This window comes from Kosakonia sp. MUSA4, from assembly GCF_013085925.1.
Taxonomy (GTDB): Bacteria; Pseudomonadota; Gammaproteobacteria; order Enterobacterales; family Enterobacteriaceae; genus Kosakonia; species Kosakonia sacchari_B.
On the sequence record NZ_CP025697.1, the window covers coordinates 264,595 to 322,265 of the forward strand.

A 57,671-nucleotide genomic window follows, 5' to 3' on the forward strand; every position below is an offset into this window, starting at 1 on the left:
GCCGAGCAGATTGAATTGATAGATTCTGGAGACTAGCCATATGGCACGTTATTTCCGTCGTCGCAAGTTCTGCCGTTTCACCGCGGAAGGCGTTCAAGAGATCGACTATAAAGACACCGCTACGCTGAAAAACTACATCACCGAAAGCGGTAAGATTGTCCCGAGCCGTATCACCGGTACCCGTGCAAAATATCAGCGTCAGCTGGCACGCGCTATCAAACGCGCTCGCTACCTGTCCCTGCTGCCGTACACTGATCGTCATCAGTAATCGGTCACGGTCCATTAATACGACTTTGAGAGGATAAGGTAATGCAAGTTATTCTGCTTGATAAAGTAGCAAACCTGGGTAGCCTGGGTGATCAGGTTAACGTTAAAGCGGGTTACGCTCGTAACTTCCTGGTACCGCAGGGTAAAGCTGTTCCTGCTACCAAGAAAAACGTTGAATATTTCGAAGCACGTCGCGCTGAACTGGAAGCCAAACTGGCTGACGTTCTGGCTGCTGCTAACGCTCGCGCTGAAGAAATCAACGCACTGGGCACCGTTACCATCGCGTCTAAAGCAGGCGACGAAGGTAAACTGTTCGGTTCCATCGGTACTCGCGATATCGCTGACGCAGTCACTGCGGCTGGCGTTAAAGTGGCTAAGAGCGAAGTTCGTCTGCCGAACGGCGTTCTGCGTACCACCGGTGAGCACGAAGTGGACTTCCAGGTTCACAGCGAAGTATTCGCTAAACTGACTGTAAACGTTGTTGCTGAGTAATTTTTACTCATAAACGATGCCCTTAAGTCGTTCGGGCTTGCAGAAAGGCGGCAAGTGAGTGAATCCCCGGAAGCTGAGTTAACTCAGTGATCAGGGTAAGCAAATAAGCCAATGCATCTGCAACGCGAAATACGACGGGGAATGAGACGCCGGCCTTGTGCCGGCGTTTTGCTTTTTAGCGCGACCAGAACGAAATGTGCCGGATAAGCGCTTATCCGGCGTTATCGGTTAACGTGCGCGAATAAAGCTGCCGTCCGGCTGGCGGGTAAACAGCACTTGCTGGCCGTTAGCATCAATGGTTAATCCGGTTACAACGCCGTTAGCATTCTGGCGAATCTTCACCATCTGGCCGTTTTTCAGGCTGCTCAGCGGTTTCCCGTCACCTTCCACTTTCGCCATCGCGTAAACATCGGTGGGCGGCAGATTATGATCGCGGAACAGTTGCGCCAGCGTTTTCCCTTCTTCCACACGATAAGATCGCCACTGTTGTTCAATGCCGCCGGAAGAGGGGATCGTCGGACGGCTTTGCGCCACCGGGGCTTCTTGCTGCTGCAGCGGCTGTTGTTCTGGTTGCTGCTGTTCGAGCGACTCTTCAGCGCCAGGGGCGACCTGTTGCGGATCGTTCACCACCGCTGGCGGCGTTTGCGCAGGGGCGACAGGCTGAGTGGCAGTGGATGAAGGCAACTGAATTTGCGCTTCGCGTGAGGCGGGAACCGGCGTCGTATCGTCCGTTGACGGTAGCAGAAAGCCGATAACCACCAGCAATGCGGCTAGGATCAAACCACGACGGTGAAACGGCGGGAGCGGGTCCATAAGGCGAAAATGGTCCGGGGCTTGCCAGATTTTCACCAGGGTAGGTTTCAGTTCAAATCGCCCGGGCATGGCTTTCCTCCTGCTCCGCGTCATTTAAAGTCCTGTCTCGTTGAGTATATACACTTTATCCTTCCGGGGCGGCGTCCATCGTTTTTAACTCTCTGATCGTCAGCACAAAGTCGGATTTTGCTACAGCAATATTAGATTTATCTTACGGACTCTATTCTTTCCCTTTCCCTGCGATTTGTCATCTTTCCTGCGACAAAGTTGTACCCGGCGCAGCCCGGCTGTTATGCTGCGCGCTACCTTAAAAAGCGATGGAAGGAAAACCCATGACAACCCCAACTTTTGACACGATCGAAGCGCAAGCCAGCTATGGCATCGGTTTACAGGTCGGACAGCAGCTTAGCGAATCCGGGTTAGAGGGGCTGTTACCGGAAGCGCTGGTCGCGGGCATCGCGGACGCGCTGGCAGGCAAACAACCTGCTGTACCGGTTGACGTTGTACATCGCGCCCTGCGTGAAATCCATGAACGTGCCGACGCCGTGCGTCGCTCCCGTTTTGAAGAGATGGCGGCGGAAGGCGTGAAATATCTTGAAGAGAACCGCGAACGTGAAGGCGTGAACAGCACCGAATCCGGTTTGCAGTTCCGCGTGATCACTCAGGGCGAAGGCGCAATCCCGGCGCGCACCGACCGTGTTCGCGTGCACTACACCGGTAAACTGATCGACGGTAGCGTATTCGACAGCTCCGTCGCGCGCGGCGAACCGGCTGAATTCCCGGTTAACGGCGTTATCGCTGGCTGGATCGAAGCCCTGACGCTGATGCCGGTCGGCTCCAAATGGGAACTGACTATCCCGCACAACCTCGCTTATGGCGAACGTGGCGCTGGCGCATCTATTCCGCCATTCAGCACCCTGGTATTTGAGGTGGAACTGCTGGAAATTCTGTAATTCCCCGCATAAATCCCTCTCTCTTTTTGGAGGGAGGGGTGAGAAGAGTGCGTCGATCGTTCGTTAATAAGATCAATGTCGATATATTATCTTGCAAACTATGCATTCAGGTGTATTTTTGTGAGGCGTTTCGCATTAACTAAGTGATATGACACTCACTTTCAACAAATATTTAACATTCGATTTAATTCAGAGTATCCATCCCGCCGATTCTTACCTAATATCGATGCGTCCATAAAGGACGGAACACGCAATAAAAGGCCAGAAGAGCCCAACAACACAGACAGGATTAAAACATGGTAGATCAGGTTAAAGTCGCAGCCGACGAACAGGCTCCGGCTGAACAGTCGCTGCGGCGAAATCTCACAAACCGGCATATACAGCTTATTGCGATCGGCGGCGCTATCGGCACCGGGCTGTTTATGGGCTCCGGCAAAACCATCAGCCTCGCAGGTCCGTCGATCATTTTTGTTTATATGATCATCGGCTTTATGCTGTTTTTCGTGATGCGCGCAATGGGTGAGTTGCTGCTGTCGAACCTCGAATATAAATCATTTAGCGACTTCGCCGCCGATCTGCTGGGACCGTGGGCGGGGTACTTTACCGGCTGGACCTACTGGTTCTGCTGGGTGGTGACCGGGATGGCGGACGTAGTGGCGATCACCGCCTACGCGCAATTCTGGTTTCCGGGCATTGCCGACTGGGTCGCCGCGCTGGCGGTGGTATTACTGCTGCTGAGCCTCAACCTCGCGACGGTAAAAATGTTCGGCGAGATGGAATTCTGGTTTGCGATGATCAAAATCGTTGCCATTGTCGCGCTGATTATTGTGGGCGTGGTGATGGTATTGATGCACTTCAAATCGCCGACGGGCGTTGAAGCCTCGTTCGCACACCTGTGGAATGACGGCGGTTGGTTCCCGAAAGGCATCAGCGGTTTCTTCGCCGGTTTCCAGATCGCCGTCTTTGCCTTTGTTGGGATCGAGCTGGTCGGCACAACAGCGGCAGAAACCAAAGATCCGGAGAAATCCCTGCCACGCGCGATTAACTCCATTCCGCTGCGCATTATCATGTTCTATGTCTTCGCGCTGATCATCATTATGTCAGTGACGCCGTGGAGCTCGGTCGTCCCGGATAAAAGCCCGTTTGTGGAACTGTTTATGCTGGTCGGTATTCCGGCGGCCGCGAGCATCATCAACTTTGTGGTGCTGACTTCTGCCGCGTCGTCGGCGAACAGCGGCGTCTTCTCGACCAGCCGTATGCTGTTTGGTCTTGCACAGGAGAAGATGGCGCCGAAAGCGTTCGCTTCACTCTCTAAACGCGCGGTGCCGGCAAAAGGGCTGACCTTCTCCTGTATCTGCCTGCTGGGCGGCGTGGTGATGCTCTACGTGAACCCGAGCGCGATTGCCGCGTTCACCATGATCACTACCGTATCGGCCATTTTGTTTATGTTTGTCTGGACGATCATTCTCTGTTCGTACCTGGTCTACCGTAAACAGCGTCCGCATCTGCACGAAAAATCGAGCTACAAAATGCCGCTGGGCAAATTGATGTGCTGGGTTTGCATGGTCTTCTTTGCTTTCGTACTGGTACTGCTGACGCTGGAAGCGGATACCCGTGAAGCGCTGATCGTCACGCCGCTGTGGTTTATTGTGCTGGGCGCAGGCTGGCTCTATGCCGGTAAAAGACGTCTGGCTGACGGTCAGCCATAAAAAAAGAGCCGCAAAGCGGCTCTAAACTTCCATGAATCAAGGGCGCTCTTTTGGGCGCCTTTTATTATTCACCTGCGAGGGCACGCGGAAACAGGTTATTGTTTTCCAGACTGATGTGTTCCATCAGATCGTCAATTAGCAGATTGATGCCGTTATACATGGCTTTCCAGGTGGTGCAGGCTTCCGGCGGCGGTGTGACGTTGTTGGTAATGTGCTTAATCACTTCCAGCAATTCACCGGCTTCATCGTGTTCACTCTCCATCACCGTGATCGGCCCCATGGCCTGCGAACCCATGCCCTGTTTGATCATCGGGAACAGGATCTGCTCCTCTTTCATCATATGGCTGGAAAGCTCCTGGTGCAGCATCGTCAAATATTTGGTTAATCCGCGCGGTACGTTCGGTTTATCGGCATGCACGCGCTCCACTTTGGTGGCCTGTAAAATCAGCTCCGGCAGTTGTTCGCGGTGGCGATTATGGTAACGCACGATAATGTGGTCGATGATTTCCGCGAGTTTGGCAACGCGCCAGTCTTTCTCGATAGGCTGCTCGGCCAGTTTTGCCAGCTCGGCTTCAATTACATCAATATCCAGCTCTTTGCGCGCCGCAGAGCGGCCGAGCGTCTGCTTACCGCCGCAACAGTAGTCCATATCGTATTGACGGAACAGTGCGGAGGCGCGGGGGATTGAGAGCGCCAGCTCACCCAGGGGTTGATCGCGGAAAGCCATAGCAGTTACCTCATCGTGAAATTATAAGATGCATTTTAAATGCATCTTTAAGCCGATGATATACCCCTTTTGGGGTGGGAACAAATCGACTTATGCCTTTATTACGCGAAAAACAGTGATATTCGTCACAAAAAATCTTTCGCGTTTAACATGTTGAATGCAGGTAATTTTATTGAAAAATTTTGGATAGAGTTTTGTATCGAGATTAAACAACTACGTAACGCTGCCGATACAGAGACTCAGACCATTCCCTGTATCAAATGAAGGCCTACGATGTTCAAGCGTATTAAAGTTATTACCTTATTAATTATGGTGTTGCTCGTACTGGGTGCGATGCAGCTTATTTCTGCCGGTGTGTTTGTCAGCGCGCTGAATAATGACAAAAACAACTTTAACGTTTCTCAGGTTTCCAGCCAGAACGTTTCTGAGTTCACCGATGCCTGGATCAGCCTTAACCAGGCACGCGTCACGTTAAACCGCGGCATGCTGCGCTTACAGAGCAGCGCCGCCAGCCAGATCAATGGCGGGCAACTGAGCGAGCTGGCCAACACCGCGACCGACTTGCTGAATCAGGCGCAAAAGCATTTTGAAAAATACAAAGCGATGCCGGACACGCCGGGGCTGGATGAAAATCTCTCCAGTGACCTGGAAAAACAGTACGGCATTTACCATGCGACGCTGACGGAAATGAACCGTCTGCTGCTGGCGGGTAATCTGGAAGATATGTTCCGCCAGAACGCTGAAGCGAAACAGGTTGCTATGCAGAAGAGCTATCGTGCGTGGCGCGATGCCCAGGCCGAACTGGCGAACCAGGGCGTGATCGAAAACGAGAGCGATTACCAGCGTATCCTGTGGATTCTGGGCGTCGTCATGGTCGTTGTTCTGGCAGTGATCATTGTCAGCTGGATAGCGATGCAGCGTGTACTGCTGAAACCGCTGCATGAAGTGATGGGACATATCCGCCACATTGCGGCAGGAGATTTAACGCACGCGATCGATGCTGAAGGCAAAAACGAGATGGCGCTGCTGGCGCAAAACGTGCACGAGATGCAGCAGTCGCTGGTGAAAACCGTCAGCGTGGTTCGCGATGGCGCCGACACCATTTATACCGGCGCGGGTGAAATCTCTGCCGGTAGCAACGATCTCTCTTCCCGTACCGAGCAGCAAGCGGCCTCGCTGGAAGAGACTGCGGCCAGTATGGAACAGCTGACGGCAACGGTGAAACAGAACGCCGACAACGCCCGTCAGGCGACGCAACTGGCGCAGAACGCCTCCGGCACGGCGAAAAAAGGCGGTCAGGTTGTGGATGGCGTGGTGCGTACGATGGACGAAATTGCTACCAGCTCCAGCAAAATCGCGCAAATCACCAACGTGATCGACGGCATCGCCTTCCAGACCAATATCCTGGCGCTGAACGCGGCGGTTGAAGCTGCCCGCGCCGGTGAACAAGGCCGCGGTTTCGCCGTCGTTGCTGGTGAAGTTCGTACGCTGGCGCAGCGCAGCGCGCAGGCGGCGAAAGAGATCAAAGGGCTGATCGAAGATTCCGGCAGCCGCGTCGATGCAGGCGCTGCGCTGGTACATCAAGCCGGAGAAACGATGAAAGAGATCGTCAGTGCGGTTACCCGCGTGACGGATATCATGGCCGAAATCTCATCGGCTTCGGATGAGCAGAGCCGCGGTATCGACCAGGTGGGCCAGGCCGTTGCTGAGATGGATCGCGTTACGCAGCAGAACGCCTCGCTGGTGGAAGAGTCCGCCGCTGCCGCTGCCGCGCTGGAAGAGCAGGCCGCACGCCTGACGGAAACGGTAGCGGTATTTAAAGTCAACCGCAGCCGCAGCGTGCGCACGCCTGCGCTGGTAAAACCAGGCAGCAAACCGCAGGCGAAAGCCGCAGAGAGCTTTAGCGAAGCGAACTGGGAAACCTTCTAAATCCTCGCTTCAGGCTGACCAAACCCGGCGCATAATGCCGGGTTTTTTTATTCCTGTTGTAGTGGAATGACGCTCGCTTTTTGTGGTTTTGACAGCACTGCCATCACCACGCCACACACCAGCAGCACAATGCCGCAAAAGGTGAGCAGCGGCGGAATGCTCTGGCGCAGCAGAAAGGTATACAGCAACCCGGCCAGCGTTTCGAAAACAATCAGCGGGCCGACAATCACCGTTGGCAGACGCTGGCAGGCAATATTCCAGCATAGCGCGCCCACCCACGAGCAGAGCACGGCAATGGCAAACATCAGCACGATAAACACCAACGGATGCGGGCCGAACGGCAGGGAGAAATCGGGCTGCTGCACGCCAAGCCACAGGCAGGCGGCGAGATAACCGACCAGCGAGACGGGCAGCGTGACCAGCGCCTGCGCTGTCGCCCACATCATCGGATTTTTATCCGGGTTCTCCCGCAGCCAGCGGGCGTTACGCAGCGCATACCACGCCCAGCAACCCACCGAGGTAAATGCCAGCGCGATCCCCGTACCGTAACGGCGCCAGGTGAAATCCGGCAGCCCGTGGCGCAGTTCGGCGATATTGACGCACACCAGGCCGATCGCGATGCAGGCAAGCGCGGGTGCCAACCGACGCCAGGAGAGTTTGCCGTCCCGCTGGCTATAGAGCAGGTTGGCGCACACCGGAATTACCACCGGCAGGGTGGCGATGATCATGGTCGATACCGGCGCGCCAGTACGCTGGATGGCACTCGCCAGGCAGACGTAATAAATCAGGTTGCCCATCATTGTCAGCGCCAGCGCAGTCATCCAGTCGCTGCGCGTTAACTGGCGCAGACGCGCGCGCCCGAGCCACGCCAGCGGCAGGGCGATCAAACCCAGCGCCAGATAACGGCCGGTGGATTGCAGCACCGCCGGGTAATCCGGCACGATCAACGGCCCAACGAAAATTAACCCCCACAACAGCCCGGCAAGCAGGGCATACAACACACCACTAATCATCATTCCATCCACGTTTACATTGGCTGTCGCCAGTGTAGGGAAGCGATGGCGCGGAATATTGTATGAGATTGCGCATTAACGGCGGGTGACTTGCTTCTGATAACGCACCGGCGTGATGCCGTAGCGGTGAGTAAAGGCGCGTGTCAGATGCGATTGATCCGTCAGCCCGGTCATGGCGGCGACATCTGCGGCGGGCATGCCCTGCGTGAGAAACGCTTTTGCCCGCCACAGGCGGATCGCCATCAACATCTGGTGCGGCGTGACGTGGAAGTGCGCCTTGAACTGGCGCTGGAAATGGTACGGGCTAAGCGCAGCAACGCTCGCTAACTCGTCCAGCGTCAGGCTGTGCATATAGTTGTCGTGCAGATAGTCGCGCACGCGTTCAAAACGGTGTGCGCCTTCCGGGCGCTGCGGCGCGTGATGCGCCAGCGGGCGAAAAGTATCGATCAGATCCAGCAAAATGCCTTGCTGCGCCAGCGGATCGTCGGTGTGCCACAGGCCATGGATCTGCGTGCAGATCTGCCGGGTGCGCAGCGGATCGTGACGCATTACCTCGCTGAACCACCAGTGGCGGACGCTGGTCACCTCTTCGAGCAACTGTGGATCGAGATAGACCATGCGATAACGCCAGCCGTCGTCGGCTGCGGCTTCGCCGGTGTGCAGCTCGTCCGGGTTCATGGTGACCACGGAATTGGCCGGAGCGACATACTGCGTGCCGCGATAGCGGAAGCGTTCGGCACCGGCTTCAATGGCGCCAATGCCAAACGCTTCATGGGTGTGGGGTTCGAACGCGTAACGGGAGATATGCGCGTGGTACAGCTCAACGCCCGGCACTTTCGCCAGGTGGCGAAAGCGGGCGCGATCTCGCTCATCGTTAAACTGCTCTGGTACGCCTTCCACAATGCATCTCCACGCGGGTCATCGCTGCATTATTCAGGATGACCCGGCGGCAGGCTACAAAAATTAACCAATATTTAACCGTTACGCCAGGGCGTTGACGCTGTCAGCGATCGGCGTGGTCGGGCGGCCAATCAGTTTGCTGAGCGTTTTGCTGTCGTCAAACAGACCGCCTTTTGCGGCTCCGGCATCGGAATCCGCCAGCAGATTAGCAAACACGTCCGGCAGGCCTGCACCTTTCAGCGCGGCGGCAAAATCCGCTTCGCTCAGGTTCTGGTAGACAATGTTTTTGCCGCTGGCTTTGCTTAACAGCGCGGCCAGTTCACTCAGCGTCCAGCCGTTGTCGCCCGCCAGTTCGTAAACCTTACCGGCATGACCCTCTTCGCTGATCACACGCGCAGCAGCGGCAGCATAATCCGCGCGGGTCGCCGAAGCGATTTTGCCGTCGCCTGCGGCACCGATAAAGACACCGTGCGCCAGTGCCGCCGGTGCGCTGGCAAGGTAGTTTTCGCTGTACCAGCCGTTGCGCAGCAGTGCATACGGAATACCGGATTCGGCGAGCATTTTCTCGGTTTCAACATGTTCGACGTGCAGGCCGAGCGGGGATTTGTCCGCATGCAGCAGGCTGGTGTAGGCGATAAATTTCACCCCGGCGGCTTTAGCAGCGTTGATCACATTGCGGTGCTGCGCGGCGCGCTGGCCCACTTCGCTACTGGAGATCAGCAGCAGTTTATCGACGCCCGCCAGCGCCTGCGTTAGCGCGGCCTGGTCGCCGTAGTCGGCCTGACGCACCAGTACGCCCTGTTTGCTCAGCGCTTCGGCTTTCGCCGGGTTACGGACAATGGCGACAATCTGTTTTGCCGCGACGGTTTTCAGCAACTCTTCTACCACAAACTGGCCCAGTTGGCCGGTCGCGCCGGTAAGTGCGATCATGGTGTTCTCCTTACGTGTTCAGTGAGTGTTGTGGTAAGCTATCATCCAAACTAACTTTTAGTAAGTACGTACAAAAAGGTAAGTATGAAAACAGTTTCTGCCCCCCAGACCCTGAGTGAACAGATACGCGACGGCAACCTGTTCGCCGAGCAGTGTCCGTCGCGGGATGTCCTCAAACATGTAACCAGCCGCTGGGGCGTGTTGATCCTCGTGGCGCTGCGCGATGGCACGCACCGTTTTAGCGATCTGCGCCGCAAGATGGGCGGCGTGAGCGAAAAGATGCTGGCGCAAAGCCTGCAATGGCTGGAGCAGGATGGTTTTATTAACCGCGTCGCATACCCGGTTGTACCGCCGCATGTGGAGTATAGTCTGACTCCGCTCGGCGAGGAGGTTAGCGAGAAGGTCGCCGCGCTGGCGGACTGGATAGAACTGAATATTCCGCAGGTGCTGGCGCATCATGCGAAACAGGTGGCATAAGCCCGGTAAGCGTTAGCGCCACCGGGCAAGATGCCGGATGGCGCTGCGCTTATCTGGCCGACAAAAGCCAGGTTTCCCGGATCGGGTTAATCACGACTTATTTAAATCGATGCTATAAATCGCAAAGCCGATTTCATCGTTCCCCACTTTTTGCAGCGGATAACGCGCGTTCTGTTTAATAAACGCGGCGGCTTTCTCCGTCGGCGCGGTTTCAAAACGGATATCCAGCTTGTGGCTTGCGTGAACCGGCGCCAGTTGCCAGTTGTTATCTGCGGCGGGATGGATTTCCCCGGAGCGCTTCGTTTCATCGCTGATCCACTTTGCCAGCACGGCGCGGTTTTCATCCGGCGAAGCAAATGCGATATGGCTGTCGCCCGTTCCGGCAAACTTACCGCCGTAGGCGCGGTAATTATTAGTGGCGACGAGGAAAACCGCGTTCGGATCGATGGGCTTGCCGTTAAACGTCAGATCCTTAATGCGTTCCGCCTGCGGATTTATGCTCTGGCATTCGCCGTCGTAACGCGCAGGCTGCGTCACATCGATCTGGTATTTCACGCCGTCGATAACATCGAAGTTATAGGTGCGGAAACCGTCCCAGTTAATCAGGTTTTGCGGCTTATCGCTGTTCGGATCGATTTGATTGAACTGCCCGGCAGAGCACTCCAGCCACTCTTTCACCTCTTTACCGGTCGCTTTTACCACCACCAGTGTGTTGGGGTAGAGGTAGAGATCGGCGGCGTTACGGAACGTGAGCTGGCCTTTTTCCACTTCAACAAAACTGGCCGGATCGTTTTTACGTCCACCCGCTTTAAACGGCGCGGCAGCAGAGAGCACCGGCAGTTTCGCCAGATCCGGATCGCCCTGAATAAAGTGCTCCACGTAGGCTTTTTGCGCGTTATTCACCACCTGTACGGTCGGATCGTCCTGCACCAGCGACAGGTAGCTGTACATGTTGTCGGCCGACTGACCAATCGCCTTTCCCACAAAATGACGCGTGGCGTCGTGATCGTGTTTGAGGATCGTGACCAGCTTGCTGTCTTCGCCGACGAGGGCTTTTTTCGCCGCCGCGTCGTAGATGGGGCGCGCTTCGGCTTTGGATTGCGTCACCTGCCATTTGCCGGCATCGTTGTTCAGCACCAGATCGACTACGCCGAGATGGTCGCCCCACATGCCCGGCATCACCGACGGAACACCGTTCAGCGTGCCTTTGCTGATATCTGCGCCTTTGATGGCGGCGAAATCTTTACCCGGGAAGACGGCATGAGCGTGACCAAACAGAATGGCATCGACGCCCGGCACTTCGCTCAGGTAGTAAACGGAGTTTTCCGCCATCGCCTGATACGGCTCCGCTGACAGCCCGGAGTGCGCCACCACGACCACCAGATCGGCACCTTTGGCGCGCATTTCCGGCACGTAGCGGCGTGCGGTTTCGGTGATGTCGTTGACCGTCACTTTGCCGTCGAGGTTGGCTTTATCCCACACCATGATCTGCGGCGGCACAAAACCGATATAACCGATGCGCAGCGTGTGGGTGTTGCCCTCTTTATCCTGCACGGCGGTCTCTTTAATCAGGTAAGGCGTGAACAGCGGTTTTTTGCTTTTTGCATCAATGATATTGGCATTCACATAAGGGAATTTCGCCCCCGCCAGCGCTTTGTGCAGGTAATCAAGGCCGTAGTTGAATTCATGATTGCCGAGGTTACCAACGGCGTAATCAAGGGTATTCATTGCCTTATAGACCGGGTGAATTTCTCCCGCTTTAAGCCCCTTTGCTGCCACATAGTCGCCCAGCGGGCTACCCTGGATTAAGTCGCCGTTATCCACCAGCACGCTGTTTTTGACTTCGCCCCGCGCGGCGTTGATCAGGCTGGCAGTGCGCACCAGTCCGAATTTTTCCGTCGCGGTATCTTTGTAGTAATCAAAATCCATCATGTTGCTATGCAAATCAGTGGTTTCCAGAATACGTAAATCCACCGTTGCCGCCTGCACGCTGGCCGCAATCAGCGTCGCCAGAAGCGTTGCACTAAACTTAATCATCAGAGGTATCCTTTTTCGAACTAAGCCACAAAAGAAATTGTTATGTACATTTTGTTGCTTACAGAACTGTGAATACTGCCATAAAAGTGAGCAAAGAAAACGCATTCGCTATCACAGATGGCAGATTCCAGCGCAATGCGATATAAGTAAAACAACGAGTTACAAACCACTGAACAGATAAGAGGTGGATATGTTAGATGCAATTTGCCAACTCGCGCGGGAAGCGGGTGACGCCATTATGCAGGTGTATGACGGTCACAAACCGATGGAGGTTACCAGCAAGGTGGATGACTCCCCGGTGACCGCCGCAGATATTGCGGCCCACGGCGTGATTGTGCGCGGTCTGCAGGCGCTGACACCGGATATTCCGGTGCTCTCGGAAGAGGATCCGCCCGCGTGGGATATTCGCCAGACATGGGGACGCTACTGGCTGGTGGATCCGCTGGACGGCACCAAAGAGTTTATCAAGCGTAACGGTGAGTTCACTGTCAATATTGCCTTGATTGAAAAGGGAAAACCTGTGCTTGGCGTGGTTTACGCGCCGGTGCTGAAAGTGATGTACTCTGCCGCTGAAGGCAAAGCGTGGAAGGCAGAAGCGGGGCATCATCAGCAGATTCACGTGCGCGATGCGCGTCCGCCGCTGGTCGTGGTGAGCCGCTCCCACGCCGACGATGAACTGAAAGAGTATTTGCAGCAGTTAGGCGAACATCAAACCACGGCGATTGGTTCATCGCTGAAGTTCTGCCTGGTTGCGGAGGGGAAAGCGCAGCTCTATCCGCGTTTCGGGCCGACCAACGTCTGGGATACGGCGGCAGGGCATGCTGTTGCGGTAGCCGCCGGGGCGCATGTTCACGACTGGCAGGGGCGTACACTGGATTACACCCCGCGTGAATCCTTCCTCAACCCCGGCTTTCGGGTCTCTATTTACTGAGTAACTTGTGCAGCAGGTCGATCACCTGCTGCACCTCTTGCTGGCTCAACCCGCCGTCTTTAGCAAACTGCACGCGGCCTTCTTTATCCAGCACGATAATCGCGGAACTCTCTTCATCCAACTGCCACGCTTTACGCGTCACGCCTTCGCTATCCACGATAAATTGCGACCACGGATAGAGCTTCTTGTTGCTCTCAATGCTGCTGCGCACAAACATGGCGCTGCCCGGAATGGCATCATCGGTGTTGACGATGGTGGTGGTTTGATAGCGGTCATGAGGCAGATTTGCGGCTTTTATCGCTTCAATCAGCCCGGCATTCTTCTCTTTAGCAGAGGTGCGACCGGCAATATGCTGTACAACCCGCACCTTGCCTGGAAGCTGGGCGCTGTTCCAGTTTTTATAGCTAAATTTGTCATTCTCAAGAATCAACTCTCCTCTGTCGGTAATGCCCACAGGCGGCACGCGCTGATTGGTTTCGACGTTATGGGCTGCAGCCATCAGCGGCAGTAACAGGCATGTCGCTGCCAGGATAGAACGTAGGGTCATGGTGTTTCCTTATCGTTATGCAGGTGATCCGACCACTTGAATTACGGTTTTAATCATAAGTGCGATCTATATGTTTTTCCCGCAAGCGGGATGCCAGTTTGCGGGCGGACGCACATAACTGTGAAAAAAAATGGCTTTATACTGCGTGGATTAAGGGACTGAAAAGAATATTCTGAATAATTGTCATCAAAAGGTAAATAAAGTTATTCACACTATGTATGCGTGAGGTTCTGAACTATAGTCATTGAGCATTAAAATTTGCGCTCATCAACGCTGGTCCGATTGTGGTACCGCAAGGGCGTAATGCTTTACAGGAGAGACAAGAATGAAAATTTTCCAGCGTTACAACCCACTTCAGGTGGCTAAGTACGTAAAAATCCTGTTCCGTGGACGGTTGTATATCAAGGACGTTGGCGCTTTCGAGTTCGACAAGGGTAAGATCCTTATCCCGAAAGTGAAGGACAAACAGCATCTGTCTGTGATGTCCGAAGTCAACCGTCAGGTTATGCGTCTGCAAACTGAGATGGCTTAACCAACCCGTTGTGCTATGCAGTAGTTTAAGTACTATAAAAAACGGCCCCACAGGGGCCGTTGATATTTCTGCCGGCGATTACGCCGCGCCTTTATCTTCCGCGTCGGGCAGCTTCGGCGTCAGCACCGCCGCGCGAGTGTCGATACGGGTAACCAGCAGCTGATCGATGCGGTAGTTATCGATATCCACCACCTCAAACTTGTAGCCGGAGAATTTCACCGCATCGGTGCGCTTCGGGATCTTACGCAGCATAAACATCATAAAACCGCCGATGGTTTCATAGTTGCCGGACTGCGGGAATTCATCGATATCCAGCACACGCATCACGTCATCAATCGGCGTGCCGCCATCTATCAGCCATGAGTTTTCATCACGGGCGACAATCATCTCTTCCAGCCCCTGGCCGATCAGATCGCCCATCAGCGTAGTCATCACGTCATTAAGGGTGATAACCCCGACCACCAGCGCGTATTCGTTCATGATCACCGCGAAGTCTTCACCGGCGGTTTTGAAACTTTCCAGCGCTTCCGACAGGGTTAAGGTGTCCGGCACGATCAGCGTGTTGCGGATCTGCACGCCGCTACTGAGCGCCATGCTTTGATTCGCCAGTACGCGGTTGAGCAAATCTTTGGAATCGACATAACCGACAATATGGTCGATATCACCATTACAGACCAGAAATTTAGAATGCGGATGTTCAGAGACTTTGTTTTTCAGGCTCTGTTCATCTTCATGCAGATCGAACCAAATCACGTTCTCGCGCGAGGTCATTGACGACGGCACGGTGCGCGACTCCAGTTCAAACACGTTCTCAATCAGTTCATGTTCCTGTTTACGCAGCACCCCGGCTAAGGCACCGGCTTCCACAACGGCATAAATATCGTCGGAGGTGATGTCGTCTTTGCGCGCCATCGGCAGTTTGAAAATGCGGAAGATGACGTTGGCCAGGCCGTTGAAGAACCAGACCAGCGGGCGGAAAACGAACAAGCAGAAGCGCATCGGGTTGATGATGCGCAAAGCCACGGCTTCGGGCGCAATCATACCGATGCGTTTCGGTGTCAGGTCGGCGAACAGAATAAACAGCCCGGTCACCAGCGAGAAGGAGATAATAAAGCTGAGCTGTTCGGCCAGCTCCGGGGAAACCACGTTGATCAACATGCTGTGAAAAACAGGAGAGAAGGCCGCATCGCCGACGATACCGCCAAGAATGGCGACGGCGTTAAGGCCAATTTGCACCACCGTAAAGAACATGCCGGGCGTTTCCTGCATTTTCAGAATGCGTTGCGCGTTGATGTTGCCTTCATCGGCAAGCAGTTTGAGCTTAATTTTTCGCGATGCGGCGAGTGAGATCTCTGACAACGAGAAAAACGCACTTACCGCGATCAGACAGAGTATGACTAAGATGCTGTTTAACATAATTTATCCAGCTGTTAACCGGATCCTCGGAAGGGGTTTTGAAAATCCATGTGGTAAACACAATGAAAGCCAGCCCGAAGCGGTGGGCCGGCAATTTCGAAGGGTAGTATAGCGTAAGCCTGTCGCAAGCTGCCAGAGGCTTAGTTTTCGCCGAATTGCCTGAGAATTCCCTTACTATTTTACGGGTTAAGCTGCGGCGGTAAACAAACCCCAATGCCACCGATACCGCAGTAGCCATGCGGGTTTTTATACAAATACTGCTGATGCTCATCTTCTGCGTAGTAGAACGGCGTTGCGGATTTGATCTCCGTGGTGACGGTACGTGCATCTCCGGCGCTGCGCATGGCTGCCTGGAAGCGTTCAAGGCTGGCGCGCGCGGCGGTGTTTTGCTCCGGCGTCAGCGGGTAGATCGCGGAGCGGTACTGGGTGCCGAGATCGTTACCCTGACGCATTCCTTGTGCCGGATCGTGGTTTTCCCAGAACACCTGCAACAGCTGCTCGTAACTCACCACTTTCGGGTCGTACACCACGCGCACGGCTTCGGCATGGCCGGTCTGTCCGGTGCACACTTCACGGTAGGTCGGGTTTGGCGTATAGCCGCCGGTGTAGCCCGCAGCGGTGCTGTAGACGCCAGGTAACTGCCAGAACAGGCGCTCTACGCCCCAGAAACAGCCCATAGCAAACAGCGCAATCTCCATACCTTCCGGAACATGGCTCATTGAATGCTCGTTAACAGCGTGTAAACTGGCGACAGGCATAGGTGTATTGCGTCCGGGCAATGCATCTGACTGAGAAACAAGGTCTTTTTTATTGAAAAAGCTCACGGTGATACCTCCCGGCGAGAGTAATTGCGGTTAGGGTTGTGTTGCGGCGTGTGTTTTAACACAATAAACATCACAAATCAGGCTAGATTTAAACATAAGAAATTTTGGGCTAGCCGTCCGTTTTTCAACCTGCATTAGCGGGTTTTTATCAGCCTGTGTTCTGCATAAAAGCCGAGCAGGCTCAGCGCGGAGCTGCGCTTACGTTTCCTTCCAGAGGTGGGAACAAGGATATTCAGGAGAGAACGTGCCAAAGATCCGTCTTTTATGTTTTGCTGGTTTGTTGCTGGCGAGTGAAACGGCTTTTGCCGCGAATGTACGATTAAAACTGGAGGGATTAACGGGCGAACTGCAAAAAAATGTGCGCGCTCAGTTATCCACTATCCAGAGCGATGAAGTGACGCCGGATCGGCGTTTTCAGGCTCGTGTTGATGATGCTATCCGCGAAGGGTTGAAAGCCTTAGGCTACTACGAACCTACCATTGATTTCGAACTGCGCCCGCCGCCGGCAAAAGGGCGTCAGGTATTGATTGCCCGCGTCTCGGCGGGCGAACCGGTGTTGATTGGCGGCACCAACGTAATCCTGCGCGGCGGTGCACGTGACGACAGCGATTACCTGGCGCTGCTCAAAAAGCGTCCCGCCATCGGCACCGTGCTGCACCATAGCGATTACGACAATTTCAAAAAATCCCTCACTAATGTGGCGCTGCGCAAAGGCTACTTTGACAGTCAATTCCTTAAAAGCCAGCTTGGCGTCGCGCTCGAGCGCCACCAGGCCTTCTGGGATATCGACTACGACAGCGGCCAGCGCTACCGCTTTGGCGCGGTGACCTTTGAAGGTTCGCAAATTCGCGACGAATATCTGCAAAACCTCGTCCCGTTTCATGAAGGGGATTACTACCAGACCCAGGATCTGGCAGAGCTGAACCGCCGCCTGTCCGCCACCGGCTGGTTTAACTCTGTTGTGGTTGCTCCTGAATTTGATAAAGCGCGTAAGACCAAAGTGCTGCCGCTGAAAGGCGTGGTGTCACCCCGTACGGAAAACACCATCGAAACGGGGGTTGGCTACTCCACCGATGTCGGGCCGCGCGTTAAAGCAACGTGGAAAAAGCCGTGGATGAACTCTTACGGCCACAGCCTGACCACCAGTATGAGCGTCTCGGCGCCGGAACAGCAGCTTGATTTCAGCTATAAGATGCCGCTGCTGAAAAACCCGCTGGAGCAATATTATCTGGTGCAGGGCGGCTTTAAGCGTACCGATCTGAACGATACTGAAGCGGATTCCACCACGCTTGCGCTGTCGCGCTACTGGGATCTCTCCAGCGGCTGGCAGCGGGCGATTAACCTGCGCTGGAGCCTCGACCACTTTACGCAGGCCAGCGTCACCAACACCACCATGTTGCTATATCCCGGCGTGATGATCAGCCGGACCCGCTCGCGCGGCGGCCTGATGCCAACCTGGGGCGACTCGCAACGCTACTCGGTCGATTACTCCAACACCGCCTGGGGATCGGATGTCGATTTCCTCGTATTACAGGCGCAAAACGTCTGGATCCGCACGCTTTACGATCGCCACCGCTTTGTGGCGCGCGGCAATCTCGGCTGGATCGAAACCGGTGATTTCAACCGCGTACCGCCGGATCTGCGCTTCTTCGCCGGGGGCGATCGCAGTATTCGCGGTTACAAATACAAATCCATCGCGCCGAGAGATGATGACGGCAAGCTGATCGGGGCATCCAAGCTGGCGACCGGATCGCTGGAGTACCAGTACAACGTGACCGGGAAATGGTGGGGCGCTGTATTCGTTGACAGTGGCGAAGCGGTCAGCGACATCCGGCGCAGCGATTTTAAAACCGGGACCGGCGTTGGCGTGCGCTGGGAATCGCCGGTCGGGCCTATCAAGCTCGATTTTGCCGTGCCGGTCGGCGACAAAGATGAACACGGATTACAGTTTTACATCGGTCTGGGGCCAGAATTATGAGTTTATGGAAGAAAATCAGCCTCGGCGTACTGGTGTTTATCCTGCTGCTGCTGGCAACCGTTGTCTTTCTGGTGGGCACCACCAGCGGGCTGCATCTGCTGTTTAACGCAGCAAACCGCTGGGTGCCGGGGCTGGAAATTGGCCAGGTTACCGGCGGCTGGCGCGATCTGACGCTGAAAAACCTGCGCTACACGCAGCCTGGCGTCGCGGTGAATGCCGGGGAGATCCACCTTGCGGTCAAACTGGGTTGCCTGCGTAACAGCAGCTTCTGTGTCAACGATCTGTCGCTGAAAGAGATTAATGTCGCCATCGACAGCAAACAAATGCCGCAGAGCGCGCCCGTACAGGAAGAGGAGAGCGGGCCGCTGAATCTCTCCACGCCCTATCCGATTACCTTAAGCCGGGTGGCGCTGAACAATGTAAATATCAAAATCGATGACACCACGGTATCGGTGATGGATTTCAGCACCGGGCTGAACTGGCAAGAAAAGAACCTGACGCTGACGCCGACCTCGCTGAAAGGGTTGCTAATCGCGCTGCCGAAAGTGGCCGATGTCGCACAAAAAGAGGTGGTGGAGCCGAAGATCCAGAACCCGCAGCCGCAGGAAAAACCGCTGGGTGAAACGCTGAAAGCGCTGTTTGACAAACCGCTGCTGCCGGAAATGACCGATGTGCACCTGCCGTTGAATCTCAATATTGAGGAATTCCGCGGCGAACAGTTGCGCCTGACCGGCGACACCGATCTTCTGGTCAGCAGCCTGCTGTTGAAAGTCAGCAGCATCGACGGACAGATGAAGCTGGATGCGCTGGATATCGACTCCAGCCAGGGGACGGTAAACGCCACCGGCAGTGCGCAATTGCGTGATAACTGGCCGGTGGATATCACGCTCAACAGCACGCTGAATATCGATCCGCTGAAGGGCGAGAAGGTGAAGCTGAAAGTTGGCGGCGAAATGCGTAAGCAGCTTGAGGTTGGCATAAATCTCTCCGGCCCGGTTGATATGGTCTTACGGGCGCAAACGCAGCTTGCCGAAGCGGGGCTACCGCTCAACCTTGAGTTGACGAGCCAACAGCTTTACTGGCCGTTTACCGGGGCAAAACAGTTGCAGGCGGACGATACCAGACTGACCTTTTCCGGCAAAATGACCGATTACGCGCTGTCGTTCCGCACGGCGGTGAAAGGGCAGGATATACCCCCGGCAACCATTACGCTGGACGGTAAAGGTAACGCGCAGCAGATCAGCCTTGATAAGTTAACCATCGCCGCGCTGGAGGGGAAAACCGAGCTGAAAGCGCTGCTCGACTGGCAGCAGGCGATCAGCTGGCGCGGCGAACTGACGCTTGACGGTATTGATACGGCAAAAACCTTCCCTGAGTGGCCGTCAAAACTGAATGGCCTGATCAAAACCCGCGGCAGCCTGTACGGCGGTAGCTGGCAGATGGATGTGCCGGAGCTGAAGCTCAGCGGCAACGTGAAGCAAAACAAAGTGAGCGTTGACGGGCAACTGAAGGGCAACAGCTATTTGCAGTGGACGATCCCGGGCCTGCATCTGGCGCTGGGGCAAAACAGCGCCGATATCAAAGGCGAACTGGGGGTTAAGGATTTGAACCTCGACGCTAACATTGATGCGCCGGGGCTGAATAATGCCTTGCCGGGCCTCGGTGGAACGGCGAAAGGGGTGGTGAAAGTGCGCGGTACGGTCGATGCGCCGCAGGCGCTGGTGGACATTACCGCCAACGCGCTGCGCTGGCAGGAGCTGTCTGTCGCCCGCATTCGCGTCGAAGGGGACGTTACGTCCAGCGATCAGATTGCCGGGAAACTCAACGCGCGCATTGAGCGTATCGCCCAGCCGGGCGTGAACCTCAGCCTGGTAACGCTGAATGCCGACGGTAACGAAAAGCAGCACAAGTTGCAGTTGCGCGTGCAGGGCGAGCCGGTCTCCGGGCAGTTAAATCTGGCCGGGAGCTTCGATCGCCAGCAGCAGCGCTGGAAAGGGACGCTGAGCGATACCCGCTTTGCCACGCCGGTTGGTCCGTGGTCGATCAACCGGCCAATCACCCTCGATTACCGTAATCTGGAACAGAAAATCGCTATCGGCCCGCACTGCTGGCTGAACCCCAACGCCGAACTGTGCGTGCCGCAGACCATTGATGCAGGCGCGGAAGGGCGCGCGGTAGTGAATCTGAATCGCTTCGATCTGGCGATGCTCAAACCGTTTATGCCGGATACCACGCAGGCCAGCGGCGTGTTCAGCGGTAAGGCGGATGTGAGCTGGGACACCACCAAAGAGGGCCTGCCGCAGGGCGAGGTGACGCTTTCCGGGCGCGGCGTGAAGGTCACTCAGGAAGTGAATGGCGCGCCGCTACCGGTGGCGTTCGATACCCTGAACCTGAATGCGCAGTTGCGTAACAACCGTGCCGATCTCGGCTGGCTGATTCGCCTGACGAACAACGGACAGTTTGATGGTCAGCTACAGATTACCGATCCGCAGGGACGACGTAATCTGGGCGGCAATGTGAATATCCGTAACTTCTCGCTGGCGATGGCCAACGCCATCTTTAGCCGTGGCGAGAAAGCGGCAGGGACGCTGAATGCCAACCTGCGGCTGGCGGGGAATGCACAAAGCCCGCAATTGTTCGGGCAGCTAGGGCTGAACGGGCTGGATGTCGAGGGCAACTTTATGCCGTTTGACATGCAGCCCAGCCAGTTGGCGATCAATTTCAACGGCATGAGTTCGACGTTGCAGGGCGTGGTGCGTACCGGGCAGGGGCAGATCAACCTCAGCGGGGATGCTGACTGGCGGCAACTGGATAACTGGCGCGCGCGCGTGGCGGCGAAAGGCAGTAAAGTGCGCATTACTGTGCCGCCGATGGTGCGGCTGGATGTTTCGCCGGATGTGGTATTTGAAGCCACGCCAAGCCTGTTTACGCTCGACGGGAATGTCGATGTGCCATGGGCGCGCATTGTGGTGCACGATCTGCCGGAAAGCGCGGTGGGCGTCTCCAGTGATGAGGTGATGCTCAACAACGATCTGCAACCGGAGCAGCCAAAGAGCGCGTCGATTCCGATCAACAGCAATCTGACGGTCCACGTCGGCAATAACGTGCGACTGGATGCTTTCGGCCTGAAAGCGCGGCTGACCGGCGACCTGAAAGTGGCGCAGGATAAGCAAGGGCTGGGGCTGAACGGGCAAATTAATATCCCGGAAGGGCGCTTCCATGCGTATGGCCAGGATCTGATTGTGCGCAAAGGCGAACTGCTGTTCTCTGGCCCGCCGGATCAACCACTGCTGAACATTGAGGCGATTCGTAATCCGGACTCGACCGAAAACGATGTTATCGCCGGGGTTCGCGTTACCGGTACGGCGGATGAACCGAAAGCCGAGATCTTCTCCGATCCGACGATGTCGCAGCAGGAGGCGCTCTCTTATCTGCTGCGCGGGCAGGGGCTGGATAGCGAGCAGAGCGACAGCGCGGCAATGACCTCTATGCTGATTGGCTTAGGGGTTGCACAAAGTGGTCAGGTTGTGGGTAAAATCGGCGAGACATTTGGCGTCAGCAATCTGGCGCTGGATACTCAGGGGGTAGGCGACTCCTCCCAGGTGGTGGTCAGCGGCTATGTTCTGCCGGGTCTACAGGTCAAATATGGCGTAGGAATTTTTGACTCACTGGCGACTCTCACGTTACGTTATCGCCTGATGCCTAAGCTGTATCTTGAAGCGGTGTCTGGCGTAGATCAGGCACTAGATTTGCTCTATCAGTTTGAGTTTTAGCAATGCGAATATTTGTCTACGGCAGTTTACGACGCAAGCAGGGCAACAGCCACTGGATGACCAACGCTCAGTGGCTGGGGGACTTTTGCGTCGAAAATCATCAGCTGTATAGTCTGGGGCATTACCCGGGGGCTGTTCCGGGCGAAGGAAACGTGAAGGGCGAAGTTTACCGCATCGATGCGGCAACACTCGGCGAACTTGATGCTTTACGTACCGCAGGGGGCGAATACAAACGCCAACTGATCCAGACGCCTTATGGCAGCGCCTGGATGTATGTGTACCAGCGTTCGGTTGAGGGAAGAACCTTGATTGAAAGCGGTAACTGGCTGGACAGGGAACAGTACCAAAAGTAATCAGTGCTGGAGAACCGCGCCGCATGGCGCGGTTTTTCTTTTGGCGGGGCGCAGAAATTTTTCGCCGGATGGCACCCGATCAACGCTTAATCCAGATCGTTGCGCAGTGCAGGCCGGATAAGTCGATTCATCGAGGCGCAGCCATAAAAAAGCCCCGGCCGCATAATGCGCACCGGGGCTTTTTCACTAAAGCGTATTATTTTTTGGCAGCGCGTTCGAAGGAAGCAATGATTTCCGCTTTCGCGGCTTCAGCGTTGTCCCAGCCGTCCACTTTCACCCATTTGCCTTTTTCGAGATCTTTGTAGTGCTCGAAGAAGTGGGTGATCTGCGCTTTCAGCAGTTCCGGCAGGTCGTTCACATCTTTAATGTGATCATACTCTTTGCTCAGTTTGGTGTGCGGAACCGCAACCAGTTTCGCATCTTCGCCGGATTCGTCGGTCATTTTCAGCACGCCAACCGGACGGCAGCGGATCACAGAGCCTGGCTCCAGCGGGTACGGCGTCGGCACCAGCACGTCAACCGGGTCACCATCCAGGGAGAGGGTGTGGTTGATGTAACCGTAGTTGCACGGATAGAACATCGCGGTGGACATGAAACGGTCAACGAACAGCGCGCCGCTTTCTTTGTCAACTTCGTATTTGATCGGGTCAGCGTTAGCCGGGATTTCGATAACCACGTAGATATCTTCTGGCAGATCTTTACCCGCCGGGACGTTCAATAAGCTCATGTTTGTTTCCTTTAAAATGTGTGGCAAACAAGTGCCGGGTATTATAGCCAACTGGCGGTGAATGTCTTCGCCTGTTTTAACTTACTCACACATTTTCAGAGCGTTTCGTATTCCCTTTTCATGACCGTTTTATCCATAACCATAGCAGCATACTGAATAATTTTGTGGAAACGATTACAGTGTAATTTTTCACCACACTGCAACAGTTAAATTTCAGTAAGATCAAGTGCGGATTTAGGGTACATAAGAGTGCGTCATTTCGCGCGCCAGATCGCAACTGGCAATCAACAATTCATTCACTTTTCCGATTTGTGATGTAACGCATTCTGTTACATCTCGGTTTGTCTATAGTTTTCCTCGCAGGTGAAGTTGTAGCCAACAATAACCCTACGAGGATGCTCTTATGTGGAAGCGCTTACTTCTTGTCACAGCAGTTTCGGCAGCCATGTCGTCTATGGCGATGGCCGCCCCTTTAACCGTAGGATTTTCGCAGGTCGGATCAGAATCCGGCTGGCGAGCCGCTGAAACCAACGTCGCGAAAAGCGAAGCCAGCAAACGCGGCATTACGCTGAAAATCGCCGACGGTCAGCAAAAACAGGAAAACCAGATCAAAGCCGTACGTTCGTTTATCGCTCAGGGCGTGGACGCCATCTTTATTGCGCCAGTAGTAGCAACGGGCTGGGAGCCGGTACTGAAAGAAGCGAAAGACGCCAAAATTCCGGTGTTCCTGCTCGATCGCTCCATCGATGTTAAAGATAAATCGCTCTATATGACCACCGTCACCGCCAACAACATTCTTGAAGGCAAGCTGATTGGCGAATGGCTGGTGAAAACCGTGGACGGTAAACCATGTAACGTCGTCGAACTGCAAGGCACCGTCGGCGCCAGCGTGGCGATCGATCGTAAGAAAGGGTTTGCCGAAGCCATTTCTAAAGCCTCTAACATTAAGATCATCCGTTCGCAATCCGGCGACTTTACCCGCAGTAAGGGTAAAGAGGTGATGGAGAGCTTTATCAAGGCGGAAAACAACGGCAAAAATATCTGCATGGTTTACGCCCATAACGATGACATGGTGATCGGTGCGATTCAGGCGATCAAAGAAGCGGGCCTGAAACCGGGCAAAGATATCCTGACCGGCTCCATCGACGGCGTACCGGATATCTACAAAGCGATGATTGACGGCGAAGCCAACGCCAGCGTCGAACTGACGCCGAACATGGCTGGCCCGGCGTTCGACGCGTTAGAGAAATTCAAAAAAGACGGCACCCTGCCGCCGAAGCTGACTATCACCAAATCCACGCTCTATCTGCCGGATACGGCAAAAGAGGAGCTGGAGAAAAAGAAAAATATGGGTTACTGAGTCGCGAAAACCCTCTCCTCATTGGGGGGAGGGTAACGGTTTAAGGGGTCGACAATGAACGCGGAAGCACACCAGGAAATCCTGCGTACCGAAGGCTTAAGTAAATTCTTTCCCGGCGTAAAAGCGCTCGATAACGTGGATTTCAGCCTGCGGCGTGGCGAGATCATGGCGTTGCTTGGGGAAAACGGCGCCGGGAAATCAACGCTGATTAAAGCGTTAACCGGCGTTTATCATGCGGATAAAGGGGCTATCTGGCTGGAAGGTCAGCAGATCAATCCCAAAAACACCGCCCATGCACAGCAGCTCGGCATCGGCACCGTGTATCAGGAAGTAAACCTGCTGCCGAATATGTCGGTGGCGGACAACTTATTTATTGGCCGCGAACCGCGGCGTTTTGGTTTGCTGCGCCGCAAAGAGATGGAAAAACGTGCGACCGATCTGATGGCGTCTTACGGTTTTTCGCTGGATGTGCGCGAGCCGCTCAACCGTTTTTCGGTGGCGATGCAACAGATCGTCGCGATCTGCCGCGCCATCGATCTGTCAGCCAAAGTGCTGATCCTCGATGAACCGACCGCCAGCCTGGATACCCAGGAAGTGGAGATGCTGTTTACGCTGATGCGCCAGCTTCGCGACCAGGGCGTCAGCCTGATTTTCGTCACCCACTTTCTCGATCAGGTTTATGAAGTCAGCGATCGCATTACCGTGCTGCGTAACGGCGGTTTTGTTGGCTGTCGCGAAACCCGCGAGCTGCCGCAAATTGAGCTGGTGAAAATGATGCTGGGCCGCGAACTGGACAGCAGCGCGCTTCAGCGCGCCGGACGTACGCTACTGAGCGATAAACCGGTTGCGGCGTTTAGCGGCTTTGGCAAAAAAGGCGTTATCGCGCCGTTTGATCTGGAAGTTCGCCCCGGCGAAATCGTCGGTCTGGCCGGGCTGCTGGGTTCCGGGCGCACCGAAACCGCCGAAGTGATTTTTGGCATCAAACCCGCCGACAGCGGCAGCGCGATCATCAAAGGCAAGAGCCAGACACTCCGTTCTCCGCACCAGGCTTCGTGCCTGGGAATCGGTTTTTGCCCGGAAGATCGCAAAACCGACGGCATCATCGCGGCGGCCTCCGTACGGGAAAACATTGTGCTGGCGTTGCAGGCGCAGCGCGGCTGGCTGCGGCCGATTTCGCGCAAAGAACAAAACTCGATTGCCGAGCGCTTCATCCGCCAGTTGGGGATCCGCACGCCGAGCGCCGAGCAGCCGATTGAGTTTCTCTCCGGCGGCAACCAGCAAAAAGTGCTGCTCTCGCGCTGGCTGCTGACCCGGCCTCAATTTCTGATCCTCGATGAACCGACGCGCGGTATCGACGTCGGCGCGCACGCTGAGATCATTCGTCTGATTGAAACCCTCTGCGCCGATGGTCTGGCGCTGCTGGTTATCTCCTCTGAGCTGGAGGAGCTGGTGGGCTATGCGGATCGCGTGATCATCATGCGCGATCGCAAACAGGTGGCGGAGATCCCGCTCGCAGAGCTGTCGGTTCCGGCGATCATGAATGCCATTGCGGCGTAAGGAGTAGAGTGTGATGCCTCAAACTGTGGGTCAAACCGGGCAGCCGAAGCGACGCTTTAACTGGCCCACCGGAACGCCCCAGCTTATCGCGCTGGTGCTGGTTCTGGTGGTGGACAGCCTGGTCGCGCCCCATTTTTATCAGGTGGTGCTGCAGGATGGTCGCCTGTTCGGCAGCCCGATCGACATTCTTAACCGCGCGGCACCCGTCGCGTTGCTGGCGATTGGTATGACGCTGGTGATCGCCACCGGCGGCATCGATCTTTCTGTTGGCGCGGTGATGGCGATTGCAGGCGCAACGGCGGCATCGCTCACCGTCTCCGGGCACAGCCTGACGGTGGTGCTGCTGGCCGCGCTGGGCACCGGCGTGCTGGCCGGATTGTGGAACGGCATTCTGGTGGCGATCCTCAAGATCCAGCCTTTCGTCGCCACACTGATCCTGATGGTGGCAGGGCGCGGCGTGGCGCAGTTAATCACCTCCGGGCAGATCGTCACGTTTGACGCGCCGTCATTGGCGTGGATTGGCAGCGGATCGCTGTTGCTGTTCCCGACGCCGGTGATTATCGCGCTGGTCACGCTGGTGCTGTTCTGGTTGTTTACCCGTAAAACGGCGCTCGGCATGTTTATTGAAGCGGCAGGGATTAATATTCGTGCGGCAAAAAACGCCGGGGTGAATACGCGCATCGTGGTGATGCTGACCTACGTTTTGAGTGGCGTGTGTGCGGCTATCGCCGGGGTGATCGTCGCGGCGGATATTCGCGGCGCAGATGCCAATAACGCCGGGCTGTGGCTGGAGCTGGATGCCATTCTGGCGGTGGTTATTGGCGGCGGCTCGTTAATGGGCGGTCGCTTTAACCTTGCACTCTCGGTGATTGGCGCGCTGATTATTCAGGGTATGAATACCGGGATTTTGCTCTCCGGTTTCCAGCCGGAACTCAACCAGGTCGTAAAAGCGGTGGTGGTGATGTGTGTACTGATTGTCCAGTCGCCGCGCTTTATCGCGCTGATTAAAGGAGTACGCGGTCATGATAAAACGTAATTTACCGCTGATGATAACGTTAGGCGTGTTTGTGCTCGGTTATCTCTACTGCCTGACGCAGTTTCCCGGTTTCGCCTCAACGCGTGTGATTTGTAATATTCTGACGGATAACGCCTTTCTGGGAATTATCGCCGTTGGTATGACCTTCGTGATCCTCTCCGGCGGTATCGATTTGTCCGTCGGCTCGGTGATCGCCTTCAGCGGCGTTTTTCTGGCAAAAGCGATCGGTGACTGGGGAATTTCGCCGCTGCTCGCGTTCCCGATTATTTTACTGATGGGCTGCGCTTTCGGCGCGTTTATGGGGCTGCTGATCGACGCGTTAAAAATCCCGGCATTTATCATCACCCTCGCGGGGATGTTCTTCCTGCGCGGCGTCAGCTACCTGCTCTCGGAAGAGTCGATTCCGATTAATCACCCGATCTATGATTCGCTCTCCAGCCTTGCATGGATGATCCCCGGCGGCGGACGGTTGAGCGCCATGGGATTATTAATGTTGCTGGTGGTGGTGATGGGGATTTTCCTCGCTCACCGCACCCGTTTTGGCAATGAAGTGTATGCCGTTGGCGGCAATGCGACATCGGCGAACCTGATGGGGATCTCCACCCGCGGCACCACCATCCGCATCTATATGCTTTCTACTGGCCTTGCGACACTGGCGGGCATTGTCTTCTCGATTTATACCCAGGCCGGTTACGCGCTGGCGGGCGTAGGCGTGGAACTGGACGCCATTGCCTCGGTGGTGATCGGCGGAACATTGCTCAGCGGCGGCGTGGGCACGGTGCTGGGAACGCTGTTTGGCGTGGCGATTCAGGGGCTGATCCAGACCTACATTAACTTCGATGGGACGCTCAGCTCGTGGTGGACGAAAATCGCCATCGGCATCCTGTTGTTTATTTTTATCGCGTTGCAACGCGGCCTGACCGTGCTGTGGGAGAACCGTCAAAGCTCTCCTGTAACACGCGTTAACACAACGGCAATAAAGTAATAACACATTGAAATAATTACTTTCTCCTAAAGTAAATCCGGTAGCGGTCGATAACTGACGAAATGGGCTTAATTTACGCCAAAAAGTATCGCTGCTACCGGAATTCACATCATGCTTAAAACGCTTTCGATCCGTACTGGTTTACTTTCTTTGCTGGCTGTTATGACGCTTCTGCTGCTGCTGGTCAGCGGCATTGGGGTGTATGCACTCAATAAAAGCTCCTCGTCGCTGGAGCGAATTAATCAACTTCAGGGCGAAAAAATGGCGCGCCTGAGCGAGGGGTACACGCTGATTTTGCGGGCGCGTAACGAAGCCGGTCAGGCGGTGCGGATGATGGAAGTGGGGCTGCTGGATGACGCCGCGAAATCCGTGAAGCAGATCAACGGCGAAATCGCGCAGGGCGAACAGTCTCTCAGCAATGTGATCGCCGCTGGTGTGGATGATGAGCAGGGTTCCGCGCTGCTTGCCCAGGTGGCAAAAAGCTACGGCGATTACGTGAACCAGGGCATTAAACCGATGCAGGATGCGCTGAATCAGCAAAGCGCAGATGCCTACTACGATTTACTGGAAAACAAACTGATCCCCATTTCCCGCCAGTTCGATAACGATATACACGCCTTCCAGAAGTGGGGTGAAGCGCGCGGCAGAGCGGAAGTGGACGCCGTACAGAGCAGCAAACGCGTAGTGATGCTGCTGATTCTGGTGGTGGCACTGATGGTGGCCGGGATTATCGTGCTGGCCTGGCTGGCGCTGCGCCATATGTTGCTGAAACCGCTGGATCGTTCGATTGAACAGCTTGAACATGTTGCGGCCGGCGATTTGATCGCAGTTAAAGCCGAGGTGAGCAGTAAAGAGTTTAACCGTCTGAACGCGGCCATCGAAGAGATGCGCCACTCGCTGATAAGCTCCGTCACCCGTGTTCGCGATGCCAGCGCACAAATCGATACCGGCAGCCGTGAACTGGCCGCTGGCAACGTCGATCTGTCGCAACGCACGGAGTCAACAGCGACATCGCTTGAACAGACGGCTGCCAGCATGGAGCAGATCACCGCCACGGTGAAACTGAACGCTGACAACGCCGAGCAGGCGCATAAACTGGCTAGAACCGTTTCCGATACCGCCGATCGCGGCAGTGAAATGGTGTGTTATGTGATTGAAAAAATGCGCGATATCTCCAGCAGTTCCGATCGCATCGCCGATATTCTCAGCGTGATTGATGCCATTGCCTTCCAGACCAATATCCTTGCGTTGAACGCCGCGGTCGAAGCGGCGCGCGCGGGAGAGCAGGGGCGTGGTTTCGCGGTGGTGGCCGGGGAAGTGCGCAATCTTGCCAGCCGCAGCGCCGAATCGGCGAAAGAGATCCGCCAGCTTATCAGCAGCTCGCAGGCGCAGGTGTCTGAAGGCAGCGATCTGGCGATGCAGGCGGGTGAAACGATGGATGAAATCGCCGAAGAAGTGCTGCGTATGACCAAACTGATGCGCGAAATCGCCAACGCATCGCAGGAGCAGAGCCGGGGTATTGAGCAGGTCAATATCGCGGTCAGTCAGATGGATGAAACTGCGCAGCAGAATGCGGCGCTGGTACAACAATCGTCTGCCGCGACCCGTTCGCTGGAAGAGCAGTCGCGCGAGCTGCTGCAAGCAATGGCATCCTTCCGCCTGCAAACCCAGGGATAATCAAAGGAAGAGAAATGGGTGTTTGTATTCAATGCGATAACGAAGCGCTGAAAGACAGCGATTACTGCGCGGTGTGCGAAGAGCGCGAGTTTAAAAAAATCCGCGGCTGGCTGTTTGTACCGCGTTAAACGGATTTTCGTGCGCTAAAAAAAAGCGCCACAAATGTGGCGCTTTATTCCTCTTTCCCTGCGCTTACGCGTCCGGGAATTCACGCATAAAACGTTCTACATCATCAACCATATGCTCATTGCCGACGAAGAACGGACGGCGCTGGTGCAGGCTTTCTGGTTGAATATCCAGAATGCGCTCTTTCCCGTCGCTCGCTTTACCGCCCGCTTGTTCAGCGAGGAACGCCATCGGATTGCACTCGTACAGCAGACGCAGTTTCCCTTGCGGGTGGCTTGCGGTGCTGGGGTAGAGGTAGATGCCGCCTTTCAGCAGGTTGCGATGGAAATCCGCCACCAGCGAGCCGATATAACGCGTGGTATACGGACGGTTGGTCGCTTTATCCTCTTCCTGGCAGAACTTCAGGTACTTTTTCACGCCCTGCGGGAATTTGATGTAGTTACCTTCGTTGATGGAGTAGGTATTGCCACGCTCCGGGAACCTCATGCGCTCCTGGCACAGGCAGAAAACGCCGAGTGACGGATCGTATGTAAAGGCGTGAACACCGCAGCCGGTGGTGTAAACCAGCATGGTGGATGAACCGTAGACCACATAGCCCGCAGCAACCTGTTTGTTGCCCGGTTGCAGGAAGTCTTCTTCCGTAACCGGCGTGCCGACGGGAGTCACGCGGCGGTAAATAGAGAAAATGGTCCCAACGGAGACGTTAACGTCGATGTTCGATGAGCCATCAAGAGGATCCATCAGCACCACGTATTTGGCGTGTTCGCAACCTTCGAAAACGACAATTTCGTCCTCTTCTTCAGATGCGATACCGGCCACGATATCGCGTGCGCGAAGTGCAGCTTTCAGTTTTTCGTTTGCGAACAGGTCGAGTTTTTGTTGCTCCTCGCCCTGGACGTTTTCAGCACCGCTTGCACCCAGGATATCGACCAGACCGGCCTTATTGATATCGCGATGAATGATCTTGGCGCCCAGTTTTATCGCCGACAGCAAAGCAGTTAATTCACCGGTGGCGTGTGAGAACTCGTGCTGCTTTTCGACAATAAATTCACCTAACGTTTTCATAACACTTTCCCTGCATGTATATGGAGTAAAGCGATCTTGTCCTGAAGGTTTCAGGTTGCTGGCGACAGCAAGTTCCGGATAGTAAACAGCCTGAACCTTAACAGCCAGCGCTTTCGAAGTCGAAAACGCGACGGACATACAACAATACTAACAAAGATTCAAAAGCTCGTGCTCAGGTGAATCGCGCCAGCAGTATGGGGATTATCCTGAAATGCATTTCTCAGACGTTAAACATATGCGTAAAATGTGCGCCAGTTTTGGAAAGGATAAAAACGTATGCGCATTCATATTTTGGGGATTTGTGGCACTTTCATGGGCGGCCTGGCCTTGCTGGCGCGTTCGCTGGGACATCAGGTGACGGGCTCCGACGCCAATATTTACCCGCCGATGAGCACGCTGCTTGAAAAGGAAGGCATTGAGCTGATTGAAGGTTATGACGCAAGCCAGCTCGATCCTGCACCGGATTTGGTGATTATCGGCAACGTCATGAAGCGCGGTAATCCATGCGTGGAAGCGGTGCTGGAGAAAAACATTCCGTTTATGTCCGGCCCGCAGTGGCTGCACGACTTTGTTCTGCGCGATCGCTGGGTCGTCGCCGTTGCCGGTACGCACGGCAAAACCACCACCGCCGGGATGGCAACCTGGATCCTCGAAGTCTGTGGCTACAAGCCGGGCTTTGTTATTGGCGGGGTTCCGGGGAACTTTGAGGTTTCTGCGCGTCTGGGCGACAGCCCTTTCTTCGTGATCGAAGCCGATGAGTATGACTGTGCTTTCTTCGACAAGCGTTCCAAATTCGTTCATTACTGCCCGCGCACGCTGATTCTGAATAACCTTGAATTCGATCATGCGGATATTTTTGACGACCTGAAAGCGATTCAGAAGCAGTTCCACCACCTGGTGCGCATCGTGCCGGGGCAGGGGAAAATCATCTGGCCGGAAAACGACATCAACCTGAAGCAGACCATGGCGATGGGCTGCTGGAGCGAGCAGGAACTGGTGGGCGAACAGGGCCACTGGCAGGCGAAGAAACTGTCCACCGATGCCTCAAGCTGGGAAGTATGGCTGGACGGCGCATGCGTCGGGCAGGTGAACTGGGGGCTGGTGGGCGAGCACAACATGCACAACGGTCTGATGGCGATTGCCGCTGCGCGCCATGTTGGCGTTGCACCGGCGGATGCGGCCAGTGCGCTGGGCTCGTTTATCAATGCCCGCCGTCGCCTCGAGCTGCGCGGCGAAGCGAACGGCGTAACGGTGTATGACGATTTCGCGCATCACCCGACGGCGATCCTCGCCACGCTGGCCGCGCTGCGCGGTAAAGTCGGCGGTACGGCGAAAATCATCGCCGTGCTGGAACCGCGCTCCAACACGATGAAAATGGGCATCTGCAAAGACGATCTGGCGCCATCGCTGGGACGCGCTGATGAAGTGTTCCTGCTGCAACCGCAGCATATTCCGTGGCAGGTTGCGGAAGTGGCAGATGCCTGCGTGCAGCCTGCTCACTGGAGCGCGGATGTCGATACGCTGGCGGAGATGATCATCAAAACCGCACAGCCTGGCGATCATATCCTGGTGATGAGCAACGGCGGCTTCGGCGGTATTCACCAGAAGCTGCTTGATGGCTTAGCGAAAAAGGCTGAGGCCGAAGCGGACAAGCTCTGACGGTTGGCTGAAATAAAAAAAACCGCGACCGGGAAACCGGCGCGGTTTTTTTATGGCTGCGGATTACTCTTTTGCCATCGGCGTGTCGATAGTCTGCGGCGTTTTGCTGCCCTGAATCTCTTTCACGCGTTTCTCTACGTCAGCCACCTGGCTGCTGTTATGCAGCAGGGTGTAAGTCAGATCGAAGCGTGTACTCTGGCCCGGTTGCAGCTGTTTTACGCGTTTTTGCGCGCGTTCAATGGTGACCGGATAGGCATAGCTGGTGCCCGGTTCAATCCCGGTAACATAGCCCTGTTTTTCCGTGTCGGTGTTTTTCCACATCGTCAGCACTGGCAGTTGTTCGGTGTTATAGCTAATTGCCACCCCTATATCGCCCGCTTTGTTCACCAGCGCGGCCACCGTCTGTTTGCTGGCATCGGCCAGCGGTTTGATATTAAACACCATCTCGTCGAAGCCTTTGGTCGGCCCGGCGTAGGTTTGCCACTCTTTCAGACCGCCTTTGGCGTAGTCGTTGAAGGGGCTGACGTTTTCATACGGCGTTATAAAACGCGCACCCTGTTCGAGAATCGGTTTGCTGAAGTTGCTGTGATAGATAATTTGATAGTCGTGTGGGTAATCCGCGTGGTTGGTCAGCACATCATGCAGGCTGAAGCTGTTGCTGCCAGGAATATAGCGCAGCTCCGTCTCTGTTTGCAGATCCACTTTTTTAAATGCGCTCTCTTTTACCAACCCGCGAATACGAATTTCATAAGGCGCCGTTTCGCTGACATCCACCGAAACCTGGGATGCTGGCGTGTTGCCCGCTTTGCCATGCAGGGTATAAATCTGCCCGTCAGCGGTGACCGGATGGCCGGTCCATTCATAACCGCAGCGCACCACCATCTCGTTGAAACCTTCCAGCCAGCCCAGTCCGTTACGGCTTTCGAGATTAATGAATGCCGGGTTGACTACCTCTTTAACCGGCGAATTCCAGCCCATATGTACGCCAAAACCGTCGGCGTAAAGCAAATTCATGCCGCGCGTCGGGCTAAGGGCAATGGTGAGGCCGTTTTTGCTGCTCAGTTTAATGACTTTACTGCCTTCCTGCTTGCCACCGTGCAGTACCACCTGCTCAATGCTGAACTGCTGATCTTTGATGTTCAGCTGATCGCTGGTAATCCGCCAGTTTCCTTGTTCTGTACCGCCTTCAGCACTTGTCAGCACCCAGGTTTTCGCCATCGCAGGGCCAGAGATAAGCAGTGCCAGAGCGGAAAGTATTACTCTCTTTTTCATCATTCCATCCTTTTTAGCTGAATCGATTATCGTCACCACAGCGAAAATCTACGTTTTGCGCAGTGGATAAAATGTGATCCGATTCATCTGATGAAAAACAGTGCGGAATGATGTATGAAAAGCGAATATTGATCACATTTATGAGAGAAATGAAACGTATAACGGTAGCGAATTTGTGATCGGTGATGATTTTAGCTTTAACGATTCAGCTAATCAGGCGTGATGCATAAAGGCGATGAAGAAAAAAGCGAGGGAAAATCCCTCCCCTGGCGGAGAGGGTGATTACAGGGCGGTTACTGCTCGCTGGTTTCAGCCAGTTCGCGCAGATACTGGAAAATCAAACGCGCGGATTTTGGCGGTTTGTTGCCTTCTTTCTCTTTCTGCGCATTGCGGATAAGCGAACGCAGTTGCTGACGGTCAGCGTCCGGCCACAGGTTCAGCACTTCCGGCACCGCATCGTCGCCCTCTTCGATCAGACGATCGCGAATCTGCTCCAGCTTGTGGAAAAATGCCACCTGCTGGTTGTGACGGTTTTTCAGCTTATCCAGCGCCTGGCGGATAGGATCCACGTCGCGTTGACGCAGCAGCTTACCGATCAGCTGTAGCTGGCGGCGGCGGCCCTCTTTTTTGATGCGCTGCGCCAGTTCAATGGCATCACGCAGATCCTGGTCGAGCGGGAGTTTATCCAGCGCGTTTTTCCCCAGATCTACCATTTCCGCGCCAAGCTGCTTTAACTCTTCAGCATCGCGCTTAATTTCACTTTTACTGACCCAGATGATCTCATCATCTTCGTCTTCAATATCATCACCGGGCACGTCGTCGAGCCAGTCGTCGGGCTGCTTTGTCATCTCAGGCTCCTTAAAAAAAGAGGCTAATGTTACCAGTTAAGGCGCGCACTGAAAAACGGTTCTCTGTTAGACTTCAAAGATTCTCTCCCTTAATTATGGCATTGGCGATGAAAGTAATCACACAAGTTGCACAACAACGCAAAACGCTGGAAGAAGCGGTTTCCACAGCACTGGAGCTGGCCTTCGGGAAAGCGGACGGTGCGGAAGTGGCGGTCAGCAAAACCACCGGGATCGGCGTCAGCACGCGCTACGGTGAAGTGGAGAATGTAGAATTTAACAGCGACGGCGCGCTGGGGATCACCGTTTATCACCAGAACCGCAAAGGCAGCGCGTCATCCACCGATCTCAGCCCGGATGCCATCGCCCGTACGGTGCAGGCGGCGCTGGATATTGCCCGCTACACCTCGCCGGATCCTTACGCGGGCGTGGCAGACAAAGAGCTGCTGGCCTTCGACGCGCCGGATCTCGATCTTTTCCACCCGGCGGAAGTGACGCCGGATGAAGCGATTGAGTGGGCGGCTCGCGCTGAACAAACCGCGCTGAAAGCTGACAAACGTATCACCAATACCGAAGGCGGCAGCTTCAATAGCCACTACGGCATTAAAGTTTTCGGCAACAGCCACGGTATGCTGCAAAGCTACTGTTCCACCCGCCATTCGCTGTCGAGCTGCGTGATTGCCGAAGAGAACGGCGAAATGGAGCGCGATTACGCCTACACCATTGGGCGTGATATCAACGACCTGAAAACGCCGGAGTGGGTCGGCGATGAGTGCGCTAAGCGCACGCTGTCGCGCCTCTCGCCGCGTAAGCTGCCGACCATGAAAGCGCCGGTGATTTTCGGCCATGAAGTGGCAACCGGGCTGTTTGGTCATCTGGTCGGCGCGATCGCCGGTGGCGCGGTGTACCGTAAATCGACGTTCCTGCTCGACTATCTCGGCAAACAGATCCTGCCGGAATGGCTGACCATTGAAGAGCATCCGCACCTGCGTAAAGGGCTGGCTTCGACGCCGTTCGACAGCGAAGGCGTGCGCACCGAACGCCGCGACATCATCAAAGATGGCGTATTGATGCAGTGGCTGCTGACCAACTACTCCGCGCGTAAGTTGGGCCTGAAAAGCACCGGCCACGCTGGTGGTATTCACAACTGGCGCATTGCCGGGCGCGGCCTGAGCTTTGAGCAGATGCTGAAAGAGATGGGCACCGGTCTGGTGGTGACCGAATTAATGGGCCAGGGCGTGAGCGGTATTACCGGCGATTATTCCCGTGGCGCTTCCGGCTTCTGGGTAGAAAATGGCGAAATTCAGTATCCGGTGAGCGAAATTACCATCGCCGGCAACTTAAAAGAGATGTGGCGCAATATTGTTACCATCGGTGACGATATTGAACAGCGCAGTAACATTCAGTGTGGTTCAGTGTTGTTACCGGAGATGAAAATCGCCGGACAATAACATTACTCCGTGGCGCAAAATGGTGCGCCTTAAGCGTGAATAATAAAAAGGAAGTGAGCAATGCGTAAAAACCTGTTAGCGATCCTTGCTGTGTCGTCATTGTTTGTCGGTTCGACGGTGTTTGCCGCCGATCTCGGTGATGATATGGATACCCTCAACGAAAATCTCAAAGTGGTGCAGAAAACCAGTGACGCCACAGAAATGAAAGATGCGTTAACCAAAATGCGTACCGCTGCGCTGGATGCACAAAAAGCCACACCGCCGAAGCTGGAAGGTAAAGCGCCGGACAGCGCCGAGATGAAAGATTTCCGTCACGGTTTTGATATCCTGGTGGGTCAAATTGACGGCGCGCTGAAGCTGACTAACGAAGGCAAAGTGAAAGAAGCGCAGGCGGCAGCGAAAGGGTTTGTTGATACGCGCAACACCTATCACAAGAAGTACCGTTAATCGGCTTTGAGCAACACGTATAAAGCATTACTCAGGGGGAGAGACAGCGTTTTCCCCCTTATCCCCTCCCTGCGCGTTTCCGTATTTAGCCAATAATGACCAAATTTGGTAGCTTGCTTTCCTGGCTTATTAAAAACCGTTATTCGAAATATTGCCGAAAATACACCGACATATTGACTATGCAGTCGCACAGGTGAAGATTATTTGCCTTATTTTAACGCAATGAAATTATCACGAATGCCGAATACAAAGATTGAAATAATTCACTGAAGGGATCTCTGCGTTGCAAATAATATTGTGCTGCAATCGCCATATGAACAATAAAACTTATTCAGCGGACTCTGTCTGGTTGAAAATCCTGTCTTTTTGCATGGTTATAAAAATACATTCTATTTTTTATTTGATTGTCACTGTTATCATTTGTTGTTTATAAATTCTTTTATTGTAACTATATGAAATATATGGATAAATACAATCAGGTTATTATTTGAACAGCATTGTCTATTGATTGACTGTTATTAATTTTGAGCATAGTTTTATAAGGCTGGCTTATGATAGCTGGCTGTCTTATTCTTGTGACAATTTGATGGATTAAATACCTATGACAGGTGATATCACGGATTCAATTGGCAATACGCCATTGATAGAGATTCTTAAAAACCGGCAGTTCAATTCTCATCTTTATGTCAAGCTGGAATCATTCAACCCCGGAGGATCAATAAAAGACCGGGTTGCATTACGAATGATTTCTCAATGCGAACGGCATGAGAAAATTAGACCCGGTATGGAATTGGTTGAAGCTACTTCAGGTAATACAGGTGTTGGCGTTGCCTGGATCGGAAAGCATAAGGGATATAAAGTCACCATCGTTACCCATGATAAAATCAGCAAAGAGAAACTGGCGTTATTAAAACATCTTGGCGCTAATGTTATCCTCACTTCATCATCCTCCCCCGTAGGTTCCAGAACTCACTATATAGAAATGGCTAAAGAATACGCGGCAGTTGCCGGGCGGTATTATCTGAACCAATTCTGTTCCCCTTATAATAGTGAAGCTCATTACTTTTCAACGGCGCCAGAAATATACCAACAAACGCAGGGCAATGTGGATGCCATTGTTTGTGGTATCGGATCCGGCGGTACCGTTATGGGAATATCGCGTTACTTCCGCGAACATGCTCCCAATGTAAAAATTATTGCTATTGATCCAGCCGGTTCGATTTACCACGCAGATAAATATTCGGAAGAGCGTCAGCCAAAACCCTGGTGTATTGAAGGGGTCGGTTCTGATTTTATCCCGGAAATATATGACAAAAAATTTGTCGATGACATTTATCAGGTTACAGATAGAGAAGCCATCGAAACCTGCCATGAGCTGTATACCAGTGATGCAGTAGATATTGGCCTGTCGAGCGGTGCCATCGTTTCAGTGGCGAAAAAAATAGCCGAAATGGCACTCTACAAGCATATTGTTTGCATCTCTCCTGACTCCGGTGAGCGGTACATCTCTAAACTGGCGGCAATATAACCCAGCAATCTATTTTTATGGGGAACCCCTAATTATGACTGTTTTTTATTATAAAACAGATGATGAGCTATATTCAAATTTCGACCTTGAACGAAACGTTCTTACTAATTTGAAAAGTACGCTGGAAGACAAATTCATTGTATTGGTTGAAGGCGATCATTCCGACGAAAACAAAATATACACGCATAATGCAGCCGCTGAGATACGGGGCATTCTGGCTATTGATAAAGCCCTGTCTGCTTTGGGGTTCAATTACAAAAGAGTGGCCAGTACCGACGCCAAAATAAAAGATTATCTGGCTGTTGCCGATTATGCATTTATTTATGCGCAGGGCGAGTTTGGCGAAGATGGTCGTATTCAGGGATGGCTGGATTATCTTGGTGTTGCTTATCCTGGACCGGGCATCGCAGCCAGCGCCATTTGTTGTGATAAATTATATTTCAAGCACGTTATGAAAAGTTCAGGCATTAATACCGCGCCTTATTACGAACTGGAAAGCGGTGAAACACTGGATTCATTACAGACAAAAGCCGCTATCCTTGCTTATCCGGTAATGATGAAAGAAAGGCAGGGTAGCAGCAGCCTGGGCATTACGTTAATTAAAAACGACCAGGATTTGAAATACTGGAAAGAACAGCAGTGTGTGAAAGGTATCACTTCGTACTTAATGGAAAAGTATATTGATGGTGCGTTTGTGACGGTTGGAATTATCCAATTATCAACCGGATATTATGTTCTGCCGGTACTGACTACAGAGACGGAAGCGCAGTTTTATGATGCCGAATTGAAACTTGGCAAAAGCAAAAACAGTATCCACTACTGTTTGGGCGGCAGCTTTTCTGCAACACAGCAGCAAACCATAAAAGAGACGGCGTGGCAGGCATTTTTGCACAGTGGCTGTGAAGGCATTTCCCGGGTCGACATGATGATTCAGGGCGATAACGTCTTTGTCCTGGAGATCAATACCGTGCCAGGGATTTCTCATGGCGGGAATTTTACCCAAATGTTTACCTCTTTCGGCTTCAGCTATGAAGAAATGATCCTCGCAATAATGAATACGGCATTTCTTAAGCAAGCAACGCACCAGGCACCGATGTGAAAAGACCACCTTACGTTTGCCAGTATTGGCACGCGGAACTCAATGAGTCCCATAGCCTGCCTGCGTCGTTGACGGAACTGCTTGATTTTTGGTCCGTTCGATCATGTGGGCTGGCGTGCGCAAGCTCGGCACTCTTATTACTGGAAGGCATTCATGTTCCTGTCCAAACATTGTTCAACGCTTGTGTCAGCATCGGCGGGTATACCGCGCAGGGCTGGCGGCATGAACAACTTGCGCAGGTGATTTCAACGCATGGCATTACCGTCCGGGCGATGCCGTTGAGTCTGGAGCAGGTGATAGAAAAACTGACAACATCACAGCTCATCATCGCTTCCGTTACGCATAAATTTCCGTGCGATGGCCGTCGTGGTGGGCATCTGGTTTTGCTCTATGCGCTCAGGAATATGTTTGGCCAACGCTTTATCTGTTTTATGGATCCGACAACCTGGGGGAAAACACATCATGCCGTTACGGTTGAACAGTTTTCCTGTAGTTTTTCAATGAAGGGCATCGTCCTGTCTGGCAGGGAATAAAAACATGGCACATTTTCTTTTTATCAATGCAAACCTTACTGGCCTTAAAGCAATTAAAGAAATTATTTCTTTAGGGCATGATATTTCTTATATCGAATCGACCTCTTTTATCTGCTACGCTGACACTGACGAAAACAAATATATTAAAAAGTCGTTAACTGATATTTATTATTTTGAAGATACTGACAAAGCCGATAAGCTTCTGAAGCTCGCCTGTGAAATAGATAAGAAAAAACCGCTTGATGGGATAATTTGTATTGCAGAAAACTCAATGGAATCGGCTGCTGCGGTAGCCGAAGCACTGCATTTGCCTTTTCCTTCATACCATGCAGTCTTAAAGAGCAGAAATAAAGATAATACGCGTGAGTGTCTTAATCAACACGGTATTAAAAATGCAAAATTCCGCCATGTGAAAACCAATGGCGATTTAGTTCGTGCTGCCGATGAAATAGGTTATCCTCTGGTTATTAAGCCTAAAACCTCCCTTAACAGTGTGGCGACTGCAATTGTTCGTGACGCTTCACAATTGCATCGCGCCTGGCAGGGGATCATGGATGCTGTCGCTCGCGAACCGTTAAAAATGCAGGAGCAGTATTTACGCGGGTTTCTGGTGGAGGAATACCTGGTCGGTAATATGGTATCCGTGGAAGTCGCGCATGATGGTTTAACATATAATGCGTTTATGATTTCCGGCCGGGGACGTTCAAGCCAGAATGAACTCGTAGAATACCGAATTGATATGCCTGCGCTATTAACCGAGTCTGAACAGAAATTATGCCGCGAATATACGATTTCTGTTCTTTCCGCGCTGGGATTAAGCCATGGGATTTTCCATATTGAATTGATCCTGACGAAATCAGGGCCGGTGCTTGTTGAAGTTAACCCGAGAATTATGGGTAGCTATATGCCTATCCTTTATAACAATGTCTCTGGAAACAATATATTCCGCTGGCTTGCTGATATTCATTCCGGCGTGCCATTGAACGAACAGGAGATTCTGCAAAGCGACGGCGTCGGCAGCGCTATCCGCTTTGATGTCGCCAAAGAGGGAAGCTACTCGCCGCAAAAATTCCGTGAACTGGTATTGTCGTGGTTCCGGCCAGTCTATGAAGAGTTACCCGGTCAACAAGGTATGTCGCAGGTTAAACCGGGTGAAACGATAGGGCGGATTCAGGTTATCTATCCGAACCATCAGACGCTGGAAAACGATCTGTGCGGCTTTTTTGCGCAGGTTCAACAGGAGATGGAACTGGAGTTACTCCATTGATTAAAGAAAACGCTATAGATTATCCGCTCACTGGCAGACGTAATATTGCAATGCTGGTGGCAGGATCTTTTATTGCGACAGTCGGGAGAGGCGTGACTCTCCCGTTTTTGCCGCTGTTTTTACATAACCAGTTGGGAATGTCTATCCTCAATACCGGTAACGTACTTACGCTGGCAATTGTCGTCGGGATTTTATTGAGTATCGTCAGTGGAAAGTTGGCTAACCTTTTCAGCCATAAATTATTATTGACATTATCGCTGCTTATTTTTTCCTGCTCATTTTTAATTCTCGGCTATTTCTACTCTGCCGTTGTTTTTGTTATCTGCTTTACGTTGATAACCTGCTGCTACGCATTATATTCCACGATCATCAAGTGCTTTATTTCCGACCATTTCAGTGATGAGGAGAAAACCCGCGTTTTTTCTCTGAATTATACCTTTATCAACATTGGCTGGATGGTTGGACCGTTAATCGGTGCCTGGCTGGTGGGAAATCATGTCTATTTCCCTTTTCTTTTATCTGCCATATTGGGCCTGCTGGCGATTGTCGCGACGGCGGGTTTGACGATGAGAACACAGCCGGTAGTCGCCGCGTCTCCTTCATTGCATACACCCGTGCGGGATAAACAGCGGTTTATTATTCTTTTGGTTTTCACGCTGGCTATTTTCCTGGCCTCCTTCGTCTTCGAACGGTTTGCCAGTTGTATTTCACAAATTCTGATGGTGAACCATGATGCGGTAACCGTGGGCAATATTGTCTCTGTTCTGATTACCACCAACGCGATTACGGTTGTGTTGTTCCAGTACATTACCGGTAATCTCATGAGTAAGTACTCATTCGCCATGGGATTCCTGGCAGGGACAATATGCCTGGTCGTGGGGTTATTTATCTTCAGCGCCGCCGGTGAAAGCCGGGTTGTCTGGATCGCGGGAATGTTTTTTTTCTCGTTCGGCGAGATTATTTTTGCACCGTTGCAATATCGGGTCATTGACCAGATTGCGCCGCCCGCGGAGAGAGCCTTTTATTTCTCATTTCAGAACATGGGCAGCCTTGGCGGGGCGATAAATCCGGCAGTGACAGGCGTGCTGCTTGCGTTTATGCCTCCAGCGGACGTCCCTGTCGTGTTGATACTGGTGAGCGTATTCTGTTTTGCGCTGTTTTATGCCGGGATTGCGTTATCGCGCAGGCTGGCGCCTGCGACAGCATAATGTTTATCGCAGAGCGCCCATTTACTGGGGCGAAGCCGCCATCCGCTATGTTGATTCCGCCGATTACGGAATCAACAGCACCTTGCCGCTGAACAGCCGGTTCTCCAGCAGGCTATGCGCCTCTTTGCCGCGGGAAAGCGGAAATGATGTCACCGTGGGCAACGTGATATCTCCGGCTTTCAACAGCGCAAACAGCCGATCGGCGCGGCGCTGTCTCTCCTGTTGCGAGGTGAGGTACGTCCAGAGATCGGCGCCGATAACGCCTCCGGATTTCAGTAACAACCCGGTCGGATCAAAGGCCGGGATCTCGCCGCCGGACATACCGAATAACACCACCCGGCCGCCATCTTTCAGGCTCTGGATACTTTCCAGCAGCGTGCTGCCCACCGAATCAAAAACGATATCGCAGCCCGCTGAATGCCAGGCGCGAACCTGTTCTGGCCAGCCGTAATAATCGGTTGCGACCTCGGCACCATTGTGCAGGCAGGCAGCCTGTTTGCTTTTACTGGAGGCGACAGCGAAAACATGCACGCCGCGCGCCACCAGCATTTGCGTCAGCAGATTGCCAACACCGCCCGCTGCCGCCAGTACCGCAACATGCATACCCGGCTCGACGGGTAAGATGTCATGCAGCAGATAATCCGCCGTTAAGCCCTGTAACAATATTGATGCGGCTTCCGCTTCCGAAACCCAGTCAGGCAGGCGGATAGCATGATCCTGCGGCACCAGAATATGGCTGGCATGTGCCAGCGGAACATCGGCAAAACCAACGCGATCGCCCACCTGCCAGCCTTCCACGCCGCTACCGACGTTGAGCACGCGCCCCGCGCCTTCGTAACCGGCAATCCACGGTGCCGTTCCCGCCAGCGGATAACGCCCCTGACGACGATAAATATCGGCAAAGTTCAGCCCGGCGGCGGAAACCTCCACCAACAGTTCGCCTTCGCCCGGTTCCGGCTCAGGGCTGGTGCGCAACCACAGCACTTCGGGGGAACCAAATTGATCAAAAACCAGCGATTGCATCATGAAAAAATCCCGCAGATGATAATCACATTATTATTTCTCGCCGCTATGCGAGGATAAATGCGGGTTTATTATCTTCATTTGATACTGAGAATTTGGAATAGCCAAAATGGATTATTTGAAATGCGTTGAATCCTTTGTCACGACGGTGACCTGCGGCAGCTTTACGGCGGCGGCAGAAACGCTGGGGATCACGCCCGCGATGGTGGGCAAACATGTGCGCGAGCTGGAGCTCAGAACGGGCTGTCAGTTGCTGCACCGCACCACGCGCCGCCAGGGGTTAACGGATGCGGGCCAGCGTTTCTACCAGTATGGGTTGCAAATTCTGGCCACGGTGCGTGACGCGGATGGGCTGGCAAGCGAGCTGTATGAAAATGTCGCCGGGCTGCTGCGCATCAGCGCGCCGGTTGCCTGGGGGAATCGGGTGCTGACGCCGATCCTGTCGCGGTTTTTGCAGCATTATCCGGGCGTGAATGCGGAGATGGTGCTCAGCGACCGTAAAGTCTCGCTAATTGAAGAGCGTTTTCAGTTGGCGATTCGGATTGGCGCCATTAACGATGACGGTAGCGTCGCCATTCCCCTTCCGCCGTATCGCATGTTACTTGCGGCCTCGCCGGACTATCTGGCTCGCCACGGCGTTCCCGGTTCGCCGGAAGAGCTAAAGCACCATCACTGCGTCAGCTTCAGCCAGTGGCGTTCGGATCATCGCTGGCAACTGGAAGGGCCATCCGGCACGCAGGAGATTGCCATCACGCCCCGGCTGATGGTCGACTCCGGCGAGGCGCTGCGTCAGGCGGCGCTCAGCGGGCTGGGGATTGTGCAGCATGCTTTTATTACGCTGCAACGGGACATTGACGCCGGTCGGCTGTGCAGGGTGCTGCCAGAGTGGCTGCCGCCGCCAAGACCGATGCACCTGTTGCGTTTGCCCGGCCGTCCGCTGCAACCGCTGGTCGCCTCTTTCACCGATCATCTTCTGCGTGAGCTGAAGGCGGATCAGCAATAAGAAAACCTTATTGCGCTCACGCTTTTCCCTTCGGCTTCCGCGTTTGTTTCTGCTTCCGCAAGGGCGTTTTTCCGCTTCTTTTGCGTCAATCTGTGACGCCTGCGCAGTGATATATCTCTTCCCGGACGATTTATGTGGCGCAGATCACTAACGCCTTTTCCCTTTCCACTTTGAAGTGGAAAACTCCTGGCTACAAACTCGTAACCCGCAACGTTAGTTTTATCTCAACGAGATGAATGGGGTACGACGAGTGAATAACGGAGCGGTAATGAACGATGCCCAAGAGCGGGTGGAGCAAACGGCAACCCTGGCCGGGCGCATGCTGACGCAGGTCTATGCGCTGCTGAGCAATCACGGTATCACGCCGAATGCGGTACAGCAGCAGATGCTGACCTCCCATGTTCGCGCGATGGCGCACCGGTCGGTGACCGGCGAACCGCTGCCGGAAGTGGATGCCAGCCTGTTTGATGAAATCTCGCCTGAATCAATGAACCTGGCCCGTGAAGTGGTGGCAGCGTTTGGCAATCTTCCGGAAGAAGAAGCCTGGCTGCTGTCGGTGCACTTCGAAGTGGCAAAAGAAAACCTCTAAGGAGCAAAAAATGGAACAAATTACCGTAGTGATTGGCGATCGTCTTGGCAAAGGTCAGAAAGTCGCAGCCGGCGTTGAAAAAGCGGGCGGCCGCGCCGTGGTAGTACCGGGAGTAGCGGCAGATATGAAACTGGGTGATGTGATGAAAGCGGAAAACGCCACCTTCGGTATTTCGTTTTGCGGCAGCGGCGGCGCGGGTGCCATCACTGCGCAGAACAAACACGGCTATAAAGCCAAATACGGCATGCGCTCCGTGGAAGAGGGCGTTACCGCCATCAATGAAGGCTGCAATGTTCTCGGCTTCGGCTTTATGGACAAAGAAGAGTTGGGCGAGCGCCTGGTGCAGGCGTGGCAGAAAAAATACGGCGCATAACCATGAAAGAACAGTTCACCACCACGGTCAGGGTTAAGGGAAAAGGCGAGGCGAAAGCGCGCGCCTTCGCGGATGCGCTGAACCAGGTTCAGGCCGCGGTGATGAAAGCGTCGCCGCAGATTTTACTGCGTATCGAGCCACAGGATGTGCAGGTTGTTCATGCGCAGGAAACGATACGGAAAGAGGCGTTTTTATTCCTCTTTCTGCGTCGGGAAAGACGGACGTACAGCGTGGAGCTGGACGTCACCGTCAACGTGACCGCCATCAATCTCGATAAAGTGGACTTCGTCACGAAATAACTCAACGCATACCCGGTGAATCACCTCCGCTGGGTAGAAGAGGGCAGACTGATGTTCTTAATCATACTAATAAAATCGCTCATCATCGGCGGCCTGGTTGGCGTCGGTGTTGGCGCGGGGGCTGCACGCATGTTCCATGCGCCGACCACACAAGGGATGGGCGCATTTCGTACACTGGGCGAACTGAATTCCTGCGAAGGCGATCCTGCATCGCATTTCTCATTCGGCTTAGGCTTCTTCTTTAACGCCTGGGCCTCGTCCGTTGCGGCGGGTTCTTTTACCCAGGACGTTGACCACCGCATCATTCCGAACTGGGGCGCGGCGGCGTTGATGGTGAAAAACCGTAACGTCGGCGAAACCCTGCACGATCCGAAAAAGATGGCGATCGCCTGTGGCCTGATTGGCATGGTGGTTGTCACCTTCCTTAACCTGACGGCTTCTTCCGTTCCGGCGGCTTTGCAGGTCACCGCCGTTAAAGTGCTGGTTCCGGCGGCCAACCTGCTGGTGAACACCGTAATGCCGGTGATCTTCTGGCTGGCAGCCATCGACGCAGGCAAAAAATCGGGTTTCTGGGCCACCGTCTTTGGCGGCGCGGCGCAGCTGATTATGGGCAACGCCGTACCTGGCCTGGTACTGGGCATTCTGATTGGTAAAGGTGTGGAAGAGAGCGGCTGGAACCGCGTCACCAAAGTGATGATGACGGCCATTGTCGCACTGTTTGTGCTGAGCGCCTTCTTCCGCGGCTTCGATGTGAAAATGATCGAGTCCTTCCACCTGAGCGCGCCGAACTGGCTGGAGCTCATCCACAACTCGCTCAGCGGCAAATAAGGAAGCGAAATGGAACAGAATAAAGGGTTTTGGTACGCCGACTGGTCGTTCCCGATCTTTGTTGGCCTGCTCTCTTCCGGCGTATTCGCCGGGACACATATGTACTACCTGTACGGTATCGGCGCGTTTAACGAAGTGGCGTTTGTTTCGATGCTGCGTTCCGGCATGGACACTGGCGTATACGGCGCGGTTGCCGCGTTTGGTGCCAGCTTCCTGTTCGCCCGCATTATCGAAGGTTCGCTGGTCGGTATTCTTGATATCGGCGGCGCAATCCAGACCGGTGTCGGCCTCGGTGTTCCGGCGCTGTTGCTGGGCGCGGGGATCCTCTTTCCGGTGGAAAACTTTGTCGCCTCGCTGGCAACCGGCCTGGTGCTTGGACTGGCCATTGGTTACCTGATCATCCTGGCGCGTAAGTTCACCATCAACCAGAGCGATTCCACCTACGGCGCAGATGTGATGATGGGCGCGGGTAACGCGTCCGGTCGCTTCCTCGGGCCGTTGATTATCCTCAGCGCGATGACCGCTTCCATTCCGATTGGTATTGGTTCGCTGGTCGGCGCGCTGCTGTTCTACCTCTGGCAGAAACCGATTACCGGCGGCGCGATCCTCGGCGCTATGCTGCTGGGCTCTATCTTCCCGGTTGCCCTCTGAACCCTACGGGCGCTGCGGCGCCCGTTATTACTGGAGATTCGCATGTTTGATTTACTCCTGCGCCGGGCGCGTCTGGTTGACGATACGCTGACGGATATCGCCATCAAGGCAGGGAAAATCGCCGCGCTGGGCGAGATAAACGACCCGGCGGTTAAAACGCTCGATCTGCACGGCGAACACTATGTCAGCGCCGGGTGGATTGATTCCCACGTGCACTGCTACCCGAACTCGCCGATTTACCACGATCAACCCGACAGCGTCGGCATCAACACCGGCGTGACGACGGTGATTGATGCGGGCAGTACCGGTGCTGATGATGTCGATGATTTTTATGCCATTACCCGCGAAGCGGCGACCGAAGTGTATGCGCTGCTGAACATCTCCCGCGTTGGGCTGATTGCTCAGAACGAGCTGGCCAATATGGCTAATATCGACGCGAACGCGGTACATGACGCGGTGAAACGCCACCCGGATTTTATCGTCGGCCTGAAAGCGCGCATGAGCAGCAGCGTGGTCGGCGAAAACGGCATCGCGCCGCTGGAACGCGCGAAGGCGATCCAGAAAGCCAACGGCGATTTGCCGTTGATGGTGCACATCGGCAACAACCCGCCGAACCTCGATGAAATCGCTGAGCTGCTGACCTCCGGTGACATCATTACCCACTGCTATAACGGCAAACCGAACCGCATTCTGGCTCCGGGCGGCGAGTTACGCGCTTCCGTGGCGCGCGCCATTGCGCGCGGTGTGCGTCTTGATGTTGGGCACGGCAGCGCCAGCTTCAGCTTTGCGGTGGCTAAACAGGCCATCAGCCTCGGCATTCTGCCGCAGACCATCAGTTCTGATATCTACTGCCGCAACCGGATCGACGGCCCGGTGCGATCGCTGGCAAACGTGATGTCCAAATTCCTCGCCATTGGCCTGTCGCTGCCGCAGGTGATTGCCTGCGTGACCGACCACGCCGCCGCTGGCCTGCGCCTGAAGCATAAAGGGCGTCTTGCCGTCGGTTTCGACGCCGATCTGACCATTTTTGACCTGCGTCGCCAGTCGGTACTGTTCACCGATGCGGAAAACGACAGCCTGCAGGCCGAACAGTTACTCACGCCGCTGGCCGCCATTCGCGCGGGCAAAGGCTATCTGACCGAACAAGGGAGTGCAGAACATGCCTTCGATTTATGAAAAGTACAATTTAAAACAGGTGATTAACGCCTCCGGCCGGATGACCGCGCTGGGCGTTTCCACCCCGCGCCCGGAAGTGGTGGAAGCCGTGCTTGGCGGCATGAATCACTACTTCGAAATGAAAGATCTGGTGAACAAAACCGGCGAATACATTGCGAAGCTGCTGGATGTTGAAGCGGCGACCGTTGTCTCCTGCGCCTCGGCGGGGATTGCGCAATCCGTTGCGGCGGTGCTGGTGCGCGACAGCGACTGGCTGCTGGAGAATCTGCACAGCACGGTGATGGAGAACAACGAAATCGTGCTGCCGCGCGGTCATAACGTAAACTTCGGCGCCCCGGTCGGCACGATGGTGGCGCTCGGCGGCGGGAAAGTGGTGGAAGCGGGTTATGCCAACGAATGCTCCGCCGATCAGCTGGCGGCGGCAATCTCGCCGCGCACGGCCGCGATCCTCTACATCAAATCGCACCACTGCGTACAAAAAAGCATGCTCAGCGTGGAGCAGGCGGTGGTGGTGGCGCGTAAGCACAACCTGCCGCTGATTGTCGATGCCGCAGCGGAAGAGGATTTGCAATGCTACTACCGCGCCGGGGCCGATTTGGTGATTTACAGCGGCGCGAAGGCCATCGAAGGGCCAACCAGCGGGCTGGTGATCGGCAAAACCCAGTACGTTGAGTGGGTGAAACGCCAGACGGCGGGCATTGGCCGCGCCATGAAAGTGGGCAAAGAGGGCATTCTTGGCCTGACTTGCGCCATCGAACACTATCTGAGCGCCCGCAAAGAGAGCGGCGCGGAGATGGTTGCCAAAATGACGCCGTTTATCGATCAGCTCAACACGCTGCAAGGCGTGAGCGCACGTGTCGTGTGGGACAGCGCAGGGCGCGACATTGCCCGCAGCGAAATCAAGTTTGATGAAGCGGTAACCGGCATCGCCACCGGCGAACTGGTCAGCGCGCTGAAACAGGGTGAATACGCCATCTATTTCCGCGGTTACAAAGCCAATGAAGGCATTATCGAAGCCGATGTGCGCAGCGTGAGCGCTGAGCAACTGGCGATTGTTTATCGCCGCATCGCCGAAGAATTGAAGGAGCAACACGCATGAAACTGACCCCGAACTTTTACCGCGATCGCGTCTGCCTGAATGTGCTGGCAGGCAGCAAAGAGAATGCCAGTGCCATCTATGAAGCGGCTGAAGGCCATGTGCTGGTCGGCGTGCTGTCCAAAAATTACCCGGACGTGGCGACGGCGGTAGCGGATATGCGCGACTACGCGGCGCGTATCGATAACGCGCTCTCTGTCGGCCTGGGCGCAGGCGATCCGAACCAGTCGGTGATGGTCAGCGCCATCTCCCGCGACGTACAGCCGCAGCACGTCAACCAGGTGTTTACCGGCGTGGCAACCAGCCGCGCGCTGCTTGGGCAGAATGAAACAGTGGTTAACGGCCTGGTCTCGCCGACCGGCACGCCCGGGTTGGTGAAAATCTCCACCGGGCCGCTCAGCAGCCAGGCAGCCGACGGTATTGTGCCGGTGGAAACCGCCATTGCACTGCTGAAGGACATGGGCGGTAGCTCGATTAAATATTTCCCGATGGGCGGGCTGAAGTGCCGTGATGAGTTTCAGGCGGTTGCCGATGCCTGCGCGCGCCATGACTTCTGGCTGGAGCCGACTGGCGGTATCGATCTGGAGAACTACAGTGAAATCCTGCGCATCGCGCTGGAGGCGGGCGTCAGCAAAATTATCCCGCATATCTACAGCTCGATTATCGATAAAGCGAGCGGTGATACCCGTCCGGCGGATGTACGCCAGTTACTGGCAATGACCAAAGCGTTAGTGAAGTAAACATTCTGCCCTCCCGCAACCTGTGGGAGGGAAACACACACGATAAAGGAGCCACCATGCACACTGCCCGTCATCTGCTTGCTGCTTCACTCTCCCTGCTGGCGACCAGCGCCATTGCTCAGACGCAGTACGCCTGGGTGGGAACCTACAACCCCAACGGCGAAGGCGTTTACCGCTTTACCGTTGACCCGCAATCCGGCGCGCTGAGTAACAAAACGCTGGTCAGCACGCTGCCGAATGCGGCGCAGCTTACCGTTTCGCAGGATGGCAAAACGTTGTATGTCGCCAGCGAAGTGGAAAAGGGCGTGGTGCAGGCGCTGCGTATTGGCGATAACGGCGCATTGCAGGAGCTAAACCAGGTGTCATCCGGCGGTGCCGGGCCGGTTTATCTGGCACTGACGCCGAATGGGCGCTATCTGCTGGTGGCGAATTATGTCAGTGGTACGATTGCCGTACTGCCGGTAAAAGCCGACGGTAGCCTCGGCGAGGCGGTGGACAGCCATCAGGATCAGGGCGAACCGGGAGCCGCCAAACCTGCAGCCGCCGTGGAGGGCAGCTTTGCCATCAGCGATCATAACGGCCCGCATGCGCATATGATTGCCGCCGATCCGCAGGGGAAATTTGTCTTCTCGACCGATCTGGGCCTGGATCGCATTTATCAGTACCGCCTGGAGGCGCAGAGTGGCAAGTTAACGCCTAATGAGCCTCCTTTTATCAACGCGTCTTCAAAAGGCGCCGGGCCGCGTCACTTTGTCTTTACGCCAAAAGGTGATGGGCTGTGGTTGATCAATGAAGAGGCTTCAACGTTGACGTATTACACGCTGGACAGCGCCAGCGGAACGCTGAAAGAGGGCAAAACCACCTCGGCGCTGCCAGCAACGTACAAAGGCACCAGCTTTGCCGCCGGTCTGGTACTCAGCCGGGATGGTAAACAACTGTATGTGGCGAATCGTCTGCATAACAGCGTGGCGCACTTTAGCGTACAGCCGGATGGCACGCTGGCGCATCAGGATGATGTCTGGACGCGCGGCGACTATCCGCGCTCGCTGACGCTGGATAAACAGGGGCGCTGGCTGTACGTCATGAATCAACGCAGCGACAATATCACCCGTTTTCGCGTTGCGAAGGACGGTAAGCTAAGTTTTGTGCCGGATTACACACCGGTGGGCAGCCCATCTCAGATGGTCATTTCCTCTCACTAAGCCAGGAGACTGATGTGCGATTCCCGAACCAACGTTTAGCGCAGCTGTTTATGATGTTGCAAAACGAGACACTGCCGCAGGATGAACTGGCGCAAAGGCTGTCGGTCTCCACGCGTACCGTTCGGGCCGATATCACCGCCTTAAATGCGCTGCTGGAGCACCACGGCGCACAGTTTATTTTGACGCGCGGCAGCGGTTATCAACTGAAGATCGATGACGCAACGCGTTACCAGACACTACAGGCTGCCCGCCCGCGCGCGTTGCGCATTCCCCGCAGCGGGCCGGAGCGCGTGCACTACCTGGTGGTGCGGTTTCTGACCTCTGCCTTTTCCCTGAAGCTGGAAGATCTGGCGGATGAGTGGTTTGTCAGCCGCGCCACGCTGCAAAACGACATGACCGAAGTGCGTGAATGGTTTTCCCGCTATCGCCTGACGCTGGAAACCCGTCCGCGCCACGGCATGAAGTTGTTTGGCAGCGAGATGGCACTGCGCGCCTGTCTGACGGATCTGCTGTTTGAACTGGCGCAGCAGAACGCGCACAACCCGCTGATCACCGAAGAGGCGCTCAACCCTGGCGTGCCGGAAGCGCTGGCCGCCATTCTGCATGATTGCTTTAGCCGCTATCACATTCGCCTGACTGATGAGGGCGATCTGTTTATCCGCCTCTATTGTGCGGTGGCGGTGCGGCGTATCAGTGAAGGGTATCCGCTATCGGAATTTACCGCCGAAGATGGCGATGAGAACGTGCGCGATGCGGCGCGCGCCATTTCTGCCGCGCTACAGCAACTGGCGGGAAAACCGCTGGCTGCCTCGGAAGAACACTGGCTGCGGGTACATATTGCCGGGCGGCGCGTGCAGGAGATTGCGCCGAGCGCCATTAGCGCTGACGACGACGAAACGCTGGTGAACTACATTCTCGGCTATATCAACACGCACTATAACTACAACCTGCAAAATGACGATCAACTGCATGCGGATTTACTGACGCATATTAAAACCATGATCACCCGCGTGCGTTACCAGATCATGATCCCTAACCCGTTGCTGGATAACATCAAACAGCACTATCCGATGGCCTGGGATATGACGCTGGCGGCGGTATCCAGTTGGGGCAAATACACGCCGTATGTCATCAGTGAAAACGAAATTGGCTTCCTGGTGCTGCATATTGGCGTAGGGCTTGAGCGCCACTACAACATTGGCTACCAGCGCCAGCCGCGCGTGCTGCTGGTGTGCGATACCGGGAATGCGATGGTGCGGATGATTGAAGCGGTGCTGGCGCGCAAATATCCGCAAATTGTCGTCTCGCGCACCGTGACGCTGCGCGACTACGAGCAATGCGACGGTATTGCGGAAGATTTTGTCATTTCCACTGCGCGGATCAGCGAGAAAGACAAACCGATTGTCACCATTGCGCCTTTCCCCACTGATTACCAACTGGAGCAGATCGGCAAGCTGGTGCTGGTGGACAGAACGCGTCCGTGGATGCTGGAAAAGTATTTTGATGCCGCGCATTTCCGCATTATCGACGGCACGATGGACCAGCAGACGCTGTTTAAAACCCTTTGCGATCAGCTGCAGGATGAAGGTTTTGTCGGCGCAGAGTTTGTGGATTCTGTGGTGGAGCGTGAAGCGATTGTCAGTACCATGCTCGGCGAAGGCATCGCGTTACCGCATGCGCTGGGGCTGCTGGCGAAAAAAACCGTTGTCTACACCGTGCTCGCACCAAAAGGCATTCAGTGGGGCGAGGAGATCGCGCATGTCATCTTCCTGCTGGCGATCAGTAAAAGCGAGTATGAAGAGGCGATGGCGATCTACGATATTTTTGTCACCTTCCTGCGCGAGCGCGCAGCTTCAAGGCTTTGCGATTGCGCCAGTTTCGCTGCCTTCCGCAGCGTGGCGATGGAGTGCGTCAGCCGGTTTTGACACAACCGGGTAGTGGCTACCCGGTTGTGTAGGGGTTACCCGTCGGTGGAACGCGTCACGCTCTCCCAGGCGTTGATTTCTGTTGTCAGCGTCGCCAGTTTCTCCCGCACCAGCGTGAGCGCATCGCTACCTAACAGCAGATGGGCGGGCGGCGTGGCGCTTTGCATAATGCTCAGGATCGCGCGGGCGGCTTTTGCCGTATCACCCGGTTGCTTGCCGCTTTTCTCCTCACGCGCTTTGCGGATCGGGTCGAAAAGCGCATCGTAATCGGCAATGGAGCGGGGTGTGCGGATCATCGAACGGCCCGCCCATTCAGTACGAAACGAACCGGGCGCGACGGCGGTAACAAAAATGCCAAACGGCTGCACCTCTTTGCCCAGCGCGTCGGAAATTCCCTCCAGCGCAAACTTGCTACCGCAGTAGTAAGTAATGCCTGGCATGGTAATAAAACCTCCCATCGAGGTGATGTTGATAATGTGCCCGCGCCGCCGCTGGCGCATGCCCGGAAGCACGGCTTTCATCATGGCGACGGCACCGAACACGTTAACCTCAAACTGGTGGCGCAAGGCGTCCAGCGATGACTCCTCCATTACCCCTTCATGACCGTAACCGGCGTTATTCACTAGCGCATCAATTGGCCCCACGCTGGTTTGCGCTTCGGCAATGACACTGTCGATCGCTGAGAAATCCGTGATATCCAGGATGCGCCCGTAAGCGCGGCCAGAGGACAGCGCCTCAAACGCTTGTTTTGCCTCCGTATTGCGCACCGTACCGATCACGCGATAGCCAGCGGCCAGCGCTTCCTGCGCCAGCGCACGGCCAAAACCGCTGCTGACGCCGGTAATAAAAACAATTTTTTCTGCGGACATTGTCGTACTCCCATGAAAAATGGAAGCTGCATAATATTGTCTGTACTGGGCGTTTTTTAGGCCATATATTCTCTTTTTATTGCCTAAAATTATGAGTAACGATGTGATGATGCCTTTCCCCGATCAGCCGCAAATGGTGGCGCTGCTGAAAGAACTGGCTCCGCAGGAGGGCTACAATCTGACGGCGCTCGCGGATATCCGTATTCTGCGATCCAATCGCCCGCTCGCCAGAACGCCGGTGCTCTACGATCCCGGCATTGTCATTGTCTGCCAGGGCAGTAAACGCGGCTATTTCGGCGAGCAGCTCTACCTTTATGACGAACAGCATTATCTGGCCGTTTCGGTTCCGGTGCCTTTTGTGATGGAAACCGAGGCGTCTGCCGAACGTCCGTTGCTGGCTATCTATATGCATCTCGATTTTCAGGTCGCGGCGGAGTTGCTGCTGCACATTGAGCAGCAGGGAGCCACGCATGCAGCGGCAGTGCCGCAAAGTATGATGTCCAGCCCGATGGACGGCGGGATGCGGAAATCGGTATTGCGGTTGCTGGAAGCGCTAAGCTCCCCGCTGGAGGCGGCGGTCCTTGGGCCAGCACTGGTGCGTGAGCTCTATTTCCGCGTATTAACCGGGGCGCAGGGACATGCCATGCGTTCCGCGCTGGCGCTGCAGGGGCAATTCGGCAGAATCTGCAAGGTGCTGCGGCATATTCATGCTGCGTATCACCAACCGCTGAGTTTGAGGCAACTGGCAGATGAGGCGGGAATGAGCGTGCCCACATTCCATAGTCATTTCAAAACGATGACGCAGATGCCGCCGATGCAGTATGTCAAATCAGTACGGCTGCACCAGGCGCGAATGCTGATGGTTCGCCAGGAGATGACGGCTGCCGCAGCCAGCTATGCGGTGGGTTATGAAAGCCCGTCGCAATTTAATCGCGAGTTCAAACGGTTGTTTGGCCTGCCGCCTGCGCAAGAAGTGCAGAGAATGCAGCAGAGTTTCGCCGTCCCGCCGCCGCATCCGGCTTCTGACTTTATCTCTTCGCACTGAGTTTTTGCGAGCCGCTTACCGGCAAGCCCGTAAGCGGTTGTAGCGGTATTCACCGCAAGTGATGCACGACCTGGTTGCTGCTGCCGCGCCAGATCAGCATCGGGTCTTTCAGATCCTGAACGAATTTACCGTCAACCAGCACGTTGATCAGGGCTACGACCTCAAGCTGAGCGGCATTCAGTTCATCCATTTTGTAACCGGTCCACACCCAGATATCTTTGCCGGGGCATTCGGCGCGGATGCGGGTCACCAGCTTTAAAATGTCCGGCACGTTCTGCGGGTGTAGCGGATCGCCGCCGGAGAGCGAAATGCCCTGGCGTTTAACGCGCGTATCGTTGAGATCGGCGATGATGCGATCTTCCATCTCCCGCGTGAAAGGAACGCCGGAATTGAGCCGCCAGGTGCTTTTGTTGTAGCAGCCGGGGCATTCGTGTACGCAACCGGAGACGAACAGGGTGCAGCGGGTGCCGGGGCCATTAACAATGTCTACAGGGTAGTATTGGTGGTAATTCATTTTTCCTCGTCGCATTTGGCGCTGTAGCTGCGTTGGCTGCTTGAGCGCACCCGGGTCACTTACTGGAGTAAGCTCCCCGGGATTTACTCGTTTGCCGCCTTGCTACAACATCAACTGGTTAGAGGAAACGCATCAGACAAAAAGTTGTAGCGGCAGAAAACGTAGGCCCGATAAGCGTAGCGCCATCGGGCAATCAGCTACGGTGGCGTCACTGATCGTGTGCCCGGCGCGGGTAAACGCCATTCACCGGGCAACGGAGCTGTTAACCGAGTTGCCCGTTACCGAGGTGTTTCACGCGGCGTTTAACTTCTTCCTGTTTACCGGCGTTAAACGGACGGGCATCCGGGCTGCCGAGATAACCGCAAACGCGGCGCGTGACCGAAACGCGCGCGGCGTCGTGGTTGCCGCATTTCGGGCAGGTGAAACCTTTACTGGTGCACTCGAACTCGCCGGTAAAACCGCACTCGTAACACTCATCAATCGGCGTATTGGTGCCGTAATACGGTACGTGCTGATAGCTGTAATCCCAGACATCTTCCAGCGCCCGCAGGTTGTGCTGAATGTTCGGATACTCGCCATAGCAGATAAAACCGCCGCTGGCCAAAGGCGGATACGGCGCTTCGAAATCGATCTTGTCGTACGGGTTAACCTTTTTCTCAACGTCGAGGTGGAAGCTATTGGTGTAGTAGCCTTTGTCGGTCACCCCATCCACGACGCCAAACTCAGCGGTATCCAGGCGGCAGAAGCGATCGCACAGGTTTTCGCTCGGCGTACTGTAAAGGCTGAAGCCGTAACCGGTCTCTTCTTTCCACTGATCGACCGCCTGGCGCAAGCGCTCGACAATCGCCACGCCTTTTGCCCGCAACGCTTCGCTGTCGTAAATATGCTTGTTGCCGGAGAGCGCGTTAATGGTTTCGTGAATGCCGATATAGCCCAGCGAAATCGATGCGCGGCCATTTTTGAAAATAGAGGAAATATCGTCGTCCGCTTTCAGACGTACGCCGCATGCGCCTTCCATATAAAGGATCGGCGCCACGCGCGCTTTCACGCCTTCCAGACGGGCGATACGGGTCATCAGCGCTTTACGCGCCAGTTCCAGGCGGCTGTCGAGCAGTTTCCAGAACGCCGCTTCGTTGCCTTTCGCTTCCAGCGCGATGCGCGGCAGGTTCAGACTGATCACGCCCAGGTTGTTACGCCCGTCATGGATCTGCTCGCCGTTCTCTTCATAGACGCCGAGGAAGCTGCGGCAGCCCATTGGTGTTTTGAACGAGCCGGTGACTTTAACCACTTGATCGTAGTTCAGAATATCCGGATACATACGCTTGCTTGCGCACTCCAGCGCCAGCTGTTTGATGTCATAATTCGGATCGTCAAACTTATGATTCAGGCCGTCACGGATGGCGAACACCAGTTTCGGGAACACGGCGGTTTTGCGGTTTTTCCCCAGACCGGCAATACGGTTACGCAGAATGGATTGCTGGATCAAACGGGATTCCCAGCTGGTACCCAGGCCGAAACCAAAGGTGACGAAGGGCGTCTGACCGTTGGCGGTGTGCAGCGTGTTGACTTCATATTCCAGCGACTGGAACGCGTCGTAACACTCTTTCTCGGTGCGGCTGTGGGCGTAGCCGTCGGCGTCCGGAATCTGCCACTCTTCTGCTACCTTGCGATGTTTTTTGAAGCTGGCGGTGACAAACGGCGCCAGTACTTCATCAATACGGTTAATGGTCGTGCCGCCGTAGATATGGCTGGCGACCTGGGCGATGATCTGCGCGGTGACGGCGGTCGCGGTCGAGATCGATTTCGGCGGTTCAATTTCCGCGTTACCCATTTTAAAGCCGTGCGTCAGCATGCCTTTCAGATCGATCAGCATGCAGTTGAACATCGGGAAGAAC

The 57,671-nt window shown here is 54.7% G+C and carries 54 protein-coding genes (2 of these 54 only partly in view); 37 read left to right on the top strand and 17 right to left on the bottom strand.

The genetic code is table 11. The features are described 5' to 3' along the window. The 3 genes in view from priB to rplI are tightly spaced (at most 41 nt apart) and all read left to right on the top strand, a layout consistent with a single transcriptional unit that may run on beyond the window. Positions 1-36, top strand: partial view of a primosomal replication protein N gene (gene priB / locus C0557_RS01210; RefSeq protein WP_035886983.1) — the 3' portion only. 279 nt of this gene lie to the left of the window's left edge; the window shows 36 of its 315 coding nt (coding positions 280-315); its start codon lies beyond the left edge, outside the window; the stop codon is at positions 34-36. Between the two features lie 4 nt (positions 37-40). Further along, positions 41-268: a 30S ribosomal protein S18 gene (gene rpsR, locus C0557_RS01215; RefSeq protein ID WP_074774229.1), complete on the top strand. Its 228-nt coding sequence runs from the start codon at positions 41-43 to the stop codon at positions 266-268. 41 nt (positions 269-309) lie between these two features. Then, the gene (gene rplI / locus C0557_RS01220) at positions 310-759 is read left to right on the top strand and encodes a 50S ribosomal protein L9 (protein WP_074774232.1); all 450 of its coding nucleotides are present in this window, start codon (positions 310-312) and stop codon (positions 757-759) included. A 228-nt stretch (positions 760-987) separates the two neighbouring features. On the opposite strand, the gene C0557_RS01225 is transcribed toward rplI, so the two are convergent. Next, complete coding sequence (locus C0557_RS01225) at positions 988-1,641, bottom strand: LysM-like peptidoglycan-binding domain-containing protein (RefSeq protein WP_208657219.1); 654 nt, start codon at positions 1,639-1,641, stop codon at positions 988-990. 263 nt (positions 1,642-1,904) lie between these two features. Here C0557_RS01225 and fklB point away from each other — a divergent pair, with 263 nt between their 5' ends. Together fklB and cycA are read left to right on the top strand one after the other, a co-directional pair. Next, positions 1,905-2,525 carry an FKBP-type peptidyl-prolyl cis-trans isomerase gene (gene fklB, locus C0557_RS01230; RefSeq protein WP_007372773.1) on the top strand — a complete coding sequence of 207 codons (621 nt, stop codon included), beginning with the start codon at positions 1,905-1,907 and terminating at the stop codon, positions 2,523-2,525. Between the two features lie 296 nt (positions 2,526-2,821). Further along, the gene (gene cycA, locus C0557_RS01235) at positions 2,822-4,234 is read left to right on the top strand and encodes a D-serine/D-alanine/glycine transporter (protein WP_208657220.1); all 1,413 of its coding nucleotides are present in this window, start codon (positions 2,822-2,824) and stop codon (positions 4,232-4,234) included. Between the two features lie 64 nt (positions 4,235-4,298). Here cycA and ytfE read toward each other — a convergent pair whose 3' ends face one another. Then, complete coding sequence (ytfE, locus tag C0557_RS01240) at positions 4,299-4,961, bottom strand: iron-sulfur cluster repair protein YtfE (protein WP_208657221.1); 663 nt, start codon at positions 4,959-4,961, stop codon at positions 4,299-4,301. 273 nt (positions 4,962-5,234) lie between these two features. Between ytfE and C0557_RS01245 the strand changes: the two genes are divergently transcribed. After that, positions 5,235-6,890: a methyl-accepting chemotaxis protein gene (locus C0557_RS01245; protein WP_208657222.1), complete on the top strand. Its 1,656-nt coding sequence runs from the start codon at positions 5,235-5,237 to the stop codon at positions 6,888-6,890. 47 nt (positions 6,891-6,937) lie between these two features. Here C0557_RS01245 and C0557_RS01250 read toward each other — a convergent pair whose 3' ends face one another. From C0557_RS01250 to C0557_RS01260, 3 genes are all read right to left on the bottom strand, one after another. Beyond that, positions 6,938-7,903 carry a DMT family transporter gene (locus tag C0557_RS01250; RefSeq protein WP_208662753.1) on the bottom strand — a complete coding sequence of 322 codons (966 nt, stop codon included), beginning with the start codon at positions 7,901-7,903 and terminating at the stop codon, positions 6,938-6,940. Between the two features lie 75 nt (positions 7,904-7,978). After that, complete coding sequence (locus C0557_RS01255) at positions 7,979-8,803, bottom strand: AraC family transcriptional regulator (protein ID WP_208657223.1); 825 nt, start codon at positions 8,801-8,803, stop codon at positions 7,979-7,981. An 81-nt stretch (positions 8,804-8,884) separates the two neighbouring features. Next, positions 8,885-9,733 carry an SDR family oxidoreductase gene (locus C0557_RS01260; RefSeq protein WP_007372780.1) on the bottom strand — a complete coding sequence of 283 codons (849 nt, stop codon included), beginning with the start codon at positions 9,731-9,733 and terminating at the stop codon, positions 8,885-8,887. Between the two features lie 84 nt (positions 9,734-9,817). On the opposite strand from C0557_RS01260, the gene C0557_RS01265 reads away from it, so the two are divergent. Continuing rightward, positions 9,818-10,210, top strand: a complete 393-nt coding sequence (locus tag C0557_RS01265; protein ID WP_074774251.1) for a helix-turn-helix domain-containing protein — start codon at positions 9,818-9,820, stop codon at positions 10,208-10,210. Positions 10,211-10,300: 90 nt separating this feature from the next. Here the strand turns inward: C0557_RS01265 and C0557_RS01270 are convergent, their stop codons facing one another. Further along, the gene (locus tag C0557_RS01270) at positions 10,301-12,247 is read right to left on the bottom strand and encodes a bifunctional 2',3'-cyclic-nucleotide 2'-phosphodiesterase/3'-nucleotidase (RefSeq protein WP_208657224.1); all 1,947 of its coding nucleotides are present in this window, start codon (positions 12,245-12,247) and stop codon (positions 10,301-10,303) included. Positions 12,248-12,437: 190 nt separating this feature from the next. Here C0557_RS01270 and cysQ point away from each other — a divergent pair, with 190 nt between their 5' ends. Next, on the top strand, positions 12,438-13,178 hold the full coding sequence (gene cysQ, locus C0557_RS01275) for a 3'(2'),5'-bisphosphate nucleotidase CysQ (RefSeq protein ID WP_208657225.1): 741 nt from the start codon (positions 12,438-12,440) through the stop codon (positions 13,176-13,178). Here cysQ and C0557_RS01280 read toward each other — a convergent pair. Further along, positions 13,168-13,725: a YtfJ family protein gene (locus C0557_RS01280; protein ID WP_208657226.1), complete on the bottom strand. Its 558-nt coding sequence runs from the start codon at positions 13,723-13,725 to the stop codon at positions 13,168-13,170. The two genes, cysQ and C0557_RS01280, sit on opposite strands and share 11 nt — an antisense overlap. A 325-nt stretch (positions 13,726-14,050) precedes the next feature. On the opposite strand from C0557_RS01280, the gene C0557_RS01285 reads away from it, so the two are divergent. After that, complete coding sequence (locus C0557_RS01285; RefSeq protein WP_003856054.1) at positions 14,051-14,257, top strand: DUF1107 domain-containing protein; 207 nt, start codon at positions 14,051-14,053, stop codon at positions 14,255-14,257. Between the two features lie 78 nt (positions 14,258-14,335). Here C0557_RS01285 and C0557_RS01290 read toward each other — a convergent pair whose 3' ends face one another. Further along, entirely contained in the window at positions 14,336-15,673 is a 1,338-nt protein-coding gene (locus tag C0557_RS01290; protein WP_208657227.1) for a hemolysin family protein, read from the bottom strand. A gap of 179 nt (positions 15,674-15,852) precedes the next feature. Continuing rightward, positions 15,853-16,497 (bottom strand): peptide-methionine (S)-S-oxide reductase MsrA, encoded by a 645-nt coding sequence (gene msrA / locus C0557_RS01295; RefSeq protein ID WP_208657228.1) that lies wholly within the window; start codon positions 16,495-16,497, stop codon positions 15,853-15,855. A 244-nt stretch (positions 16,498-16,741) separates the two neighbouring features. On the opposite strand from msrA, the gene tamA reads away from it, so the two are divergent. The 3 genes from tamA to C0557_RS01310 are packed head-to-tail and all read left to right on the top strand — an operon-like array spanning position 16,742 to position 22,601. Next, positions 16,742-18,475 (top strand): autotransporter assembly complex family protein, encoded by a 1,734-nt coding sequence (gene tamA, locus C0557_RS01300; RefSeq protein ID WP_208657229.1) that lies wholly within the window; start codon positions 16,742-16,744, stop codon positions 18,473-18,475. Further along, a complete protein-coding gene (gene tamB, locus C0557_RS01305; protein WP_208657230.1) occupies positions 18,472-22,248 on the top strand; it encodes a translocation/assembly module TamB domain-containing protein in 3,777 nt (1,258 codons plus the stop codon). Before tamA ends, tamB begins: the two co-directional genes overlap by 4 nt. A gap of 2 nt (positions 22,249-22,250) precedes the next feature. Then, the gene (locus C0557_RS01310) at positions 22,251-22,601 is read left to right on the top strand and encodes a gamma-glutamylcyclotransferase (RefSeq protein WP_035887013.1); all 351 of its coding nucleotides are present in this window, start codon (positions 22,251-22,253) and stop codon (positions 22,599-22,601) included. Positions 22,602-22,797: 196 nt separating this feature from the next. On the opposite strand, the gene ppa is transcribed toward C0557_RS01310, so the two are convergent. After that, positions 22,798-23,328: an inorganic diphosphatase gene (ppa, locus tag C0557_RS01315; RefSeq protein ID WP_008460444.1), complete on the bottom strand. Its 531-nt coding sequence runs from the start codon at positions 23,326-23,328 to the stop codon at positions 22,798-22,800. Positions 23,329-23,731: 403 nt separating this feature from the next. Between ppa and ytfQ the strand changes: the two genes are divergently transcribed. The 5 genes from ytfQ to C0557_RS01340 all read left to right on the top strand — a co-directional run bounded on the left by ytfQ (position 23,732) and on the right by C0557_RS01340 (position 29,943). Next, positions 23,732-24,688 carry a galactofuranose ABC transporter substrate-binding protein YtfQ gene (gene ytfQ / locus C0557_RS01320; RefSeq protein ID WP_074774271.1) on the top strand — a complete coding sequence of 319 codons (957 nt, stop codon included), beginning with the start codon at positions 23,732-23,734 and terminating at the stop codon, positions 24,686-24,688. Positions 24,689-24,742: 54 nt separating this feature from the next. Continuing rightward, entirely contained in the window at positions 24,743-26,245 is a 1,503-nt protein-coding gene (gene ytfR / locus C0557_RS01325) for a galactofuranose ABC transporter, ATP-binding protein YtfR (protein ID WP_208657231.1), read from the top strand. Positions 26,246-26,258: 13 nt separating this feature from the next. After that, entirely contained in the window at positions 26,259-27,281 is a 1,023-nt protein-coding gene (gene ytfT / locus C0557_RS01330; protein WP_074774277.1) for a galactofuranose ABC transporter, ATP-binding protein YtfT, read from the top strand. Continuing rightward, positions 27,268-28,266, top strand: coding sequence for a galactofuranose ABC transporter, permease protein YjfF (yjfF, locus tag C0557_RS01335; RefSeq protein WP_007372794.1), 999 nt, complete (start codon positions 27,268-27,270; stop codon positions 28,264-28,266). The genes ytfT and yjfF overlap by 14 nt, the downstream gene beginning before the upstream one ends. Positions 28,267-28,377: 111 nt before the next feature. Further along, positions 28,378-29,943 (top strand): methyl-accepting chemotaxis protein, encoded by a 1,566-nt coding sequence (locus C0557_RS01340; protein ID WP_208657233.1) that lies wholly within the window; start codon positions 28,378-28,380, stop codon positions 29,941-29,943. Between the two features lie 192 nt (positions 29,944-30,135). Here the strand turns inward: C0557_RS01340 and fbp are convergent, their stop codons facing one another. Beyond that, positions 30,136-31,134 (bottom strand): class 1 fructose-bisphosphatase, encoded by a 999-nt coding sequence (fbp, locus tag C0557_RS01350; protein ID WP_208657234.1) that lies wholly within the window; start codon positions 31,132-31,134, stop codon positions 30,136-30,138. A 276-nt stretch (positions 31,135-31,410) separates the two neighbouring features. Here fbp and mpl point away from each other — a divergent pair, with 276 nt between their 5' ends. Further along, on the top strand, positions 31,411-32,793 hold the full coding sequence (mpl, locus tag C0557_RS01355; protein WP_074774286.1) for a UDP-N-acetylmuramate:L-alanyl-gamma-D-glutamyl-meso-diaminopimelate ligase: 1,383 nt from the start codon (positions 31,411-31,413) through the stop codon (positions 32,791-32,793). 63 nt (positions 32,794-32,856) lie between these two features. Here the strand turns inward: mpl and C0557_RS01360 are convergent, their stop codons facing one another. Beyond that, entirely contained in the window at positions 32,857-34,065 is a 1,209-nt protein-coding gene (locus C0557_RS01360) for an aldose 1-epimerase family protein (RefSeq protein WP_208662755.1), read from the bottom strand. Positions 34,066-34,358: 293 nt separating this feature from the next. Further along, on the bottom strand, positions 34,359-34,913 hold the full coding sequence (yjgA, locus tag C0557_RS01365) for a ribosome biogenesis factor YjgA (RefSeq protein ID WP_074774290.1): 555 nt from the start codon (positions 34,911-34,913) through the stop codon (positions 34,359-34,361). 95 nt (positions 34,914-35,008) lie between these two features. Between yjgA and pmbA the strand changes: the two genes are divergently transcribed. From pmbA to C0557_RS01400, 7 genes are all read left to right on the top strand, one after another. After that, positions 35,009-36,361: a metalloprotease PmbA gene (gene pmbA, locus C0557_RS01370; RefSeq protein WP_071920097.1), complete on the top strand. Its 1,353-nt coding sequence runs from the start codon at positions 35,009-35,011 to the stop codon at positions 36,359-36,361. 60 nt (positions 36,362-36,421) lie between these two features. Then, positions 36,422-36,808: a cytochrome b562 gene (cybC, locus tag C0557_RS01375; RefSeq protein ID WP_208657235.1), complete on the top strand. Its 387-nt coding sequence runs from the start codon at positions 36,422-36,424 to the stop codon at positions 36,806-36,808. A gap of 601 nt (positions 36,809-37,409) precedes the next feature. Further along, positions 37,410-38,336 carry a PLP-dependent cysteine synthase family protein gene (locus C0557_RS01380; RefSeq protein WP_208657236.1) on the top strand — a complete coding sequence of 309 codons (927 nt, stop codon included), beginning with the start codon at positions 37,410-37,412 and terminating at the stop codon, positions 38,334-38,336. Positions 38,337-38,370: 34 nt separating this feature from the next. After that, entirely contained in the window at positions 38,371-39,435 is a 1,065-nt protein-coding gene (locus C0557_RS01385; protein ID WP_208657237.1) for an ATP-grasp domain-containing protein, read from the top strand. Beyond that, complete coding sequence (locus tag C0557_RS01390; protein ID WP_208657238.1) at positions 39,432-39,968, top strand: hypothetical protein; 537 nt, start codon at positions 39,432-39,434, stop codon at positions 39,966-39,968. The genes C0557_RS01385 and C0557_RS01390 overlap by 4 nt, the downstream gene beginning before the upstream one ends. Before the next feature lie 4 nt (positions 39,969-39,972). Then, positions 39,973-41,235 carry an acetyl-CoA carboxylase biotin carboxylase subunit family protein gene (locus C0557_RS01395; protein ID WP_208657239.1) on the top strand — a complete coding sequence of 421 codons (1,263 nt, stop codon included), beginning with the start codon at positions 39,973-39,975 and terminating at the stop codon, positions 41,233-41,235. Then, on the top strand, positions 41,181-42,443 hold the full coding sequence (locus C0557_RS01400; RefSeq protein WP_208657240.1) for an MFS transporter: 1,263 nt from the start codon (positions 41,181-41,183) through the stop codon (positions 42,441-42,443). The genes C0557_RS01395 and C0557_RS01400 overlap by 55 nt, the downstream gene beginning before the upstream one ends. 63 nt (positions 42,444-42,506) lie before the next feature. Here C0557_RS01400 and C0557_RS01405 read toward each other — a convergent pair whose 3' ends face one another. Beyond that, positions 42,507-43,469 carry a quinone oxidoreductase gene (locus C0557_RS01405; RefSeq protein ID WP_208657241.1) on the bottom strand — a complete coding sequence of 321 codons (963 nt, stop codon included), beginning with the start codon at positions 43,467-43,469 and terminating at the stop codon, positions 42,507-42,509. Between the two features lie 106 nt (positions 43,470-43,575). Between C0557_RS01405 and C0557_RS01410 the strand changes: the two genes are divergently transcribed. From C0557_RS01410 to C0557_RS01460, 11 genes are all read left to right on the top strand, one after another. Further along, on the top strand, positions 43,576-44,469 hold the full coding sequence (locus C0557_RS01410) for a LysR family transcriptional regulator (protein WP_208657242.1): 894 nt from the start codon (positions 43,576-43,578) through the stop codon (positions 44,467-44,469). Positions 44,470-44,719: 250 nt separating this feature from the next. Beyond that, positions 44,720-45,058, top strand: coding sequence for a glycine dehydrogenase (locus tag C0557_RS01415; RefSeq protein WP_071892783.1), 339 nt, complete (start codon positions 44,720-44,722; stop codon positions 45,056-45,058). Between the two features lie 10 nt (positions 45,059-45,068). Next, entirely contained in the window at positions 45,069-45,431 is a 363-nt protein-coding gene (locus C0557_RS01420; RefSeq protein ID WP_020456288.1) for an SFCGS family glycine-rich protein, read from the top strand. A gap of 2 nt (positions 45,432-45,433) precedes the next feature. Further along, entirely contained in the window at positions 45,434-45,730 is a 297-nt protein-coding gene (locus C0557_RS01425; protein ID WP_035887026.1) for a DUF4312 family protein, read from the top strand. 51 nt (positions 45,731-45,781) lie between these two features. Then, a complete protein-coding gene (locus C0557_RS01430; RefSeq protein WP_208657243.1) occupies positions 45,782-46,558 on the top strand; it encodes a DUF4311 domain-containing protein in 777 nt (258 codons plus the stop codon). Between the two features lie 9 nt (positions 46,559-46,567). After that, complete coding sequence (locus C0557_RS01435) at positions 46,568-47,209, top strand: DUF4310 family protein (protein ID WP_007372812.1); 642 nt, start codon at positions 46,568-46,570, stop codon at positions 47,207-47,209. Between the two features lie 42 nt (positions 47,210-47,251). After that, positions 47,252-48,385 carry an amidohydrolase/deacetylase family metallohydrolase gene (locus C0557_RS01440; protein ID WP_074774305.1) on the top strand — a complete coding sequence of 378 codons (1,134 nt, stop codon included), beginning with the start codon at positions 47,252-47,254 and terminating at the stop codon, positions 48,383-48,385. After that, positions 48,369-49,484, top strand: coding sequence for a DgaE family pyridoxal phosphate-dependent ammonia lyase (locus tag C0557_RS01445; RefSeq protein ID WP_107147175.1), 1,116 nt, complete (start codon positions 48,369-48,371; stop codon positions 49,482-49,484). Before C0557_RS01440 ends, C0557_RS01445 begins: the two co-directional genes overlap by 17 nt. Continuing rightward, positions 49,481-50,221: a KDGP aldolase family protein gene (locus C0557_RS01450; RefSeq protein ID WP_208657244.1), complete on the top strand. Its 741-nt coding sequence runs from the start codon at positions 49,481-49,483 to the stop codon at positions 50,219-50,221. The genes C0557_RS01445 and C0557_RS01450 overlap by 4 nt, the downstream gene beginning before the upstream one ends. A gap of 56 nt (positions 50,222-50,277) precedes the next feature. Continuing rightward, on the top strand, positions 50,278-51,423 hold the full coding sequence (locus tag C0557_RS01455; RefSeq protein ID WP_208657245.1) for a lactonase family protein: 1,146 nt from the start codon (positions 50,278-50,280) through the stop codon (positions 51,421-51,423). A gap of 14 nt (positions 51,424-51,437) precedes the next feature. After that, entirely contained in the window at positions 51,438-53,348 is a 1,911-nt protein-coding gene (locus C0557_RS01460; protein ID WP_208657246.1) for a transcription antiterminator, read from the top strand. A 35-nt stretch (positions 53,349-53,383) separates the two neighbouring features. Here C0557_RS01460 and C0557_RS01465 read toward each other — a convergent pair whose 3' ends face one another. Further along, a complete protein-coding gene (locus C0557_RS01465) occupies positions 53,384-54,217 on the bottom strand; it encodes an oxidoreductase (RefSeq protein ID WP_208657247.1) in 834 nt (277 codons plus the stop codon). Between the two features lie 91 nt (positions 54,218-54,308). Here C0557_RS01465 and C0557_RS01470 point away from each other — a divergent pair, with 91 nt between their 5' ends. Further along, positions 54,309-55,262 carry an AraC family transcriptional regulator gene (locus C0557_RS01470; protein WP_253073769.1) on the top strand — a complete coding sequence of 318 codons (954 nt, stop codon included), beginning with the start codon at positions 54,309-54,311 and terminating at the stop codon, positions 55,260-55,262. A 49-nt stretch (positions 55,263-55,311) separates the two neighbouring features. Here C0557_RS01470 and nrdG read toward each other — a convergent pair whose 3' ends face one another. Then, positions 55,312-55,776: an anaerobic ribonucleoside-triphosphate reductase-activating protein gene (nrdG, locus tag C0557_RS01475; protein ID WP_043955374.1), complete on the bottom strand. Its 465-nt coding sequence runs from the start codon at positions 55,774-55,776 to the stop codon at positions 55,312-55,314. Between the two features lie 262 nt (positions 55,777-56,038). Then, positions 56,039-57,671 carry the 3' portion of an anaerobic ribonucleoside-triphosphate reductase gene (nrdD, locus tag C0557_RS01480; RefSeq protein WP_007372822.1) on the bottom strand. Its footprint extends 503 nt past the window's final position, so 1,633 of the gene's 2,136 nt are visible here — the last part of the coding sequence; its start codon lies off the right edge, out of view; it ends in the stop codon at positions 56,039-56,041.

Bases quoted from the DNA above. Each gene is read 5' to 3' on its own strand.
- ytfT (WP_074774277.1), top strand. From the start codon at position 26,259: ATGCCTCAAACTGTGGGTCAAACCGGGCAGCCGAAGCGACGCTTTAAC.
- C0557_RS01265 (WP_074774251.1), top strand. From the start codon at position 9,818: ATGAAAACAGTTTCTGCCCCCCAGACCCTGAGTGAACAGATACGCGAC.
- mpl (WP_074774286.1), top strand. From the start codon at position 31,411: ATGCGCATTCATATTTTGGGGATTTGTGGCACTTTCATGGGCGGCCTG.
- C0557_RS01385 (WP_208657237.1), top strand. From the start codon at position 38,371: ATGACTGTTTTTTATTATAAAACAGATGATGAGCTATATTCAAATTTC.
- nrdG (WP_043955374.1), bottom strand. From the start codon at position 55,776: ATGAATTACCACCAATACTACCCTGTAGACATTGTTAATGGCCCCGGC.
- rplI (WP_074774232.1), top strand. From the start codon at position 310: ATGCAAGTTATTCTGCTTGATAAAGTAGCAAACCTGGGTAGCCTGGGT.
- C0557_RS01260 (WP_007372780.1), bottom strand. From the start codon at position 9,733: ATGATCGCACTTACCGGCGCGACCGGCCAACTGGGCCAGTTTGTGGTA.
- C0557_RS01450 (WP_208657244.1), top strand. From the start codon at position 49,481: ATGAAACTGACCCCGAACTTTTACCGCGATCGCGTCTGCCTGAATGTG.
- C0557_RS01360 (WP_208662755.1), bottom strand. From the start codon at position 34,065: ATGAAAAAGAGAGTAATACTTTCCGCTCTGGCACTGCTTATCTCTGGC.
- ytfE (WP_208657221.1), bottom strand. From the start codon at position 4,961: ATGGCTTTCCGCGATCAACCCCTGGGTGAGCTGGCGCTCTCAATCCCC.
- C0557_RS01340 (WP_208657233.1), top strand. From the start codon at position 28,378: ATGCTTAAAACGCTTTCGATCCGTACTGGTTTACTTTCTTTGCTGGCT.
- C0557_RS01420 (WP_020456288.1), top strand. From the start codon at position 45,069: ATGGAACAAATTACCGTAGTGATTGGCGATCGTCTTGGCAAAGGTCAG.
- ppa (WP_008460444.1), bottom strand. From the start codon at position 23,328: ATGAGCTTATTGAACGTCCCGGCGGGTAAAGATCTGCCAGAAGATATC.
- C0557_RS01225 (WP_208657219.1), bottom strand. From the start codon at position 1,641: ATGCCCGGGCGATTTGAACTGAAACCTACCCTGGTGAAAATCTGGCAA.
- C0557_RS01470 (WP_253073769.1), top strand. From the start codon at position 54,309: ATGAGTAACGATGTGATGATGCCTTTCCCCGATCAGCCGCAAATGGTG.
- fklB (WP_007372773.1), top strand. From the start codon at position 1,905: ATGACAACCCCAACTTTTGACACGATCGAAGCGCAAGCCAGCTATGGC.
- C0557_RS01430 (WP_208657243.1), top strand. From the start codon at position 45,782: ATGTTCTTAATCATACTAATAAAATCGCTCATCATCGGCGGCCTGGTT.
- C0557_RS01425 (WP_035887026.1), top strand. From the start codon at position 45,434: ATGAAAGAACAGTTCACCACCACGGTCAGGGTTAAGGGAAAAGGCGAG.
- C0557_RS01270 (WP_208657224.1), bottom strand. From the start codon at position 12,247: ATGATTAAGTTTAGTGCAACGCTTCTGGCGACGCTGATTGCGGCCAGC.
- rpsR (WP_074774229.1), top strand. From the start codon at position 41: ATGGCACGTTATTTCCGTCGTCGCAAGTTCTGCCGTTTCACCGCGGAA.
- pmbA (WP_071920097.1), top strand. From the start codon at position 35,009: ATGGCATTGGCGATGAAAGTAATCACACAAGTTGCACAACAACGCAAA.
- cybC (WP_208657235.1), top strand. From the start codon at position 36,422: ATGCGTAAAAACCTGTTAGCGATCCTTGCTGTGTCGTCATTGTTTGTC.
- C0557_RS01395 (WP_208657239.1), top strand. From the start codon at position 39,973: ATGGCACATTTTCTTTTTATCAATGCAAACCTTACTGGCCTTAAAGCA.
- C0557_RS01285 (WP_003856054.1), top strand. From the start codon at position 14,051: ATGAAAATTTTCCAGCGTTACAACCCACTTCAGGTGGCTAAGTACGTA.
- tamB (WP_208657230.1), top strand. From the start codon at position 18,472: ATGAGTTTATGGAAGAAAATCAGCCTCGGCGTACTGGTGTTTATCCTG.
- C0557_RS01245 (WP_208657222.1), top strand. From the start codon at position 5,235: ATGTTCAAGCGTATTAAAGTTATTACCTTATTAATTATGGTGTTGCTC.
- yjfF (WP_007372794.1), top strand. From the start codon at position 27,268: ATGATAAAACGTAATTTACCGCTGATGATAACGTTAGGCGTGTTTGTG.
- C0557_RS01310 (WP_035887013.1), top strand. From the start codon at position 22,251: ATGCGAATATTTGTCTACGGCAGTTTACGACGCAAGCAGGGCAACAGC.
- C0557_RS01250 (WP_208662753.1), bottom strand. From the start codon at position 7,903: ATGATTAGTGGTGTGTTGTATGCCCTGCTTGCCGGGCTGTTGTGGGGG.
- C0557_RS01405 (WP_208657241.1), bottom strand. From the start codon at position 43,469: ATGATGCAATCGCTGGTTTTTGATCAATTTGGTTCCCCCGAAGTGCTG.
- ytfQ (WP_074774271.1), top strand. From the start codon at position 23,732: ATGTGGAAGCGCTTACTTCTTGTCACAGCAGTTTCGGCAGCCATGTCG.
- cysQ (WP_208657225.1), top strand. From the start codon at position 12,438: ATGTTAGATGCAATTTGCCAACTCGCGCGGGAAGCGGGTGACGCCATT.
- C0557_RS01290 (WP_208657227.1), bottom strand. From the start codon at position 15,673: ATGTTAAACAGCATCTTAGTCATACTCTGTCTGATCGCGGTAAGTGCG.
- C0557_RS01465 (WP_208657247.1), bottom strand. From the start codon at position 54,217: ATGTCCGCAGAAAAAATTGTTTTTATTACCGGCGTCAGCAGCGGTTTT.
- C0557_RS01435 (WP_007372812.1), top strand. From the start codon at position 46,568: ATGGAACAGAATAAAGGGTTTTGGTACGCCGACTGGTCGTTCCCGATC.
- fbp (WP_208657234.1), bottom strand. From the start codon at position 31,134: ATGAAAACGTTAGGTGAATTTATTGTCGAAAAGCAGCACGAGTTCTCA.
- C0557_RS01380 (WP_208657236.1), top strand. From the start codon at position 37,410: ATGACAGGTGATATCACGGATTCAATTGGCAATACGCCATTGATAGAG.
- C0557_RS01455 (WP_208657245.1), top strand. From the start codon at position 50,278: ATGCACACTGCCCGTCATCTGCTTGCTGCTTCACTCTCCCTGCTGGCG.
- C0557_RS01280 (WP_208657226.1), bottom strand. From the start codon at position 13,725: ATGACCCTACGTTCTATCCTGGCAGCGACATGCCTGTTACTGCCGCTG.
- cycA (WP_208657220.1), top strand. From the start codon at position 2,822: ATGGTAGATCAGGTTAAAGTCGCAGCCGACGAACAGGCTCCGGCTGAA.
- C0557_RS01410 (WP_208657242.1), top strand. From the start codon at position 43,576: ATGGATTATTTGAAATGCGTTGAATCCTTTGTCACGACGGTGACCTGC.
- C0557_RS01445 (WP_107147175.1), top strand. From the start codon at position 48,369: ATGCCTTCGATTTATGAAAAGTACAATTTAAAACAGGTGATTAACGCC.
- C0557_RS01440 (WP_074774305.1), top strand. From the start codon at position 47,252: ATGTTTGATTTACTCCTGCGCCGGGCGCGTCTGGTTGACGATACGCTG.
- ytfR (WP_208657231.1), top strand. From the start codon at position 24,743: ATGAACGCGGAAGCACACCAGGAAATCCTGCGTACCGAAGGCTTAAGT.
- yjgA (WP_074774290.1), bottom strand. From the start codon at position 34,913: ATGACAAAGCAGCCCGACGACTGGCTCGACGACGTGCCCGGTGATGAT.